This window comes from Lepagella muris, from assembly GCF_004793975.1.
Lineage (GTDB): Bacteria > Bacteroidota > Bacteroidia > Bacteroidales > Muribaculaceae > Lepagella > Lepagella muris.
Genome location: NZ_SRYB01000042.1, coordinates 1 through 41,367, shown reverse-complemented (window position 1 = coordinate 41,367; position 41,367 = coordinate 1). Strand labels below are relative to the sequence as shown.

Here is a 41,367-nt window from a genome sequence, read left to right as displayed (position 1 = left end):
AAACCTTAAACTATAAACTTTAAACCACTGAAGTGCAGCTTGCGAAACTTCAGTATTTGACCCTACGGCTAATGCCGATAATAAAAAATTCTTGATATTCACGTACCTAAAATAAGTCATCCCCCTCTTTGTTGACACCGACTTTCCACCTATTTTATATTATGATTTTTATTGAAGTTTAGACTTTCTGAGATAAATGATACTGTGCGGGCATGCCAAGCCCGCACAGTATCAGGGAATATAAACCTTAAAGCGAATCGTATTACCTTATTATCGCATAACCTATAGAGCTGTTATTGTAAGTTTCGCTGGTTTCACACCTTTAGCCTTGGCTTCAAACACAATATCACCGGCGTTATCGGAAGTCTGTACAATCGCAGTCGCGGCACCGCTAAATAGCGACATCTGAGGCTTGTGGAACGGTTCGAGAGATGTGGGGTCGCCATTGGCGGCAGCACGGAAGGATCCGGCACCCTTTACGCTGAACTCCACCTTGCGGGAGTCGGTCGGCACAATGTTGCCATCCTTATCGGCAATCTGCACGGTTATATATGCGAGGTCCTCGCCATCAGCGGTCAGGGATGTACGGTTGGGGGTCAGCACGATGTGGTGAGGCTTGCCGGCAGTCTTCACAGAAGTTTCATCCACGGGTTTGCCATCGGCATCGTATGCCACAACTTTCAGTTCGCCGGGCTGATACACCACGTTATCCCATATCAGACGATAGCGGTTCATCAGGTTTGTGGCATCCTCCGCACGATGTTCGGGAGTGTAATCCTTATATTCCTTCCAACCGTCGCGTATCTTGCTTGCGGCTACCGACGTATCCTTCTTGCGTCGTCCCTGCGACACACCGTTTACAAACAGCTCAGCTTCCGGATAGGAGGTGAAAGCCATGACCGGAGTCACCTCCCCCTCGCGCCCTTCCCAATTCCAATGGGGCAGGATGTGGAGAGTGGGGGAGTCCTTGCGCCATTGGGAACGGTAGAGATAGTAGGTATCCTTTGGTAGACTTGCAAGGTCGAATATGCCGAACATGCTGGAATGGTTTGGCCAGGCATCCGTGTCGTAAGGTGAAGGTTCGCCGAGATAATCGAACCCTGTCCATACAAATTGACCGATCATCCAAGGATAGTCATCATCGGCAGCGAAGTCAAGGTCAGGTATGTTGCTCCAGCTACAATATTCTGTCCCATAGCCCGATGACTGGTGATTGTCATACAGAGCATCCGATTTTGGTTTGACTGGAAACATGTATTTACCTCTTGATGATACAGTGGAGGCAGTCTCCGAACCGAGCACAAGTCGGTTGGGCAGACGATTGTAGATCATCTCATAGTATTGAGGCTTGTAGTTGAAAGCAGGAATGTCGAGAGCTGCGGCGAAACCGTTGCTTATAACCGAACCGATCTGATCCATGCCGCAGGTGACGGGGCGTGTCGGGTCGAGGGAGTTTACAAGATTACGCAGCATCAGCAGCTCATCCATGCCTGGCTGTCCCCATTGAGAGGGCACCTCATTCCCTATTGACCACATCACCACGGAGGGACTGTTGCGGAATTGCCTCACCATGTTTGTGACATCGCGCTGTGCCCATTCGTTGAATACCTTACCGTAGCCATTCTCCGACTTCGGACGGAATCCCCAGTCGTCAAATGGCTCGATCATAAGCATCATGCCCATCTCATCACATATTCTGACGAGTTCGGGAGCCGGCATGTTGTGGGAGGTGCGGATGGCATTCGCGCCCATCTCCTTGAGAAGAGCCACCTGATGACGCAGTGCAGCCTCATTTATTGCGGCACCGAGCGGACCGAGATCATGATGATTGCATACGCCTCTGAATTTTGTCGGAATACCGTTTAGAAAGAATCCCTTTTCGGGAATATATTCAAGAGTGCGTATGCCGAATTTGGTTTCGTATGTGTCAACAACTTTGTCATTACGCAACAACAGAGTCTTGGCAGTATATAGATTGGGAGAATCGGTTGACCAAAGCTCCGGATTATTGATTATAAATTTCTGTGTCAGTCCTTGACCCCTTGCAATATATTTTGTTGAATCTTTCGAAACCTCCTTCCCGTCAGGTGAATATATAGCAGTCATGATATTGATGGTTTCACCGTAAGGCCATTCGTCGGATTGCTTTGCGCCTTCAATTTCGATACACATATTGACTACTGCATAATCATCTTTGACTATAGGCGTGGTTATATAGGTACCCCACACAGGCACATGCACTCGGTCAGTTTCTACAAGATGAACATTGCGGTAAAGACCTGCCCCGGGATACCAGCGCGATTGCTTGTCAAAATTTTCAAGTTGTACGAGTAACTCATTTTCTCCTTGGTGTACGAGTGAGTCAATATTGACATAGAACGAGTTATAACCGTATGGCCAAGTTATGGCATGATGACCATTGATGCTTACCTGCGCGTTGCTCATAGCTCCATCAAAGACAATGGTATAATGTCTGCCTTCCTGTTCCGGGATATAGATTTTGCGTTTGTATGCACCTTTGCCGATAAAAGGTAACCCACCGGTACGACCGGTCTTCCATGTGGCTTCCTTTTCGTTGTTTTGTTCAATAATTACGCACTGTAGGTCGTTGTCACGATCAAATGGACCTGTAATAGCCCAATCGTGTGGAATTTTCACATTCTGCCAGGCAGCTTGTGATTCCACCCCCCCTTGCTTAAATTCCCATCCATCAGTTAGACGCGATGATATCCGCTGGGCATTTAAAGGGAAAGTAATGGCTCCCGAAAGAGCCATTACCATAAATATAAAATACTTCTTCATAAGCATTACTTAGTTTTGAAAGGATCCAATGCGGATGTTGGTGCATCGTTATCGAAACATCCGAGGGTATAGCCGTCGTTGTACCCGGCAGGGGCTTGCGGTTCCCAATAGAAAATGCCCTCAATCTCTGTATTCATCATTTTTGCAATCAATTGCCGGCATGCTTCCGCTTGGTCGTATGGCATGCCAATCTCGCAAATCATGATTGGTCGGTTAAATTTTTGTTTGAGATGAGAAATGTTGGCGATACAATCGTCTGCCACCTTCTGCCAGCCACCGGTTTCCCCGTTCTGTTCTGCCCAATAAGGATATACCGACATCCCTATCATATCATATTTCCCTCCATTGCGTTCAAGTGCATCAAACATTCTGTCGTAGGCCCATTGATTGTTGCCTCCATCAAGATGCACGATACATTTCACTTCCGGGAAAACAGATTTTGCGGCATCGTAGCCGGCATTATTCAACTCTGCATATTGAGTCGGATTCTCCTCGATTGATCCGATCGGAAGCATCATGCCGGGTGTGGTCTCATTTCCAATCTGTACCCACTCCGGAGTTACGCCGGCATTCTTTATTGAGGTCAGTGTTGATGCCACATGGGAGGCAAGTGCTCCTTTCAGATCATTAAAAGATAGATCTTCCCATGCATCTGGCATCTTCTGATGCCCTGGATCAGCCCATGTGTCGGAGAAGTGGAAATCTATCATTGTCCTAAGTCCAAGATTCTCAGCCCTGCGTGCTTTCAAGACAACATCATCGGCATTGTTCCAACCATCTTTAGGGTTAACCCATACGCGTAGGCGTATTGAGTTTACACCACAGTAATCTCGCAAGAGCGACATACACTCCATCTCTTTCCGATCTTCTCCGGGGGTGTAGAATTTACGCCCCTCTGCCTCCATTTGGGTAAGCCAACTGACGTCGGCACCTTTTGCAAAGCCGTATTGTTTCTCTATTGCTGTCTCATCTTGTCGTGGATTAGTGACAGGGCTTTCTTCAGAGCATGAGCCGCAGAAGAGAGATGAGGCTAATGCAAACGATGCTATGATTGTTGTCATTTTCATTGAATTCAGTAATTTATTAACGTTTGAGACACTTGTTTATTATTTTAGAGAATATGAATAGGTTTGATGTCCCAAGTCTATTGTGAGGATATATGTTTCTCCAATTGTAAGGGCATTATCTCCATCAAAACCGGTAGTGGCATCTGAATGTCCGAGGCGCAGGTTTCCGTTTCCTCCGCCGAAGAATAGCCCCCAATCATTATTGATGAGAACTTTGACACCCCAAGGAGTCTCTTTTTCCTTGACAAATTCAGCAGTGAATACTTCTGGATTTTCTGTAGACTGAATCATTGGATGCTCTGACCAATCATCGTTTAGTCCGGTGAATGTGACAGATTCAATCTTTGTCAGCATATAAGTAAGTTCCTTCATGTTGAAGTCCATTACATACAGACCCTTTTCCGGAGCAGGTATATTTCCGTCAGATTCAGCGAAAACCAGATTCCCACTAAGAGGGGATGCCCCCTCAGTAGCTTTATAAGCAGAAGCCCAGTCAGCCTGTGTATATGCACGATAACCCCATTCTGAATCAACCCAATGAGCACCGCCATAACACAACGATGACTCATCATATAAAGATATATAGTCGTCAAAACCATCCCAATTCACCACTCCGGAAAAATAGAGATATGTTTCGGGAGCGGGTTCCGGTGCAGCCTCACCTGCAGCGATAGTCAATCCTAACGGATTTGACAGATCCAGGACAAGCATAGTCTCACCGGCAGGTAAACTTACAGAAATTGAGGTTGCCGTTTCACTGAAAGATAGATTTTGGCTGTCACCTCCAAATCCGACTGCCTTTGATATGGCAGGTCCCATATCGGTGGTATCGCGGTTAAACAACCTGCCTTGACCACTAACTGTAATGTTAACGGTGGTGGGCTCTGACAGATTGACGGGGAGAGTCCATTGGTTGGCTTTCATGTTATAATCCATTTTGCCACTGAGATCACCGCTGACTGAGAGATTGTCGATATGCAGTGCGCTCCACCAACCTTCTGTGGTGTTAAGGGTAGTGAAATAGCATCCGGCAGGATCGGGGAACCAGAAATTCCAATGGTCATCTGCCGATGAGGCATAGAATGTTTTCCCTGTCTCCCCTAAATTGCCCCATACTATGTTGTTAGCCTCGCGCAACCACCAGTTGGTCCACCCGTTTACTCCCATGAATCCTTGGTATATGCCGTTCTCCTCAGGGGATGCAAGCTGCATGGACGTTTCGTTGCGCTCCTTGTCCAGCACGGTGGCAAGGATGAGGTGAATCCTATACGACTGCACCATCACCTTTATCACGGAAGAATATGACGGCTCCATATTTGCCGCTATGACAGAACGGATACGTATATAAAGAGGAGCCATCTCATCGGCAGTATATCCCAGACGACCAAGGAGGGAATTCAGTTCATCGCATAAGAACTGACGTGAGCGCATCCCTTTCTCCACGCTAAGGTCGATGGTGGAAGAGAAGTTCTCATCTTTTGAAAGCTGGATAGTCTCTTCGGCGGCGTTGACAGGAGCTTGGATAAGAGAGTCGCTTAGTGCCAATTGTCCGTTGCCATTCCAATATATTGTCATGGCAAGTGCGAGTGGATTCCCGGGGGATAGAATCACGTCGCCTGTTGCCCCGCTTAGAGTCACGTCGTCGGCTGGAAGCACGTAGACCGGATCAATGTCGCTTTCGCAGGCGGAAAAGCCAAGAGCAGCGATTGCCGGGAGTAAAGATGTTAAAAATATGTTATTAAGTTTCATTATTCAAATATCAGTATAACGGGTTTTTAAGATTAGGATTCGCTGTCAGGTCAGTATCAGGAATCGGGTAGATGTCATATCTGGCATTTACGGCGCGACCGTCTAAGACACCACCTTTCCATTGCCAGATGTAAGAATCTGTAGTAAACTTGTCAAAACGCACGAGGTCAGTTCTTCTGATGGATTCAAGATAAAGTTCACGTCCCCTCTCGTCAAGAATGAAATCAAGAGAGAAATCAGAGTCAGAGATTTTTCCGCTTTCATCATTATGGTATGCACGCATGCGTACTTTGTTTACAAGTTCAAGGGCTTCAGTTCTTGAGATGCCTGCACCACCACGTAAGAAGGCTTCGGCAGCCATAAGATATACATCGGCAAGGCGTAGCATGGGATAATCTGTAGAGCAACCGGTTGCCGTAGAATTAGAGGCTGCAACACCATCGTCTGTCAGATTAGAGAATTTCTCGAAGAAATATCCTTCGGACTGATTATCAATTGCTCCGGTAAAATATTGGGTCTGCCCATCGGTATAGAACATCGCACGAGAGTCTGACGTGGCAGACACATCGCCAAACTTTTCCACTATCTCGCCACGTGCCCGGAACATTCCCCAGCCGTTGGTCAGTCCATATTTGGCAGGATCCTGAGTACTGGAGTTTCCGCATGATCCACATACAAGGTAGGTACCTCCACCCCAAGTGACCGATGTGGTTGCATCACACACCATTGCAAATAGTATTTCATGCGAACGCTTATGATTATCGGCATTGAAGAGTTTTGCATAATCCGGTTCAAGATAAAATGCCGGATTGGATATCACCTTATGGCATGCCGTTATGCATTCTGTGTAATACCTCACGTCGGTATTGCCACGATAGACCGCACTGTTGAGATAGAGACGTGCGAGAAGAGCCCAAGCAGTAGGTTTGCTTGCACGTCCATATTCATTTGATTCGGGAAGTGCTGTCGTTGTTCCCTCAGCTACGAGCGCTTTCAATTCACTTTCAATAAAATCAAATAATGCCGGTCCGTCGTATGCTTCGGGTACAAATCCAGTCACGGGGGTTGTCTCATCCACTTTCGGTCCCTGACGGTATAAATCCAACACCATCCAATAGCTGAAAGCTCTCATAAAGCGAGCTTCGGAACGATAAGCCCTGATTTCATCCTGTTCGATGCTTGAAAATTTGGCAATCTCTTCGTCAGGGCAATGGCGTAGGAATTCATTACAGAGAGAGATATTGAAGAAAAGCCAATAATAAGAATCTGACACCCAGGAATCTTTGGAACTCCAATTGATATATGTCAGGTCTACGAGATTGTTGCCAGAGAGCCACGTGTTTGCTACCTCATCTGTGGCAGCTTCCTGAAGATTGAAATAACCACGCGAGAAGTCCTGTCCGTTGATTGTGGTCAAATCGCCGTTATCCCCTCCTTGTCCTTGTCCGGCAAGCACATAGGATGCATATATCTTTGCGAGAACGCTCCTATAATTGGCAGCGTCAGTATAGACATCGTTTGAGGTAGTCTCGGTGACGGGCATCTGGTTGAGGTCGTCAGTGCAGCTTCCGAGCATCATCCCGAATCCTAAGATTATCCCTGAAATTATATTTAATTTTCTCATTATTCTGATTTTTAGAAGTTAAGTCCGAGAGTGACGGAATATGTCCGAGGACGAGGATAGACTGCCGTATCAACGCCATTAGAACTTTCCGGATCCACTCCTTTATATTTTGTGATTGTAAACACGTTCTGAATCATTGCCGCTACGTGAAGATTCAGCCCTTTGTAAACTTGACCGAAATCATAGGCAAGCTGAAGATTATCCATCTTGAGGAATGAGGCATTCTCAAGATAATAATCGCTCAGGAATTGACGTCGTTGGAACCCGGTGGTAAGGAAGCTGCGGTTGAGGTTGTTGAGCTGATAGTCATTGTAGCTCATAGTTTCCCATGCGCCAGTGTTCATTGCCATTCCGTTGAATATATATCCACCAAGATTAGCCCTTAGGGAAGTAGACAATGACCATTTCTTGTAGCGTAGGTTTGTGGAAAGTCCGAGAATCCAATCCGGGGCAGGGGAGTGGCAATGGTAGCGGTCATTATTCGTGATTTGTCCATCGCCATCCAGGTCGGCATAGAGTCCCTCGATCGGGCGTCCGGTCTCTTGGTCATACAACTGCTTGAACAGATAGAATGAATAAGGAGCATAATCTGTTGAGAATACCTGCATCTGATAGGCATCAATCCATGGACCCACCTCGGTGTCCGGGCTCGGAGCACCGGGAGTCAGGGTTAGATTCTTGATTCTGACGCGTTGCCAGGCAGCATTGGCAGTGATTGACCATGACCAGTCTTTGTTGCTTATCAGATGTGCTGTCAGGGCAAGCTCGATACCCTTGGAATCTACATTACCGACATTCTCAAGCATCAGCTTGTCGAAATTTGTGCCTGCAGGTACGGGGACAGTTGCAAGGAGATTCTCCGTCTTGCGGGTATAGAAATCTGCTGAGAACGTGAAACGATTGTTCAGCAAGGCTATATCAATACCGTAGTTCCACGACTTTGTCGTTTCCCATTTCAGGTCGGGGTTATAGGCCTCCGGACGATATGTATAGACCGGATTACCTCCGAATAGATACTGTGCACCATCAAGACCGGGAGTATACACAGGGATGTAGCCATAGTTGGTGATGCCGTCTTGCTGACCGGTGACGCCATAAGATGCGCGCAACTTAAGATCATTAATCCACTCACGTGCATGCTCGAAGAATCCTTCCTGTGAGACTCTCCATGCCAAAGCCACTGAAGGGAATGTGCCCCAACGGTTATTCTTTGAGAAACGTGAGGAACCATCCCGACGCACGGTTGCTGTCAGTAGGTAACGGTCCATAAAGGTGTAGTTTAATCTGCCATAATAAGATATTAAAGAATGACGTTGGTCGGTAGCGGCAGATGTTGACTGTTGGATACCTTCGGCATTCAACACTGCATAGAAAGGCGTAGTATATTTCCAATATTGATAGTCGTAGCCGAATGTAGCATCTACGTTTGACCTTATCACTTCAAAGTCACGATTATAGTTTGCATATAGAGTGAGCAGTCGGTTATAGTTCTTCTGAGGACCGTACTTATAATCGCGTCCTCCTGTGGTATAGTAGGCTATCGCCTCTTTAGGTACATAGATATTACCTTCCCCCTTTGACCAGTCGTAGCCTCCGGTGGCATGAAGTCTGAGTCCTTTCACCCAACGGATATTCCAGTCGACATCTATATTCCCTATGATACGATAGACGTCGGATGTGGATTTATACTGGTTAAGTCTTCCAACAGCATTAGCCAAAGCACCTGTGACGGGAATACCATTGGCATCAACAGCCTCATTATATCCTCCGAAGGAGTCGTTGCCGGAATATACAGGTATGGTTGGGTTAAGGGTTGCACCACCCCAAATGGCATCTGTGTCGGCGAATCTGTTTTTGGAATAAGTCCCTTTAAGACTAAATTGGAAGCGGAGTTCATCCCTAAAGAAAGACGGAGTAAGATTCAGGTTTCCCGTAAAACGTTTGGTATTGTCGGTTTTCAGTATACCCTCTTGATAGTAAGCACCGGCAGACACACGGAAAGGTAGCCAGGATGCGGCACGTCCTGACACGCTCAGATTATTGTCGGAGCCGAATGCTGTATGATAAATCTGGTCGTTCCAATTAGTACGGCTGTTGCCCAACAATGATTTCTGGCGCTGTGTACCAAGTTTGTCTACAATCCCGATAAATTCATCGGTAGAGAGCATGTCGGAGGTCTTTGTCTTTGTTGATACTGAGTTTGTTGTCTGGAATGAAACCTTTATGCCGTCACCCTTACCTTTCTTAGTGGTTATTATAATCACGCCGTTTGATGCACGCGAACCATATATGGCTGTCGATGATGCATCCTTAAGGATGGTCATACTCTCGATGTCGTTCGGATTTATGAGGCTAAGGAAATTACCTGCACCGCTAACCGAACCACCGACCTCCATAGGTACACCATCAAGTACGATAAGGGGATCGTTGGATGCATTTAGAGAAGCACCGCCACGCACACGGATTGTGGATCCGGCTGTCGGCGAGCCGCCGCCGTTGACAATCTGCACACCTGCAATCTTGCCATTCACCAGTTCTTCGGGAGAGGAGATCATACCTTTGTTGAAATCCTTTTCACTGACCGTGGATACAGAGCCTGTAAGATCATCCTTTTTCCTGACACCGTAGCCTATAACCACGACTTCATCCAATAATTCGGAATTGGGTTTCATGGTGATGGTCATGTTGTCGGAAGTGATGTCTACGGTCAAGTTGTCATATCCGACATAGGAGATAACCAACTGTTTTGCGCTTTTGGGAACATTGACAGAGAAATTACCCTCAATGTCAGTGGCTGCTCCGATTGATTCTCCTACCACCTTGACTGTAGCTCCAATCAATGGTTCGCCATTCTCATCAATGACAGTACCCGTAACTGTCCGTTGGGTTTGTGCGAAAGCCGAAACGGGAATAAGAAGTAGAGTGAGAAATAGCCCCACCCACCATCTTCTTATTTCGGTGGCACGAATTGCTTTGTACATAGAATTGTTATAGTTGTTTGTTGTATATTTCAATTTTAAGGATATGAGGTTGAGGCAACTTCATCATGGTATTTATCATCTATACCAAATCAAACAATCTTACGATTCCTCTTTTGTAATCGCAAAGTTAGGACTAAATCATGACATGCATCAGTGAAAATCGGACAATTGATGTAACACTCCGGACAATCGCTCAAGAAAAGTAGATATATACCGCAGTTTTGTCTTAATTCTTATCTACGGATTCATCGTCCGAGTGATACATGCTTGGTTTTACGCCAAACTGATTTTGGAAACATTTTGCAAAATATGAAGGTGTCTTGAATCCTACCATATAGCTTATCTCTGCAATGGTAAACCGATGCTGACTTATAAGCATTGCTGCTTTCTGTAATCTAACTTGTCTTATATAATCAAGAGGGGTCAGACCAATATATTTCTTTATCAACCGATATAATTGCTTTGAGTTTATTTCTGCCTTCTCGCATAGAAGATTGACGTTTAGATCCGGATCCGACACGTTGTCTTCAATAATCCTGGCAATTTTAGCAAGAGCCTTTTCATTAATTGATTCCGCCTCAATCGGTTTTGCCTCAGCCTCTGTAATGGCCTGAATCCTAACTTTCTCCTTGATCTCCTTTCTTGCCTTCAGCAATTGGTGTATACGTCCGAGTAAAGCCGATGGTTCGAAAGGTTTTGTCATGAATACGTCTATCCCTACCTTTATGCTTTCATTCTCCGTCTTATTGTCAGACTTTGCTGTGAGCATGATAATCGGGATGGCGGATAAGCGAGGATGCTGCTTTACGTGTCTCATCATTTCAAGTCCTGTCATTATGGGCATCATCTCATCCACAATAATAAGGTCGGGCGTGAATGAAGCTGCGATAGCAAGTCCGGAGCGACCATTCTCTGCAGTGAGATACGTGTAATCATTTTTTATCACGTCTATCAGGAAATTTGATATTTGCAGGTTGTCTTCCACAATCAACACCTTTGGCTTACCTGAATCTGGAGTTGGTATCTCCTTATGGGACTGTATCGCCTTATCGGATATGGGCAACGTCACTACAAATGAGGTACCTTGCCCTTCCTTACTGTATAGGGTGATATTGCCTTTCATCACTTCAAGATATTTCTTGATAAGGTATAATCCTAATCCGGTGCCCTCTTTCAGCTTTGCTGTGGTGGGAGCCCGGAACATCCTTTGGAATACAAGCGACTGATCAATATCGGATATCCCTACACCATCGTCTGACACTACAATCTCCACTTCGCTGTCTTGTTTGATTATCCCACACGATATAGTTGCGTCTTTGTCAGAATACTTGCATGCGTTGGAGAGAAGGTTGGTGATTACCGACTCAAATTTCACGGTATCCGCTTCTATGAAAATTTGTGGGCATGATGTATGGAACACGAATTTCTTTTGCTGATGATTCTCTTTGAACACCTCAAATACATTCTTGCAGAAATCGACTACGTCAAAGATAGATAGAATCAACAGATTTTCATCTGAGTCTTCGATATGCTGCAATTCCAATGTGCGGTGAATCATATTGTTAAGTCTTACGGCATTCTCATATATTGTTTCCAGATTTTTCTTACTTTCTGGATCACTGGCTCGTTCTTTCATTAGGCTCACCGGACCAAGAATCATGGATAGGGGGGTCTTTAGATCATGGGATATCGTTGATAGAAATGATAGTTTTCTCTCCACGTTTTCTAATGCGGCTTGTTGTTCCTGTTCGTGAAAAGCGCGTGCGTTTTTCTCTTTCGTGTACCATATAAACCAATAAATAATTGCGATAGCAATCATGATATATAGTAATATAGCCCACCAGGATAACGCCAATGGGGGGCGCACGATAAGAGGAATGGCTACAGGAGATGTAGGAGAATCAATAGGTTTTATAAGCACGTAGTAATTCCCCATTTTCAGCTCTGAGAGTGTGATTGAGTTTACCCCTTCCGGCATGATAATCCAATGGTCAATAGTGTCAGTCGGCGATTCAGCCAATTTATACATGTAGCGTTGCACCGTCTCAGGCGAATATTCGAGAGAACTTACAACCAACCTTACATTTCCACCGTATGGGATTGAAATCTCCTTTGTGGATTCATTTATATCTGCCAGATGCAATCCACCCTCGCCATGGTCGCTTAATATCATTTTTATAGTCTTATAGTCACCGGTCTTTCCGGAAATATCATTATTAACCACAACAAGCTCATCTGTTGCTCCAAGATATACCTTATTGCTGATTGTGTCCTCATATACAGCCGTGTATGATTTTTGAGGAATGGGCAACAAGGTGGGACGCAAGGTCTCTCCGTCAATTTTCCAGACGTTGCTTTGAGTGGAGATCCACATGTCGGACCCAACTTTGCCTATGGCGAGGATTGTCTCATCACTATTAGTATTTGAGAACCTGACAATCTTATAATTCTCCTCCTTATCAAACACAATGGCCCCTCCTTTGAACGCACACCATAGACGGGCACCGTTGTCAAGACATATATTCGTAGGATAGCCTCCCGTCAAACTATAAATGTCATATCTCTTTATTCTTTTTGTTGAGGGATTATACTTTGTAATCACGTTATCTCTGAACAGTAGGATCCAGATATTTCCCTCTCTGTCGCGGAGTATCTCGTTAATTAAGTCATTTGATAATCCCAGTTCTCCGGCAATTTTTGTATTCGAGTTTATTGACAAATCTGCCATTACAGTCTTGCCGTCGCCATTAAGTTTGCTTTTATTAACGCAGTGTATGCCGTTAAGGAAACATCCGACCCAGAAATATCCCTCATCCTCTGTCAAAGCATATACCCAGTTGGATATATGTCTGCCATTATTATCCGTGATATAAAAGACGTCAAAATTATCTTTCCCGGAGTTGTAACGGTTGATGCCGGCATCGGTTGCGAACCATATCTCATGATTGGAGTCCTCTCGTATTGCACGGATTTTGTTATGGGAAATAGTGTTTGATAGAGCCGAATGTCGGTAGATTTTGGGAGTGGAGTCATCAGCGATACGGATAATCCCGTTATTACCTCCTAACCATAGATTTTCATTTGAATCACGATATATAGAATGGATTTCATTCCCCTCTCCCGAATTGGTCAGAGAACTGAGTTTTATATTCCGTATGGACGATGAGTTAGAGGCAATAGATAATCCCCGTTCATGACCTGCCCATACGTTATGCTGGCCATCGACATACATGCACCATATTTCATTATCCCCGAGACTTGGGTCATAACGGGAATCATGCCTGTAATGCCTGACACTGTCATTAGTCAGATCAAACACCCCGTCATCTGTACCTATAAGGATATGCCCGGTGTCATCTTTTGCGAGACATTTGATATTCTTATTTTCTACAGGCATCACCTTTTCCCAATGTTCATTGGCAGGAGTGTATTTGTAAAGAGAGCCTTCACCGCCGATGAGAATGCTTTCTTTATCGTGCGATTCCAATAGGCAATTTGCAAATAAAGAGGTCACATGTGGCAGTTTGGGAATACGCACTGTTATCTGACTGAAAGATTCAGTCTGTGTCTCCCAGCGAGCAAGCCCGTTGAATGTGCCGGCGTAAATGATTCCTCTGCTGTCGCGAAGTAATGAATACACCGACTTATGGGGTAGACCTTTCGAGCAATCGGTGTAGCGATTATTTTTAATGTCCAATCTACCGAGACCATTTAATCCGCCAATCCAAAGGTGAGAATCAAAGAGAAGTAGCGTCCTTATCTCTTTTTGTGTAGGGACATTGCAGAATTCGACTTTCCCTACCGTATAATCGTAAATCAGCAAACCATTGTTGCTGCCGAGATATAGTTTGTTGTCATCTTCAAGAACAGAATATATCTGAAGTCCGAACAATTCTGTCTCTCCAACGGGATGAGTGGAGACCCCGTCAAAGAAGAAGAGTCCGCTATTTGTGCCAAGCCACATAATGCCATGACTGTCTTTATACAGACAGAATACCGCAGTTTTCTTGCCATCGACAACCACATTTTTCCATGATAAATCAGATTCCGGTAATTGAGGAGCCGGGAAAGATAAGAGAGGAAAGTATATAATTTCTAATAATATTATCAGTCGGAGAAAGATGGTAGATTTGATGCTCGTAGCCATAGAATTTGAGTATTATTTGCAAAGTTACGAAAATTCAATGAGCTACTTTCTAACAACCAATATAATAAGATGCAATAAATTGGACAAACTATACACCATTTCAGACAATATCAAGAATAGATGACATCAACAATACTGAGTTCTGCTCAATTGCTGTTGCGGTGCCACTTAATAACGTCTCTTGGGCTTGTGGAATAGTTCAAGAGATGTAGCGACTCCATTGGCGACTACACGGAAAGATGTGGCACCTTATTTTGGATTGGTGCTTTTGATCTATGAGAAAAAGATTACCAGAGATATTATGACAGCTCCGATTCCGAGAGAAGGCTGTGCTGTAAGAGCCGGATCTTTCGGCAAAGATACCTCCGGCGACGATACCGGTGTCTTGCATAATTTGTGTATGATTTTATATGAATTATGCACAATGAGGTGATTATTGAGCAAAATTTCAATATGAAAGCATATATTATGGAAAAATACTAAATATTTACGATTTATTATTACAAATATTTGGTGTAACTTTGCAGAAAGTTTGAGAAATAGATATGACAATCCATTAAAACCGTCAAATTATGGAAAGAATAGCAAAATCGTTAACAGAACTAATCGGTGATACCCCTTTGCTTGAACTGAATCACATCATGTCTGATTTTGGGGTAGATGCACATGTCATTGCGAAACTTGAAAGCTTCAATCCCGGAGGAAGTGTAAAAGACCGTGTTGCTTTGTCTATGATAGAGGAGGCAGAGAGATCGGGAGTGTTGAGACCGGGACTAACCATCATCGAGCCGACAAGCGGCAACACCGGTATCGGGTTGGCGTGGGTGGCAACCGTGAAGGGTTATAAGGTGATATTGACAATGCCGGAGACTATGAGTGTGGAGAGACAGAATCTTCTGAAGGCACTCGGCGCCACCATCGTCCTCACCCCGGGTGCGGAAGGGATGGGGGGAGCCATAAGGAGGGCGGACGAACTCAGCCGTGAGATTCCGGATAGCGTGATACTCCGTCAGTTTGATAATCCTGCTAATCCCAAGATACATCGTGAGACCACGGCGGAGGAGATATGGCGCGACACCGATGGCAAAGTCGACATATTCGTTTCTGCCGTAGGCACAGGCGGCACTCTCAGTGGCACCGCCGCCCGATTGAAGGAGCTAAATCCTGCCATCAAGGTAGTGGCAGTGGAGCCGGCATCCTCACCGGTGCTCAGTGGCGGTAAGCCCGGACCTCATAAGATACAGGGAATCGGAGCCGGATTCGTGCCCCGCAATTTTGATGCCGGAGTAGTGGATGAGATTATCCCGGTAGCCGACAATGATGCAATCGCAGCCTCGCGCTCATTGGCACGCAAGGAGGGAGTATTGGCAGGGATATCATCGGGAGCAGCCTTATCGGCAGCCCTGTCGGTAGCCAAGAGAGAGGAGAACAAGGGTAAGAATATCGTAGTGATTCTCCCCGACACTGGCGAACGCTACCTCTCGACAGTGCTCTACGCCTTTGACGAATACCTGATAGACTGATACGTAGGAAATATGAAGAGAGTAATAGTGATTGGTTGTCCCGGGGCAGGGAAGAGCTCTTTTGCAAGGAAACTCGCCGGGAAGTTGCATCTGCCGCTTCATTATCTGGATATGATATGGCATCGTCCGGATAAGACTAATGTCAGCAGGGAGGAGTTTGATCAATCTTTGCATAAGATTATGGATGGAGAGGAGTGGATAATTGATGGAAATTATCTGCGCACTCTTCCGCTGCGTCTCGGGCGTTGCGACACGGTATTTATGTTTGACCTGCCGGTGGAGGATTGTCTGTCGGGAGCACGTCAGCGAATCGGTAAGCCTCGTGAGGATATGCCTTGGATGGAAACGGAGATGGATCCGGAATTTCAACAATGGATCCAGGATTTCCCGGACACACAATTGCCGATCATAAATGAGTTGCTTGCATCTTGCCGAGAAGGTGTTGACGTCAGGATATTCCGGAGTCGTGACGAGGCTGATACATTCATTGCATCGTTTTGACATTCAATATCAAAACGATGCAATGAATAAGGATATGGTTCAGGAATCAGTTCTCTTCAGTTGAGCGTATCCAGTCGCTTTCGGTAGGAAGCTCCATTGATACGGCATTCTCGTATTCCTCATTGTGCTGGGATGCGTCAAGCCCGACATGCTCATTCCATTTGCTGACCCTCATGGGCACAATCTTGTCGGTGATCCAATAGAGCAGCCAGCTCATTGCGAATGTATAGACGAATACACCTGCCATCACCAGCACATGGTTGAAGAAAAATTCTCCACGGCTTATCATGTCGGGATCGTTCTGGGCGAAGAAGTCGTATGCGAATATTCCGGTGAGAAGCGTGCCGATTATACCGCCGAGTCCATGAGTGGGAAAAACGTCGAGAGCATCATCAAGCACTTTTGAATAACTCTTCCAAGACACTGCGAGATTGCAGCACACGGTGATGACCAATGCAATGAATATGCTCTGTCCAACCGTGACCCAACCGGCACATGGAGTGATTGCCACAAGCCCGACGACAGCACCTATAGCCGCCCCCATGGCAGAGGGTTTCCTGCCTCTTACGGCATCAAGTGTGATCCATGTCACCATGGCAGTTGCAGCGGCAGTATTTGTATTGAGGAAGGCGGAGATTGCGATTCCGTCAGCAGCAAGGGATGAACCTCCGTTGAACCCGAACCATCCGAGCCAGAGGAGAGCCGCACCGAGGAGCACGAAAGGCACGTTGGCAGGCTTGTTGCCGGCACCACCGTCCTCACGTTTACCCAAGAACATCGCGCCTACCATAGCTGCGATACCGGAAGCGGCATGAACCACGATACCTCCGGCATAGTCATGCACGTGGAGCATGCCGAAGAGTCCGTCGGGATGCCATGTGCAGTGAGCCAAGGGACAGTAGACGAGTATAGTCCACAGCATCATGAAGAGGAGGTAGCCGGAGAAATGCACGCGTTCGGCGAAAGCTCCCGTTATCAGAGAGGGGGTGATTATGGCAAACTTCATCTGGAAGAGGGCGAACAGGGCGAGGGGGATTGTAGTGGTGACAAGTCCGATCTGCGATGCCTCCGATGCCGGATCAGTCACGTTGCCTACACCTACATTGCGCATCATGAAGAAATCCACGGGGTTTCCGATGACGTGGCATATATCGTCGCCGAAAGCCAGTCCGAAACCGAACACCACCCACAGCACGCTGACGAATCCCATCACGATGAAACTCTGAAGCATTGTGGATATCACGTTTTTCTTCCTTACCATTCCGCCGTAGAAGAATGATAATCCTGGTGTCATCATGAGGACGAAGATGGTGGCGGTGATCATCCACGCCACGTTCGCCCAGATATGAGTGCTGCCGAGTTCAAATAGACCGTCTTTAACCTCCGTGCGCAGTCCGAGGATACTGACTACGATAATTCCAATCAAAACAGCCAGCCATCCCCAGCTGACTTCATGTCTGTAAATCTTCATACCTTTAGAAATTGAAAATAGAAATTGAAATGTAAAATTACCTGTAAAATCATTAAAACAATTTAATAACGCTGCAAAAGTAGAAAATTGTTTATGAATATACAAGAAATAAAGCAAAAATCTTAAAATATATTTATATTTATGGATATAATCTATTTGTATTATGTGAATTGCCATAAAAGTACTTTCCTCGATTTTGAATATCATCGAAGATAATGGGTGATTCACGGGGATAGAGTCTTACTTTAGAATAGAGACTCATGCGCATGAAGAATGCGTCAAGGAAGGTAAGAAAACTATCAAACAATTCGCTGATAATTAGAAATCAATTTGGACAATTGGAATGTTATCATGTTCATACGCACGCCACGCAATACTAAATATTGTATGCCATAAGGGAATTGTCTATATAGCATTCCGGATATATAACTTTGAAATTGTTTTTTCCGATAACATTCTTATCCTTTATGCATATCTGAATAGGTGGTTTTAAGTCCAAGTATGCTTTCCCATTTGGGTAAATGCGATCTTGAAAATCTCGAATATTGACGCACTCACGAAACTCTGCTCTGATAGCTATATAAGGAAATTTTGTCCCCATAATATCTTCCGCATGCGTCAATACTCGTTCAATAGTTACTTTGCTATTGGGAAAAGTTTGAGCGTACTCATCTCTCCATGCGGAGAATAATGTCAAATCTTTAGGTTCCAATAGATTCAGTACTTTATCAGATGGTAAGGATACTTCTGATTGGGCTATCAAATATCTTTTCCCTGCATTTAAATACGATACTCGTCCCCAGAAATGAGCAGAATTTACAAATGTATCCCAATAGTAATAGCCTTTCCCAAGCCAAGGGTTTCTGACATTGCCGGGGAAAGGTCCGTTTGCCTCAACGTAATCAACGTTATCACAATCTTCTAATGTTTGGTAAAGAATGCTCAAAACTATTTAACGTAATTGTGTGTTCTCTTTAAGTATAGTCTGTAGCCCCGTAAGATTTAGAGTAGGGATAAGGATAGGTTCATCTATGTTGGCTTGTAAAGTCACGGAACTTACAAAAGCCCTAACATACGGGAACACTATTGCAAGGCTATTAGGATAAAAATAATCTGGTATTTCAGTTATGCTTAGAGGTTCTTTAAACTCAAAAACAGCCTCACAAATAATTTTTACAATCAATTCTTCTCCTTGTGTGGCTGTAAATGCGAAACTAAGATAATAGGAACTTGTAGTGGGGTCAAAAACTCCAGATGGAGAAAAGGATAGATCCAACGGGGACTGATCTGAGAAAAGTCCCATATTCATTTCCACATTAGTAAATGTGTATGATTTAAACGCAAAGGCAGCGGGAGTAGCCATAAGATACAGAATATAAAGAAAAATCCAGACAGTAATCTGGATTTATATTATAGTTTAATAATTCTTGGCGGTTGGAATGCCTGTTAGTCTGAACTGTTATCGCATAGACATATTCATAGGCATCGACTGATGAGCGGCATTCATTCTCCAGTCGTTCCAAGTCAATTGCCTTCTGTTTTTCAGAGGTATTAACTCTATAATGTCTCAATGCGGCTAAAACGGGATCCATATCTTTCATGTTTTCGCTTTGCGAAGTTAATAATATTATTTGGGATAACCAAACTTTGAGGGTAATCTTTTCTTTATCGCGTCATTATAACCAATAAGAGGTTTAAGATGTTCATCGTCATGGTAATCGGACATACGGATAGAATGATGGGAGTTTATTATTATTGGCAATAAAACAATTGCCACATCTCACTGTCTTTCCTTGACATAGCAGTGATTTAGTAATCTTCAAAAAATAACTTGTTAAAGTTATAAATGTAAATTTTTTTCTTGTGGCAGCATCTTTCCGGTGCTTTCCGATATAAAAAAGGGGCTGCGCTCCATCACGGAAGTACAGCCCCTCGGGGTTTAACTATGCTTTAACCTGTAAAATCGGGGAAACCGAAAAAGATTACTTGTTTCAGAATTTGAAACCGATCTTCAAAGTCGGAGCTGCCAGTATTGAATAATCGTGGCTGTCGGCTTCAAGCGATTTCAAACCCTCCTGCGGTTTGTGGGTAGTCATGTTGTAGGCGTAAGCGAATGGGTCAACAGAGAATCCCACGAACATAGCCGGGAGCACGTAGTAGTCAAAACCGATGGTGAGGCTGCCACGAAGGCTCCAAGTCTCGCCGACCGACTTGCCCATAGAGGTCCATTCGTCATATTTCTGCTCATTCAGAGCATACGCCATGCCAACCCTCACGCCTGTATACCACATCAGGTTGCTGATTCCGGAGATAGAGAAATATCTGTCGACTCCGGTGTAAGCGTTCCATGTGCAGGAATACTGGCTTGCCACAGCGCGATAGTTAGGTATCTCGCCGAGAGTGTCATCGCCGGTAATATCGTCGATAGTGCCGGGCACGTCGGGATAGCCGGGATGGTGGTTGAAGTTCAGTCCTCCTCCCAAATTGAGTTTCCACTTGTCACTCACGAAGTATCCAGCCTCGAAGCCCACCATGAGCTTCTTCTGGTTCCAAAGACTGTTAGGAGCTATCGCCTCATAGTCTGTGAGGTTGCCCGGAAGGGCATTGACGTTTGTGTAACTGTTGTATCCTACTGTAGCCGCTACGGTGAAATCACCTTTTACGGGGGTGTTGTCGTCCTGAGCGGCGACAGTAAGAGACAGCATGGGTAGAACGGCTGAAATTAAAAGTTTCGTTTTGTTCATTTTTCAGACTTTTAAATTATTTGCCGTTTCCGGGGGATTATTATTCAGCCATAGCCTTGTCAAGGGCAGCCTTGGCGTTGTCGTATTCCTTCTGGTAGATTTCGATCTGGGCTTTCTGGTCAGCTATCTGCTGCTCAAGAGCCTTGATGGCGTTGGCATCCTTATCACCGGCAGAAGCAAGCTCCTTCTCATAGCCGGCAATCTTCTTCTGTGCCTCAGCAATCTGATCCTGGAATCCCTTGATATCAGTCTCCTTCTCGGAAATCATAGAGTCGATATTCTGTCCTTCATTATCGGTAGCGATAAGACTGTTGAGGGCATTGTATTCTGCATACTTCTGATCGTATGCGTTCTTGGCGAGGGCATTATCCTTCTTAGCTTCGGCGAGAGCGAGGTTAGCGGCATTGACCGCATTCATGCTTTCAACATTGCCGGCAGCACCATCATTGAGGTCTTTAGCCTTAGCGTTGAGTTCGGTAATGAATTTCTCATTCTCACTTACCTGATATTCAGCATTATTTTTAGTCTTGGTAGCTTCTACAGTGTTGGCAGTAGCAAGTTTGAGTTCTCTTTCTTTATCATAAACATTGCCGGCCTCATTATATGCCTCCCATGCTTTAGTCTGTGCTTCGATAGCTTTATTAAGGGCAGTCTCGGCATCAGCAAGGGCTTTCTTCTGAGCCTCTGTGGCTTTATCTCCAGCCTCGTCTACAACCTTCTGGGCAGCATCCTTAGTCTTCTGAGCAGCCTCAACAGCAGCGTCGGCATCCTGAGCGGCTTTTTCAAGTTTCACAGAATTGTCGTAAGCCTTCTGAGCGTCCTCCTGAGCTTTCTGGGCATCCTCAAGATACTTGGTTGCATCAGCAAGCCATTTCTTGTCGGATTTCTGAGTTGCGGCTACCGCAGCAATAACCTTCTCAACACTTCCCGGCACGAGATCGTAGTATGAAGAATATTCGTAATAGGATTCAGACCCTTCACTTACGATGCCGCTATTCCAGTCTGAAGTGCCTACAAGTTCGTAGGTCAGTTCTTCATTTGTATAAGAAGCATTTGTGAAGAGAGGTATATAGGTTTCGCTGAGGACTTTCTCCTCCCAATTACCATAACCCCACTCGTTAGGGATATAAATATACTCTATTTCCTGAATGAATGCGCAGTAGTATCCACGGGCATCCTTGGGAGCACCGTTTTCCTGTTCTGATACCCATTTAATCTGGATATTCCCACTGATATAGTTAATATTACCATTATAGGGCTTCAGATCATTGACAGCAGCCATATAAGCGGAACCTGTCAGAGTTTTCCATGCGGCATTATTTGCATTGGTGGCATCCAACACAACTTTGGCGGCATCTTTCTGCTTGGTATCCAGAGTAAGAACTTCCTGCCATACAGCGGGGAGGTCTTTCTTAGCGTCAGCCACTGAGAAATTCTTCCAAGTGTCGATGTAAGTCTGTGCTTCGAGGATATCCTCCTGCCATCCGGTGATATTGTCATTCTCACTTTGGATAAGGTTTGCATAAACTTCAGCTGACGTGTCGAGTCCGGCTTTCAGTCTTGCAAGGTTGATCTCATATCCGGCAAGAGTTTTATTTGCCGTAAAAACTGCTTCCTGAGCTTCGCGATAGACGCGGAAAAGCTCACTCAGACGAGTCCTTGTAGCATCGTCATTATTCTGGATAGCTTCCTGATAAGCCTTCTGGGCAGCGAGCATATCAGCCTTCTGTCTCAGAAGGTTAATCTCAAGTTGTCCGGCAAGTTCCTGAAGGAGGTTTGCATAACGTTGCTTCTCATATTGAGCTTGCGCCATAGCCTCTTCAGCTTGCGCCATAGCTTGTTGCGCGCGAGCTTTCTCGGTTTCTGTCTGTGCTTTCTGGTACTCAGCCCGAGCCATCTGGTAGGCAGCCTGAGCCTTCGCATATTCAGCCTGGGCCTTAGCCAATTCGGCTTGAGCTTTCTGAGCCTCGGCAGTTGCATTAGCAGTGATTATGGCAGCCTCCGCCTGAGCCTTGTTGAGGTCAGCCAGAGATTTGATCTGCTCAGCCTTTGCCTGGCGTACAGCAGTAACAGAAGGAGACTCGGTGTCGTCCACGCAGCTGTTGAGAGTCAACGCTCCCAAGAGAAGTGCGCTTAGAAATAGTTTCTGTTTCATAGGTTAATGTTTGTTGTTAATTGATAAATTAATTTTATGTGTGGATATATTTGTTTCAAGATATCTGTTTGATTATAGGTAAGCGATAAGCATGTTTGAAGCCTGAATCGCATCCATAACTCTTACGAAGAGATTTGGATGCGACAAAGCCGAGATTTGCTAAACAAATAAAAAAATCAGGTCAGAAATGACCTGATTTTTTATTCTATATTATAAGGTGTTATGGGCAGTGATAACTGGGATGGGTTCAGACGATGGTGAAACCGAGGTCGTCAATCACCTCGCGTATGGCAGCTGAATCAGCCTCACCCTTTATCACTGTCTTGCCGGTGGCAAGATCCACGCTTACAGACTCCACGCCGGGGAGTTTCGAGAGATTTTTCTCTACCATAGCCTTGCAATGACCGCAAGTCATCCCTTTCACTGTAATAACAGTCTCTTCATTATTCATTCCTGTATTCATTTCTGTATCTATTTTATCTGATTTTGTTGGTATATATTTTCTTATCATTGCGTTGATGAGCAGGATTATGAGCAACACGGAACAGATGCCGGGGAACAATCCTACCTGAAGGTGGCAATTCATCTTTCCTGCTGTCATCTGCATCGGAAACCAGTCGGCGGGCATGAGATAGTCGATGCATAAGCCGATTGCTATGGCTCCCATTACGATTGTGGCAAGATACATTGCGGCTGCCTTCTTGCCGAGGGATTTGCTGACTATTATGATTGACGCGAAATTGGCGGCAGGACCCGCCATCAGCAGCACGAATGCCGCACCCGGACTTAGTCCTTTCAGCATCAGGGAGAGTGCGATAGGTATGGAGCCTGTGGAGCAGACGTACATCGGTACTGCCACTATCACCACTGCGATCATCGACAGCAATGGATAGTCGGCAAAGAACGTGAAGAATCCATCCGGAACAAACACTGTTATGGTGGCGGCAATCACCAGTCCGATTATGAGCCATTTTCCGATATTCTGCACCATCTCCACAAATCCGTAGCGCAAGGCGTCACGTATTTTCCCGATAAAACTGTCGGAGGCTGGAGCGTCGATGGTATCCACCTCTTTATCTGCCGTGACATCGCACGATGTATCTTCCCGATTGACCAGCATACCGCCAATGAATGCCGTCACGAGAGCCGCCACCGGACGTATTATTGCGAATGCCGGACCAAGTAGGGAGTAGGTTGCGGCAATTGAGTCAATGCCGGTCTGAGGCGTGGCGATAAGGAATGATGTGGATGCACCACGCGACGCACCGTTGCGGCGGAGGGATACCGCTGTAGGCAGCACTCCGCATGAGCATAACGGGAGGGGCACTCCTATAAGAGCCGCCTTTATCACTGCCCATGCACCGGGACGCGACAGATGTTTCCTGTAGAACTCACCGGGCACGAAGGCATACAGCACGCCTGCCACTAAGAAACCGAGAAGCAGGTAGGGTGCCATCTCGGCGAGCATGTTTATCAATGAGTAAATGAATTCCATATTTACAATCTTTTTTCCGATTGCAAAATTACAAATTGCCGGGCATACGGATGTTACACCATTATCAAATAATGTTGCATGATTATCCATTCGCAAAGGGATAATCATGAAGGGCGATAGAATAGACTACACCTCGTCGATACCTGTGCGTTGACCTGAATCCTTAAACTCAGATATAGTCATGCCCTGAGATTTCTTGAAAGCCCTTGAAAGATGGGCTACGCTTGAGAAGCCTGCCACATCGGCAATCTGCGCCAATGACAGTTCATTGTCAAAAAGGAGTTCCTTCACGTATTCCATACGTTGCGACATAAGATACGACTGTATGGTCCGCCCCTCTATGGAAGAGAACAGGCGGCTCAGATGACGGAAGTCGAGCTTCACGGCATCCTCCAGATATGCCGACAGTTTTATCTTCCCGTCGTCATGATTGTGACGGGCATAATGACGGATCGCCCTCTTTATCCTCTCGACCGTCGTGAGTTCCGGAGATTTCAACGGTTCAAACCCAACGTCCCTCAATCTGCCGTAAAGATTATCCAATGTAGACTGATCCGGAGAGTCGGACAGGGTAATGCTGCCTAACTCCACCCTTGCATCCTTCAGTCCAAGTTCGCGGCATATATCCTCCACCGTCATAACGCAACGGCGGCAAACCATGTTCTTTATGTGGAGTGTATGTTCAGGCATATCTGTGAGGTATGTTTGGATAATCTCATAACGTCAAACCGGTATTAATATTTCAGATTGTGCTGATGAAGTTTAGACAACTTCAATATTTTAGCTTCAATATTTTATATTGAAGCGTTGTTGGAACTGTTTAATATTTATTGACTTAGCTTAACATTCTTTACGTGCCGAGCATTAAACAAAAGATAAGATGAGCGTGTTTATCATTCGGAATTAAGAATAAAACACTAAAACAAATAGAAACAAATAAGTATAACAAAATGGAAACAATCATCAATACCCGCATACCGGAGTTCTCAGTACAGGCATTTCACAACGGCAAATTCGAGACGGTGACGGATAAGGACGTGCTCGGCAAATGGGCAGTGTTCTTCTTCTATCCTGCCGACTTCACGTTTGTATGCCCGACAGAACTTGTGGATCTTGCGGAGAAATACGATAAACTCAAATCAATGGGTGTGGAGGTATATTCCGTAAGCACCGATTCTCACTTCGTGCATAAGGCATGGCACGACACGTCTGACAGCATCCGTAAGATCAATTATCCGATGCTTGCCGACCCGACTGGTCTTCTCAGCCGTGCGTTCGGTGTTATGGATGAGGCGGCAGGTATGGCTTACCGTGGCACCTTCGTATGCGATCCGGAGGGCTTGATCAAGCTGGTTGAGATACAGGACAACAGCATCGGACGTAATGCCGATGAACTTCTCCGCAAAGTGGAGGCAGCGCAGTTTGTGGCATCCCATCCCGGCGAGGTTTGTCCCGCGAAATGGAAAGAGGGAGCCGCAACGCTGAAACCAAGTATCGACCTTGTGGGAAAGATTTGAAGTAGAACGATATAAAATAGAGACCTATGCTGGATAAAGATATAATCACACAGCTAAAGGGTATCTTCGCAAACTTGGAGACGGCGTTCACATTTGTTGTGAGCGGCGTCTCTTCGCGTGAAGAGACCCGTCAGATGGTGGAGTTTGTAAATGACTTCGCCTCTTCGTCCGCCGCTTTCTCAGTGAAGGAGGAGGATACTCCCACCGAGGAGAATGCCCCGACCCTTGCTATATGGCGAGATGGCAATCCCACGGGAGTGTCGTTCTGCGGCATACCTAACGGGCATGAGTTCACGTCGCTTATCCTTGCGGTGCTGAATGCGGCGGGACAGGGGAAGAATCTTCCCGATGAGGCGTTGCGTCGCCGTATCGCGTCGCTTCAGGGTCCGGTGGATATGTTTACGTTTGTATCGCTGACGTGCACGAATTGTCCGGAAGTGGTGCAGTCGCTAAATATCATCGCGCTCATCAATCCGTCGTTCCGTCACGTCACGATAGATGGTGCTGTTGTGCCGGAGATGGTGAAGAGCTATAATGTGCAGTCTGTCCCGACGGTATATGCCAACGGCGAGCTGCTCAGTGTGGGGCGTGCGGAACTCGGAGATCTGGTTGCGTTACTTGAGAAGAAGTTCGGCAGCACGCCTAATCCCGGCGAGGTGAGTGATGTCACGCTCGGCTTTGACGTCATCGTGGCAGGAGGCGGACCGGCAGGAGCCGCGGCTGCCATATATCTCTCGAGAAAGGGATTGCGCACTGCAATCGTGGCAGGCCGCATAGGCGGACAGGTGAAGGACACCATGGATATAGAGAATCTTATATCCGTGCCTCATACCACCGGACCGGAATTGGCTTCCGACCTGCGGCGTCATCTGGAATCGTATGATATCGCTATCTATGACAACCGCCGTATCGTGGATGTCGCACTTGACGGATTCCCGAAAAGAATCACCACCGACAGTGGTGAGACTTTTGAGGCTCCACAGATAGTGATTGCTACAGGTGCATCATGGCGACGGCTCAATATTCCGGGTGAGAATGAGTATATCGGTCGGGGTGTGGCATTCTGCACCCATTGCGACGGACCCTTCTTTGCCGGTAAACGTGTGGCAGTGATTGGTGGTGGCAATTCCGGGATAGAGGCGGCAATCGACCTGGCAGCAATATGCGAGCATGTCGATGTATTTGAGTTCCTTGATGAACTGAAGGCGGATATGGTGCTTCAGAAGAGACTTACCGAGTTCGACAATGTAGCGGTTCACCTCTCATCAGCAGCAGAGGAGGTGATCGGTAACGGCACGAAGGTAACGGGCATCAAGGTGAAGGATCGTAAGAGTGGAGAGTCCGCGCTTTATGATCTGGATGGAGTGTTTGTGCAGATTGGACTTACTGCCAACAGTTCGCCCTTCTCCAATCAGTTGCCGGTCAACAAAGCCGGAGAGATTATAATGAAGGGTGCTGGACGCACCGGCATACCCGGAGTGTACGCAGCCGGCGACGTGACAGACATCCCCTACAAACAGATTGTCATAGCTATGGGAGACGGAGCCACGGCAGCCCTTTCCGCAGTCGACGACCGCATGAGAGGCGTCACCCCCTCCTGACACCCCGGCATAACGCGAAGCTAACGCTTGATAATTAAAACTAAGACTCCATCTCTTAAAAATATGACAACAGTATCTATATTTTTAAGAGATGGAGTCTTGTGTAATCGATGTAGATGTGCTTCTGTCATTATCACCGCGTAACTATCATTCCTTTGACCATCATCCCCGTTTGTAAAATTTAATATATTCTCTATAATCAAGTAAGTGAATTTGTCAAAACTTCATAAACAGATGTCACTTGACAGTTACATTTTCCGCCATATTATACATGTCTGGAAGATTGTGGCTGAAGAATGTCAAATTACTATTATAGAATTTTATAAAGTCTTTTTCTGAGGGATGCCCTTTCCAAACAGAATAATAGTGATTGTCATTTTCGTTGGCTCCCACAAACTTGTTGCGCCACATTACTACCATACACAGGTTGCGTCCGGTTGCGGGTGTCAAAATCTGTTTTGTCCAGTAATCGGCATCTGTGAAACCTTCGACACCTGTTTCCGTTACTCCACACGGCTTCAACTTCATTTTGGAAACCTTACTGATAGTTTTTATATTTGCAGCAAAAACAGTTGGGCTAAGTCCCTGATAGCAATCCATACCTATGAAATCTACGTAATCATCGCCGGGCCATCTGTAAAGAAAATCATTTTCGGTTTTCTGATTATCCATCTGCGGGGCTATTGCGTAAATAAACTGATGCACACCCTTTTTGTCACGGAGATAGTTTACAGTATATTTCCACAAGGTAATGAATTCCGTTTCAGTAGTACATGTGTTACCCCACCAGGACCACGCTTGGGTATGTTCGTGGAACGGACGGAATATGATAGGTATTAAATTTCCGTTACTATCTTTCAATCCGGTTACGAATTCTGCCAGTCGATCAAGCCAAGTATTAAATTTCTGCTGTGTGGCAGATCCATCAGTCAGAATCTCCTTGGCAACATTCTTATTGGAATTATCCCAAGAGTCGCCACCTGTGAGAGGATTGTTGAGGTGCGCACATGCAATGATTACTTCTCCACGGTCACGAGCTTCAAGTATACAACGACGACGTATATTTGTAGATTCAGAGTCAATGTATCTGTCGTCCATTAACTCGGCAAAATCAAGACTATATACACCGGGGTAATCGCCACAGACATCTTTTGTGTCAGACCTGCCTTGTTCGTCATACCATTTTCTGCCATACATAAGGTCATCATGATGACCGAACATGAAGCCTTTCTGACCTATCGTCCATAAGTTGGAATATAGAGCTTTTGTCTCAGGCGTGGCTTGTTTGTCTACTATACTTAAAGTGATGGCTTGACCCTGTTCATTACCGGATGAAGGCTTATCCGGCTCGTTACCTGAACATGAGGCTGTGCTGTATGCTATGAATGCCAGGCTGCAAATGCTTAAAATTGATTTGAGGTTCATGATATTGTTAATTTAGTTGTGTTAGTAAAACCATAGATAGGGGGGAGAGTTTCGTGCTGAAGGTATTATTAGAGATATCTGATTGTTCCGGTAGGAGGAAGCCGTCATTATCCAGAGTCATGGCATTTTCCTCATATCTGTAGACGTCGGCATTAGCTGTCCCGTTAGGGAGTTTTATTGTAATTGATTTTTCAGAGTCCCCTTTATTGATCAATGCTATGGTGTATTTCCCATCATATTTTGCCGCACAGGTGAAAATATCATCATCTTCCGGATGATTGACTTTCACAATGTCGCAGCCGGTAGGAAAGAAACGACACATCAATGACCAGGAGTAGAACCACGGGCGTATATCTTCCTGTGATGGATCATTAAAGACCTCACTGCCCAAGATGTTCCACATACCCCACAGTTTAATGTCTTCGGGCTTACCTGAATCTCCTTGTGAATGCATGGCGTCGTCAAGCATCCATGCCGCAACACCTGAAAATCCATTGTTCATTACCTCCGTTGCCAGTATAGCCATGTCAATACCATAGAAATAGTCGTAGACAAGCATATTGCAATCACTCCCTTTAGTGAAAGGATGATTTTCAACACGACGATTATATTCAGCCATCAGCAAGGAGTCTGCTTCTCGCCAATACTTATATCCGGCTTCTCCAAGTACAATCTGCTTATTTTCAGGTATAAGAGATTTGTATTCTTTTAGAAGACCGGCATATTTACCGGATAATACTTCAGCTTGACCGGGGTAAGCATGAATGTCGTATAATCCGATAATTGAATCAGCATTCTTGACAGTCTCTGTAAGCCATCCAGTGGTATTTAGATCGGAATTACGGTTATGGTAGTCGGCAACTACATCAGGTCCGGCAAGAGATACCTTATCAAGCAAGCCGGGATACTCTGCCATTTTCTTATAAAATTTCTCTGCCATTGAATACCACAGATTGAAATCCCCGTTAGTGGATGCCCAATCTCCGTCCGGTTCGTTGAAAATGACAAAATGCTTTATACATGAAAAACCTTTATCAATCACGAGCATATTTAGATAATCTACAGCCATCTCCACCCATCGGGAATCATCTTTCATATCCCAGGAGGGAGGATTATACTCTCCGTAAATCACGGTTATGTCATTATCCGTGCAATATTGTAGAAGCCTACAAATTGACTCTAAATTGTCTTCTTTATTATATTCCCCTGTTTTGACATCGTAATAGCGGAAAGGACTATTTATCATGCAGCGGATATATTGTGGTCGCATGTAGTCAAGACGTTTGGTTAGTTTTGTCCAATCCTCTTCAGAGATTGGTGCGCCCCAACTTTCAGCCTCGTCATACGGATCCCATTCCACTCCATTGCCGATGTAGGATGCGTTTATGACCTCATCAGTCACGGTAAAATCCATAGAACCGGAAGAGGTGCACGATGTAAACATTGCAGCGCAACAGGCAGAAGTAATTATCAATGATGGAAATTTCATATTATAAAATGTTACTGATTATCACTAATGATTTTGCAGGGACAGATAGAATATCCCCTTCATGAGATATACAGGCTTTATTCTCCTCCGGAAGCGATAATTCCGAAGAAAGGTTATTCAATACATTCTCATTGTATATTGAAACTTTAGCACCGGGGATGAAAGAAGTCATCTCCCTATTAATGTATGCCGATAAATTTGCTTCAGAAATATTCAAAAGGATTAAAGAATATTTACCATCCTTTCTTACAAGGGCACTTTTTAGAGAGCCGGGAGCATTGGATTTTACATTAATGACCTCACACCCACGCGGAATTGAACGGCACAGAATCGACCAGGCATAGAACCAGGGACGTATTTTCTCCTGATCTTTACCGAAAAATTCATCGCCAAAACTATTCCAGAATCCCCATATTTTCAGCTTATCCGGAGCTTCATTGTTATGCATGGCATCATCAAGCATCCAGGCTACTGTCCCTGAATAGCCTGCCTGTAAAGTCTGGACAAGAGCGTCAGCCATATCCAATCCATAAGCCACGTCATACACCGACATTTGAGAGTCTTCAATAGAAGCATATTTATAAGTTTCTGCACGAAGTCGATTCAATTCATTAAGGGCTTTGTCTTCCGGGGCTACATATTTAAGTCCGATTTCCCCCATTATGATTTTATGATTAGCCGGGACACAATCACGATAGCTTTTGATTATTTCGTAATATTGATTTGTATTGACAGTATATTTTGATGGATATGTATGAATATCATAGAGCCCGATGATATTCCCTATGTCAGATGCGGTTTTTTCTATCCACCAAGTTTCATCCGTGGTCCAGATGGCAGCATCCGGACCAATAAGGGATATGCGGTTTGCGAGCCCTTGTTTCTCTATTTCTGAGTGGATAATCCTCATCCCGTCGCGCCATAATTCAAAGTCTCCATCAGTTGCAGACCAATAACCATTTGGCTCGTTCACAAAGTTCAGGTAGCGTATGCAATCCATTCCCTTCTCATCAAGAAGATAACGGATAAATGATACCAACGTGGTTATATTCTTCCTATTGATTAATTTGTCGTTGTGGCTGATTAAAGAGCCACCCCAATCTCCAAATACAACGTCAATTCCACGACTTTGACAATATTTGAGGAGGAACTCGACATTTGGATAGTAATTATTGAAATCCGGAGTGCCATTTTCGGAGGAAAGAGAAGAAGCATTAATCATCATGCGGACTATGGCGGGTTGCATAAAATCAAGACGCTCATAGATTTTTGCTATGTCTGCATCAGAGAATGTCAAACGACCATGTCCATAATCCATTGTATATGGATCCCACTGAACACCGTTGCCTATATATTCATTACTGATGACAGACGTTTCATCAATAGAAAGGATGACCTGACCGATTGTGGACGCCGGAAATCCACAACCGATCAATGTCATCAGTAACCTTAAAACAATCTTTAACTTATTCATGCCACTTAAGAACTAATCTTTATTATTCTTACTAAATACGTGTCAAATCTTTTTCACAGAGATCCAATATTTACGAGGTTTCTTGACAAATTTGTCGTAATCCTGATAAATATTTGTCCAGTCATCTGTACCATTCAGAGTAAATGTAAAGGCATTATCTGTGATGGTAAATGATTTATCATATCCAAGATCTTCGGTGCCGGCATTTTCAAGACGCCCAACAGTCACGTTTCCATCCTTGTCTGTAAAAGTAATTGTATTCTCGGCATAGTCCCTTTCCCATTTACTCTCGCCAATGGGAATCTGGCGGTAGAAATGGTCGAGATTTACAGCCTGACCGGGATTTTCAGGATTATTACCGATATAAGTGAAGTCGGCATATTTGCCGTCTGCGCCAGCTTCATTTATGCAGATGCCGTTAGTATTACCGTTGTCTGACACACCGGTCATTGTAAACGTCAGCACGTTGTCAATCTCACAAGCCGGTCCTTCGTTTTCCTTCCAGCACCAAGGTTTATCGGTAAATGCCATTACTGCACCTCCTCCATATTCCGGACCTGTTCCACCATAGATTTTGAGTGATTGGATTGCCCATTTCCCCTCTACAGATTCTGTAAATTCAGAGACATGAATTGTATAGTCTCGATATTCACCTGTAGCAGAATTAACAGACAAGGTAGCAGTCCGCTCCGGATTCTCGAAGTTAAGGACATCGCCTATCCCCACAGAAGAATTAGCTTGATAGGAGAGTTGCAGATTGGTTATTTTGATATTAGACAGATCCGGCACAGCATTGACATTTATTGAAAGCTCAATTAAGCCTGTTGTGGCATCTACGGCTTCAATTTCTGCAACACCTATCTGATTCTCAAATTTAATATCAATGACTTGACGTTCATGATTCCATTTGCCGTCATTTATCTCATCTTGCAAATCTTTTTCACAAGATTGGAATCCGGCAGCGGCACATGCCAAAGCGAGAATTTTATATATTGTATTCATTGTTATTGTCATTATCTAAGGCTACCATTTAGATTTATCTCAGCTTGAGGGATAGGATAGAATGTGATATCATCTTCCGACATTCCCCGAGCCTCTGGAATTTCCCCAATCCTGTTCCAGCGACGAATGTCATACATGCGATCACCCTCATAGGATAGTTCAAAACCACGTTCTTTATATACTGCCTCCCGAAAGTCTGTCATTGACAGATTGGGTTGCAGGTCAGACAGTCCCGCTCGATTCCGGATGTAGTTGACAAGTTGATATGATTGTGCGGTAGGACCCGCAGCTTCCGCATAAATCAACGCCACATCTGAGAACCGAATAAGGAACGGGCGAGTGCTTGTCTTATCTCCTGAAAACTTAGGGTCAATATATTTTCTGCTGAAGGGATATTGGAAGTTGTCGGGATATTTCGCACTTACTTCTCCATTCGCATTATAAACCTTGTCACAGATCAGATGAGTCTTACGCTTGTCATTATCTTCAAATGAATTATAGAAGGCTTGTGTCGTCTGGTATTCACCCCATCCATCATGAGAAGGTATAAACTCTTCAGAATCTCCTTGTTTCAAGTAGATTGTTGCGCCATCGATATACGGGATGAACATCTTGGATATTTTGGAAAACTCGCCCTCACTCGTCCCGCTTCGGTCCATTGCCATCATGAATATATGTTCAGGTCCGTTTGCCTTCTCGACATCGTATATATCAAGCAAGTTTGGCTCGAAACCATAGACATGTTGTTCAGTGATAACTTGATTGGCGAAATAAGCGGCACTATCATACATCTCTTCCGTATCACGACGCATATCGCGATAAAGTTTTACTCCATGCTCTTTAGCAGAAGCGACATACAGATAAGCCTTTGCAGCAAGGGCTTTTGCAGCAACTTTATCGGCACGGCCAAGGCGCGGAGCGTCATAGACAGGCATTAAATCGGCAGCTTTACGACAGTCGCCGAGAATAAGATCATATAATTCATCGATATCTGATGCAAGTGGTGCGGAAGTCTGATCGAGAGTTTCCACTACAGAATTATGCATGGGAACCAGTCCGAAATTACGGACCAGGCTGAAATAATTGTAAGCACGTAGGAAATATGCTTCTCCTAAATACTGATCCTTAATATCCTGGCTGAAATTACATTTGGGAATATTCTTTATCACGGCATTGGCGCGGTTTATACCGATAAAGCTGTATTTGAAGAAATTCTCAAGAGTTTTGTTTGTTTTGAAATTTGACACCTTCCAGTTATTGATGTCTTGATTGTCCATTGTGGCATCACTCTTGGTTGTCAAAGCTTCAGTCGGCATATCGCCCAAGAAGAATATCGATCGTGAATATTCGAGGAAATTCATGCAACCATAGGCATAATTGACGGCAGCCTCTGCATCAGCCTCAGTTTTATAGAAATTATCCTCTGAATAAAACCCATAAGGAGTTTCGTCCAAGTTACAGGAGGATAGCATTATCGCCATCCCACCCATAAGCGAGAGAATTTTATTAGTAGTTATCATGTTAGGATTTTATTAAAATGTAAAGTCAACTCCAAAAGTCCATTTGCGAAGACGGGGATATCCACCGGTATATACGCCATTTAGCCCGACTTCAGGATCATAGCCTTTGAACTTGGAGAATGTATATAGGTTAGACACGTTGGCATACAGACGAATTTTATCACAAATCCAAGAATTTTTGAAATTGAAAGTATATCCTAAAGTCAAAGTCTGTATTCTTAAGAAAGATCCGTCTTCAACCCACCAGTCAGAAACCATTGACTGTCTACCATCGCGCAGGCTCGGATATTTATTTGTCGGATTGTCGATAGTCCAACGAAGGGGTTGATTGCTCGGTTCACCAAACGCCTTTGTATTGTAGACGTCCTTACCAAATTCACCATTGAAGAATACCCCCAAGTCCCAGTTCCTCCATCCGAGGTTAAGTTGCAGGCTCATTGTCAAATCCGGATTAGGATCACCAATGATGGTTTTGTCGGCTTCAGTAATTGATCCATCACCATTTAGATCAACATATTTGAATTCACCGGGCTGAGCATACTCTCCGTCAAGACCGGCACGGATGCCTTCGTCAAGTGTCTGTACGATTCCATCGACCTTATAACCATAGAACACATTCATTGGCTGTCCGATAGCAAGAATATTGATATAGTCGCGATATTTCTCATAACTATTGCCGGAATATTCAAACAGCATCCCTGTCATTGGATCCTCAATGAGCCCTGATTCCAAGGTATTGCCAAGATTGGTAATCTTATTCTTATTATGTGACATGATAAGTGTTCCGTTCAATCTCCATTCAGGAGTGCTCAGTATGATGCCATCAATTGACAATTCTACACCGCGGTTCTCAATATTTCCATCGTTAACCCACATCCTGTCGTATCCGGATGATGGTGCAAGGTTGCGTTGACGTAGCAAATCTTTAGTCTTTTTAATATAAGCATCGAAGCCTATGCGCAGACGGTTATTGAAGAACCCCATGTCTATGCCAAAGTCAAACTGCTGTGTTGATTCCCACTTTAGATCGGGGTTAGGTATGCCACTCCATACGCGATTGATGCCACCCTGGCCGGTCCATCCGGAAACGTAGCCGGGACCGATTGTCGTCACCCAAGATCCATTGTTGTAATACTTTTCTGTGCCGTATCTGCTCAATGTCTGATAGGCACTGATACCCTGATTACCGGAGACACCATAGCTGGCACGGAATTTAAGCTCATTAAATATACCGAGCCTGCTGATAAATTCTTCCTGATGCGCTTTCCAACTTATTGCCCCCGAAGGGAAGTAGGCCCACTTATTGTTTTTTCCAAATTTGGAAGAACCGTCTGCACGAAATGTTACAGTGGCAAGATACCTGTTGTCGAATGTATAGTTTACCCTGCCCATATATGAGACGAGTTTCGTGTCCAACTTGCCATTAGAGAGGCTGTTTTGCTCCGGGTTTCCGGCTCCCATATTCTCATTGCCAAGGGTTTCATTTACGAAATTACGTGCAGTGAGTCCTGAACTTCGTTCCGTATATGTCTCATACGAGAATCCTGCCATTGCACTCAGCGAGTGCTTATCAAAATCTTGATTATAGTTGGCGAAAGTTTCTGAAACAAGATTTTGTCCTTGCCAATTGTCAATTTGTGCCTGTCCGTTACTAAATGTACCGGCTTCCGTATATTTTTTTGGATAATATTTATCACTTATCGAACTGCCATACTTATAGTTAAGTTGAGTTGTCAAATTAAGTTGCGGTATTATCTGCCAATCCAAAGTTCCGGATGAAATTACATCAATACCTTTAGACTGCTGTTTGCGATGCTCCGTGATGGCGACAGGGTGCTCATAGTCTTGTGAATTTGTAAGGTAGTAATCACCATTTTCATCATATACAGGGAAAATCGGATTCCTCCAGTATGCCAACCCGCTATTGTTATCCCTGACATTACGGCTGAGAATGTTCATGACACGGATTTTGAAGTTGCTGAAAAGCTGGTGTTCCACACTTAGATGGTAGCCATACTTTTTGTAATCGTCATTTATAAACAGACCCTGATCAGTGTAATAATTAGCACTCAATGCAAAATTGGTCTTCTCATTTGAACTTTGCACAGCAACAGTGGTATTATTGGATACAGGGAGATCTCTAAGCGTAATTTCATCCCATCTGGTATTGATATCCCATGTAGTCATGAGTTCTTCAATAGAAGGATAGTATATGCCTGTAGAATTTACCTTTCCGACATAGAGGGGATCAAGCCCACCGTTTATACGACCCTCGTTGTTAAGGGAGGCCATCAAGACCGGATCTCGCCATAAATCAAGTTTCGTTGATTTTTGAGATAATGTAATCTGCTGACGGATATTGACGATGGTTTTACTCTCTTTTGCTTTCTTTGTCGTAATCATGATTACACCATTTGCACCACGAGAACCATAGATCGCAGAGGCTGATGCATCTTTGAGAATCTCAATGCCTACTATATCTGCAGGGTTTATTTGCTTAAGATCGCCCGCATCTCCTAACGGGAAACCATCAACCACGACAAGTGGGGAGTTTGATCCATTTAGTGAACTCGCACCCCTTATGCGTACTGTTGAACCTGCACCCGGATCCTGAGATGAATTGTTGACCGACAGACCGGCTGCGCGTCCTTGTAGCAGTCCTTCAACGGAGTTTGACGGGGTAGTGGTTATTGCTTCAGGTTTTACCGATGTTACGGATCCTGTTAGGTCACTTTTCTTTACAGTTCCATAACCGATGGCAACAACTTCATTAAGCATTGTTGCATCCGTGGTTAGAACCACATCAATTTTTGTTCTACCTTTGACCTGCTCTTTTTGAGGATTCATACCCACATAAGAGAAAATCAAGGTGGCATCCTTAGCGATTCCTTTTATACTATATTCTCCATCAATATTAGTGGTGGTGCCAAGACTGGTACCATCAATTCTAATGGAAACGCCTATTAAAGGCTCATTGCTTTCGTCTACAACCACGCCGGAGACATCAATTTGTCCGGAGGATTGTGCGAAGCCGGTCAAAGAACCGCCAAGTAGCAGACAAAATACTATCAGCGGCAACATGACTTCAAAGGCTTTTCTTCCTTGTTTCATGATAATATTGGTTTTGGTAAGGTTTTTTTAGTTACTTGTCACTTAAAAATACTGCAATATCTTGGTCACAAAGTTACTATGAATGAATTAATGAAATCTACTATTTTACGCTATATAATTATACTTTTTTGAATTGTCGGTTGGATTGATTTGTTTTAACAAGTGTTAATCGCGCACAATGATGTTTTTAACACTGTTTTCAGCTGCAATTTTGCATTCTTCTGATTCAAGATGGTCAAGCAGCTCATCAAGGACACAGCTTGCAAGCCCGATATGCTTATCGGCACAACCATAATAAACAAGCAGATTGCCTTTTACAATCACATTGCCGGTTGGGAAAACACAGCCGTTATAGTAACCGATGAGTTCATGTTCTGAATCCGGTTCAAGAATTGGCTCAGTTGTTCGTCCGATGATTTTGAGTGGGTTTTCTTTGTCAAGCAATAGTGCGCCTACTCTATAGTGCCCGACTCCACCATGTTCCACACCGTGATAGAGCATAAGCCATCCGCGTTCCGTCATAATCGGAGGTGTGCTTCCACCGATTTTTTCCTCCCAAGTGCCTTCGATTCCGGTAAGAAGCAAATGGCTATCCTTTGATTCCCAGTCAAGAAGGTCATCAGAATACTTTAACCATATTGCAGGATAGTCAGTTCCATATTTACTCCCGATATATTGTTTAGGTCTATGCAGAAGCGCATATTTCCCATTGATTTTTTCGGGAAATATGATTACATCACGATCATCAAGAATCGGGGACGTGATTCTGCCTAACCGACGGTATGTATAGAAATCCTTAGTAACCGCCAGCCCGGTATTGCCGAGATTATCACGGATCGCCTTGGGCATGAATTCATCACAATCAGGAGTCTCTACCACATCATGCGCCATTTTCCAGTATTGTCCAGGGGGAAATGGGCGGTAGGCATAGGTGACAAAGAAATTTTCTCCAAACTTAACTATACGTGGATCTTCTACGCAACCTGAATCAGGACCATCAAGACTGGGACCGAATACAGGTTTGGATGACATTCTCTTGAAATTAAATCCATCTGTGCTTGTTGCCAGTCCGAATCGGATCACGTGTTCCTTGTCATTTCCGGCAGCCCGGTAGAGCATGTAATATACTCCATTGTCATATACTACTCCTGGATTACAAGTCACAAGAGATTCCCATTCGTTTCCCTCATTGGGAGAAAGTATCGGATTATTTTTATGTTTTTTCAGTTTCATATTGTATGAAATTTAGAAGTATTGAATATATGTTTAGCTGAATAGAATCCAAACGAATCCACTTATTATCAAGAGTAGGATTGCCCAAAACAGATAGCTTGACAACCAGTTGGAATTATAGGCTGAAATGATTTCGGATTTGAACTCTTCATAGCGGAATGTAGTGGTTAGCAATTTATTCTCTTCCGGACGTTTGCCGATTATACTTATTGACCACATTACAATAAGACTGAGTGCAAACAGTATTGGCACGATATAAAGGAAGTGAAGATTGCCGAATATCATATTTTTGCAGAACAGCAGACCAATTGCCACTACCAAACCGATTATTAATCCGACAAACGCGCCATTTGCATTTGTTCGTTTTGAAAAGATGCCTAATATGAAGGCAGCGACAATGGGGGGTGCGATATATGACAGCATCTCCTGATAGTATTTAAGTAGCGAACCGAAATGTCCTATGAATGGAGCCCAGAGGGCAGCAAGAATTATTATGACACAAGAGGCTTTTTGCCTATCACAACAAGCCTTTTAGATGATGCTTTCTTGTTGAACTGGGCATAAAAGTCTATTGTGAAGAGTGTTGAGGTTGAGTTTAGGATTGCAGACAGTGTTGACGTTAAAGCTGACAAAAGCGCAGCCAGCATAACTCCAAGCAATCCGATTGGCATAAGATTTAATACCATATTGGGATAAACCATATCTGGTTTTTCAAGTCCCGGAAATAAATCTCTTGCAATTACCCCCGGGATAGCAATGATAATTAGAGTGAGCATTGTGAGGAATCCGGTGAATATTACTCCCTTACGTCCCTCTTCGATGCTTTTTGCACTCAATACTCTCTGTACAAGGGTCTGATTGTTGGCCCAGAAGTAAAGTCCGGTAATTGGCATTCCAACAATAAGACCGAGCCAGGGTGTTGCATTATCGGCTAATGGCCGGATTAGCTTGAGCGATATGTCGCCGCTGGCAAAAAGATTTGTAAAATAATCACCTCCTTGCATGAAGCAAAGTATGGTAAGCATTATCGATCCAAGTATTAATATGGCGGCCTGAATTATTTCGGCGTTAATTGCCGATGATAATCCTCCAGGTATGGTATAAGATGCAGCGATAACTGCAAATATTATGATTATCAACTGAAGATCCGTTTCGGGCATTATCAACTTTATAATAAGAGCGGCTGCATACAAGGCTCCGGCTGCATCAAGGAAGATATTTCCGATTATGCATATAGCGGAAAAGTAGTAGCGGGAGCGTTTGTCAAATCTTCTTTCAAGAAATTCCGGGATTGTAAAGATTTTGGATTTAAGGTATAACGGAAGTATGCAGATTGCAAAAAATACCATCACAGCTATACCCGTAAGATTATAGTTGAATACAGCCAACCCTGTGTGATACGCATCTCCGGATTGACCGATAAGTGTGGTGCTTGAAATGCTTGCCGCGAAAAGCGAAAGACCTACGACCCACCATGGCATAGAGCGTCCTGCCAAAAAATAAGATTGAGAATCGTCGCTTTTTCCATTTCGGAGTCCCCACCATATTATAAAAAGTAGGTATGCTCCGATTACAGTTAAATCTAATGTACTTATATGAAATTGTTCCACGATATGAAAAGATTTGGTTATTACGCTGCAAAATTAGCATCTATTTAGATTTTTGTTAAACATTTTTTGGCTTAAAGATTATACTTTTTTGAATACTGAATTTGCATCTTAATTATTTTTGTTAATTTTGTAGCATTGAAGTTTAGACAACTCTATTAATAATATTATGGTATAATAATGAAAGACTATCAAAAAGAGATAACTCCTCTTGCGGATGATGACTTATTTATTTTGTTGGATCATCCTAATGCAAAATTTGATTATCCTGTGCACTATCATTCGGATTATGAAATTAATCTTGTTCTTAATGATGAAGGCACAAGGGTGGTCGGGGATAGCGATGAAAAATTTTCAAGTCCGGATCTGGTAATGCTTGGTCCTAATATACCTCATGCTTGGAAAGGGACGAGACAAGAGGGTAATCATGTGATTACAATTCAATTTTCTGAAGAGTTGCTTAACTTTCCTATATTAAATAAGCGTATGTTTGCGTCTATTCGTCAACTATTGATAGAGTCACGAAGAGGACTTACATTCTCCAACGATACGAAGGTGCTAATTGCTGATAAGATATTAAGACTTACTCGGTTACAGGGGTTTCATACGGTGCTTGACTTCCTTTCTATACTTTACGATCTTTCTATTGCCAACAAGGAGATGCTTGTCAGTAACTATTATGACGCAAATGAAGCCTTGACAGCATTCAAGAGTAGGAGAATCACAAAAGTATGCGATTATATTGAGAAAAATTTCCAGGATTCTGTAAAACTGTCGGATGTTGCAAAACTTGTAAATATGTCGGAATCAGCATTCAGCCATTTCTTCAAAAAGAAAACAGGATGTTCTTTTATCGACTATCTTAACAGCGTGAGGATAGGTAAAGCCTCACAAATGTTGATAGATACGACTCACTCAATAAATGAGATTTGCTATTCTTGTGGATTTAATAATTTATCAAACTTTATAAGAATATTTAAAAAGTTTAAAGGACCAACTCCAAGTGAGTATCGCTCAAAGCTTCAGCAGATCCTGATAAAGTATTAGAAAAAGACTTGTTTAAAAATTAATTACTGAAGTTTCGCAAGCTGCACTTCAGTGGTTTAAAGTTTATAGTTTAAGGTTTAAG

25 protein-coding genes and 1 pseudogene are annotated in these 41,367 nt (G+C 44.2%); 5 read left to right on the top strand and 21 right to left on the bottom strand.

All coding sequences use genetic code 11. The features are described 5' to 3' along the window. Nucleotides 1–282: 282 nt before the first annotated feature. The 6 genes from E5331_RS18515 to E5331_RS18490 all read right to left on the bottom strand — a co-directional run bounded on the left by E5331_RS18515 (nucleotide 283) and on the right by E5331_RS18490 (nucleotide 14,370). A complete protein-coding gene (locus tag E5331_RS18515) occupies nucleotides 283–2,802 on the bottom strand; it encodes a glycoside hydrolase family 2 TIM barrel-domain containing protein (RefSeq protein ID WP_420813858.1) in 2,520 nt (839 codons plus the stop codon). A 5-nt stretch (nucleotides 2,803–2,807) separates the two neighbouring features. Next, nucleotides 2,808–3,869, bottom strand: coding sequence for a glycoside hydrolase family 53 protein (locus E5331_RS18510; RefSeq protein WP_123484426.1), 1,062 nt, complete (start codon nucleotides 3,867–3,869; stop codon nucleotides 2,808–2,810). 39 nt (nucleotides 3,870–3,908) lie between these two features. Further along, on the bottom strand, nucleotides 3,909–5,618 hold the full coding sequence (locus tag E5331_RS18505; RefSeq protein WP_123484427.1) for a DUF5114 domain-containing protein: 1,710 nt from the start codon (nucleotides 5,616–5,618) through the stop codon (nucleotides 3,909–3,911). 10 nt (nucleotides 5,619–5,628) lie between these two features. Continuing rightward, nucleotides 5,629–7,242 carry a RagB/SusD family nutrient uptake outer membrane protein gene (locus tag E5331_RS18500; protein ID WP_168355301.1) on the bottom strand — a complete coding sequence of 538 codons (1,614 nt, stop codon included), beginning with the start codon at nucleotides 7,240–7,242 and terminating at the stop codon, nucleotides 5,629–5,631. An 11-nt stretch (nucleotides 7,243–7,253) separates the two neighbouring features. Beyond that, nucleotides 7,254–10,223 (bottom strand): SusC/RagA family TonB-linked outer membrane protein, encoded by a 2,970-nt coding sequence (locus E5331_RS18495; protein WP_123484428.1) that lies wholly within the window; start codon nucleotides 10,221–10,223, stop codon nucleotides 7,254–7,256. Between the two features lie 226 nt (nucleotides 10,224–10,449). After that, nucleotides 10,450–14,370 (bottom strand): two-component regulator propeller domain-containing protein, encoded by a 3,921-nt coding sequence (locus tag E5331_RS18490; protein WP_136013287.1) that lies wholly within the window; start codon nucleotides 14,368–14,370, stop codon nucleotides 10,450–10,452. Between the two features lie 572 nt (nucleotides 14,371–14,942). Between E5331_RS18490 and cysK the strand changes: the two genes are divergently transcribed. Both cysK and E5331_RS18475 read left to right on the top strand, forming a co-directional pair. Next, a complete protein-coding gene (gene cysK / locus E5331_RS18480) occupies nucleotides 14,943–15,893 on the top strand; it encodes a cysteine synthase A (RefSeq protein WP_123484431.1) in 951 nt (316 codons plus the stop codon). 12 nt (nucleotides 15,894–15,905) lie between these two features. Further along, the gene (locus E5331_RS18475; protein ID WP_123484432.1) at nucleotides 15,906–16,394 is read left to right on the top strand and encodes a P-loop NTPase family protein; all 489 of its coding nucleotides are present in this window, start codon (nucleotides 15,906–15,908) and stop codon (nucleotides 16,392–16,394) included. A gap of 46 nt (nucleotides 16,395–16,440) precedes the next feature. Here the strand turns inward: E5331_RS18475 and E5331_RS18470 are convergent, their stop codons facing one another. The 7 genes from E5331_RS18470 to E5331_RS18440 form a co-directional block, all read right to left on the bottom strand. Beyond that, nucleotides 16,441–17,865, bottom strand: a complete 1,425-nt coding sequence (locus E5331_RS18470; RefSeq protein WP_123484433.1) for an ammonium transporter — start codon at nucleotides 17,863–17,865, stop codon at nucleotides 16,441–16,443. Between the two features lie 376 nt (nucleotides 17,866–18,241). Beyond that, nucleotides 18,242–18,811, bottom strand: a complete 570-nt coding sequence (locus E5331_RS18465; RefSeq protein WP_135985705.1) for a hypothetical protein — start codon at nucleotides 18,809–18,811, stop codon at nucleotides 18,242–18,244. A gap of 6 nt (nucleotides 18,812–18,817) precedes the next feature. Further along, nucleotides 18,818–19,228 (bottom strand): hypothetical protein, encoded by a 411-nt coding sequence (locus E5331_RS18460; protein ID WP_123484435.1) that lies wholly within the window; start codon nucleotides 19,226–19,228, stop codon nucleotides 18,818–18,820. Between the two features lie 628 nt (nucleotides 19,229–19,856). Beyond that, nucleotides 19,857–20,609, bottom strand: a complete 753-nt coding sequence (locus E5331_RS18455; protein ID WP_123484436.1) for a BT1926 family outer membrane beta-barrel protein — start codon at nucleotides 20,607–20,609, stop codon at nucleotides 19,857–19,859. 40 nt (nucleotides 20,610–20,649) lie between these two features. After that, complete coding sequence (locus tag E5331_RS18450; RefSeq protein ID WP_135985703.1) at nucleotides 20,650–22,764, bottom strand: hypothetical protein; 2,115 nt, start codon at nucleotides 22,762–22,764, stop codon at nucleotides 20,650–20,652. Between the two features lie 247 nt (nucleotides 22,765–23,011). Next, nucleotides 23,012–24,259 carry a permease gene (locus E5331_RS18445; protein WP_123484438.1) on the bottom strand — a complete coding sequence of 416 codons (1,248 nt, stop codon included), beginning with the start codon at nucleotides 24,257–24,259 and terminating at the stop codon, nucleotides 23,012–23,014. 126 nt (nucleotides 24,260–24,385) lie between these two features. Continuing rightward, a complete protein-coding gene (locus E5331_RS18440; protein WP_123484439.1) occupies nucleotides 24,386–24,949 on the bottom strand; it encodes a helix-turn-helix transcriptional regulator in 564 nt (187 codons plus the stop codon). A gap of 260 nt (nucleotides 24,950–25,209) precedes the next feature. On the opposite strand from E5331_RS18440, the gene ahpC reads away from it, so the two are divergent. Next, nucleotides 25,210–25,776 carry an alkyl hydroperoxide reductase subunit C gene (gene ahpC, locus E5331_RS18435; RefSeq protein ID WP_123484440.1) on the top strand — a complete coding sequence of 189 codons (567 nt, stop codon included), beginning with the start codon at nucleotides 25,210–25,212 and terminating at the stop codon, nucleotides 25,774–25,776. Nucleotides 25,777–25,802: 26 nt separating this feature from the next. Beyond that, nucleotides 25,803–27,377, top strand: coding sequence for an alkyl hydroperoxide reductase subunit F (ahpF, locus tag E5331_RS18430; RefSeq protein ID WP_123484441.1), 1,575 nt, complete (start codon nucleotides 25,803–25,805; stop codon nucleotides 27,375–27,377). A gap of 237 nt (nucleotides 27,378–27,614) precedes the next feature. Here the strand turns inward: ahpF and E5331_RS18425 are convergent, their stop codons facing one another. From E5331_RS18425 to E5331_RS18390, 8 genes and pseudogenes are all read right to left on the bottom strand, one after another. Next, complete coding sequence (locus E5331_RS18425) at nucleotides 27,615–28,802, bottom strand: glycoside hydrolase family 26 protein (RefSeq protein ID WP_135985701.1); 1,188 nt, start codon at nucleotides 28,800–28,802, stop codon at nucleotides 27,615–27,617. Nucleotides 28,803–28,809: 7 nt separating this feature from the next. Then, entirely contained in the window at nucleotides 28,810–30,291 is a 1,482-nt protein-coding gene (locus E5331_RS18420) for a hypothetical protein (protein ID WP_135985699.1), read from the bottom strand. A 1-nt stretch (nucleotide 30,292) separates the two neighbouring features. Next, nucleotides 30,293–31,732, bottom strand: coding sequence for a hypothetical protein (locus E5331_RS18415; RefSeq protein WP_123484657.1), 1,440 nt, complete (start codon nucleotides 31,730–31,732; stop codon nucleotides 30,293–30,295). Nucleotides 31,733–31,807: 75 nt separating this feature from the next. Further along, entirely contained in the window at nucleotides 31,808–32,767 is a 960-nt protein-coding gene (locus E5331_RS18410) for a hypothetical protein (RefSeq protein ID WP_123484674.1), read from the bottom strand. A gap of 11 nt (nucleotides 32,768–32,778) precedes the next feature. Further along, entirely contained in the window at nucleotides 32,779–34,287 is a 1,509-nt protein-coding gene (locus E5331_RS18405; RefSeq protein WP_135985697.1) for a RagB/SusD family nutrient uptake outer membrane protein, read from the bottom strand. Nucleotides 34,288–34,299: 12 nt separating this feature from the next. After that, nucleotides 34,300–37,398, bottom strand: a complete 3,099-nt coding sequence (locus tag E5331_RS18400) for a SusC/RagA family TonB-linked outer membrane protein (protein ID WP_123484659.1) — start codon at nucleotides 37,396–37,398, stop codon at nucleotides 34,300–34,302. 165 nt (nucleotides 37,399–37,563) lie between these two features. Beyond that, nucleotides 37,564–38,631: a glycoside hydrolase family 130 protein gene (locus tag E5331_RS18395; RefSeq protein WP_123484660.1), complete on the bottom strand. Its 1,068-nt coding sequence runs from the start codon at nucleotides 38,629–38,631 to the stop codon at nucleotides 37,564–37,566. Nucleotides 38,632–38,664: 33 nt separating this feature from the next. Further along, nucleotides 38,665–40,241 (bottom strand): annotated as a pseudogene (locus tag E5331_RS18390) (sodium:solute symporter). Nucleotides 40,242–40,418: 177 nt separating this feature from the next. Here E5331_RS18390 and E5331_RS18385 point away from each other — a divergent pair. After that, complete coding sequence (locus tag E5331_RS18385) at nucleotides 40,419–41,285, top strand: AraC family transcriptional regulator (RefSeq protein WP_123484662.1); 867 nt, start codon at nucleotides 40,419–40,421, stop codon at nucleotides 41,283–41,285. Nucleotides 41,286–41,367: the final 82 nt, after the last annotated feature.

Coding starts and splice junctions, on each gene's coding strand:
- E5331_RS18425 (WP_135985701.1), bottom strand. CDS start 28,802: ATGAACCTCAAATCAATTTTAAGCATTTGCAGCCTGGCATTCATAGCA.
- E5331_RS18490 (WP_136013287.1), bottom strand. CDS start 14,370: ATGGCTACGAGCATCAAATCTACCATCTTTCTCCGACTGATAATATTA.
- E5331_RS18450 (WP_135985703.1), bottom strand. CDS start 22,764: ATGAAACAGAAACTATTTCTAAGCGCACTTCTCTTGGGAGCGTTGACT.
- ahpF (WP_123484441.1), top strand. CDS start 25,803: ATGCTGGATAAAGATATAATCACACAGCTAAAGGGTATCTTCGCAAAC.
- E5331_RS18460 (WP_123484435.1), bottom strand. CDS start 19,228: ATGGCTACTCCCGCTGCCTTTGCGTTTAAATCATACACATTTACTAAT.
- E5331_RS18495 (WP_123484428.1), bottom strand. CDS start 10,223: ATGTACAAAGCAATTCGTGCCACCGAAATAAGAAGATGGTGGGTGGGG.
- ahpC (WP_123484440.1), top strand. CDS start 25,210: ATGGAAACAATCATCAATACCCGCATACCGGAGTTCTCAGTACAGGCA.
- E5331_RS18470 (WP_123484433.1), bottom strand. CDS start 17,865: ATGAAGATTTACAGACATGAAGTCAGCTGGGGATGGCTGGCTGTTTTG.
- E5331_RS18440 (WP_123484439.1), bottom strand. CDS start 24,949: ATGCCTGAACATACACTCCACATAAAGAACATGGTTTGCCGCCGTTGC.
- cysK (WP_123484431.1), top strand. CDS start 14,943: ATGGAAAGAATAGCAAAATCGTTAACAGAACTAATCGGTGATACCCCT.
- E5331_RS18395 (WP_123484660.1), bottom strand. CDS start 38,631: ATGAAACTGAAAAAACATAAAAATAATCCGATACTTTCTCCCAATGAG.
- E5331_RS18410 (WP_123484674.1), bottom strand. CDS start 32,767: ATGAATACAATATATAAAATTCTCGCTTTGGCATGTGCCGCTGCCGGA.
- E5331_RS18500 (WP_168355301.1), bottom strand. CDS start 7,242: ATGAGAAAATTAAATATAATTTCAGGGATAATCTTAGGATTCGGGATG.
- E5331_RS18475 (WP_123484432.1), top strand. CDS start 15,906: ATGAAGAGAGTAATAGTGATTGGTTGTCCCGGGGCAGGGAAGAGCTCT.
- E5331_RS18505 (WP_123484427.1), bottom strand. CDS start 5,618: ATGAAACTTAATAACATATTTTTAACATCTTTACTCCCGGCAATCGCT.
- E5331_RS18445 (WP_123484438.1), bottom strand. CDS start 24,259: ATGGAATTCATTTACTCATTGATAAACATGCTCGCCGAGATGGCACCC.
- E5331_RS18405 (WP_135985697.1), bottom strand. CDS start 34,287: ATGATAACTACTAATAAAATTCTCTCGCTTATGGGTGGGATGGCGATA.
- E5331_RS18455 (WP_123484436.1), bottom strand. CDS start 20,609: ATGAACAAAACGAAACTTTTAATTTCAGCCGTTCTACCCATGCTGTCT.
- E5331_RS18400 (WP_123484659.1), bottom strand. CDS start 37,398: ATGAAACAAGGAAGAAAAGCCTTTGAAGTCATGTTGCCGCTGATAGTA.
- E5331_RS18385 (WP_123484662.1), top strand. CDS start 40,419: ATGAAAGACTATCAAAAAGAGATAACTCCTCTTGCGGATGATGACTTA.
- E5331_RS18415 (WP_123484657.1), bottom strand. CDS start 31,732: ATGACATTGATCGGTTGTGGATTTCCGGCGTCCACAATCGGTCAGGTC.
- E5331_RS18510 (WP_123484426.1), bottom strand. CDS start 3,869: ATGAAAATGACAACAATCATAGCATCGTTTGCATTAGCCTCATCTCTC.
- E5331_RS18515 (WP_420813858.1), bottom strand. CDS start 2,802: ATGAAGAAGTATTTTATATTTATGGTAATGGCTCTTTCGGGAGCCATT.
- E5331_RS18420 (WP_135985699.1), bottom strand. CDS start 30,291: ATGAAATTTCCATCATTGATAATTACTTCTGCCTGTTGCGCTGCAATG.